Below are 56,205 nucleotides of genomic sequence, written 5' to 3'. Positions count from 1 at the left end.
GCCAGATCGACCGGGTCATTCATGCGGCTGACCATCGTCTGGGCCTGCCTGCGCTTGGTGCAGGTTTGCCCCGCGCTCCGCTTGGTACGGATTGGGTCTGGCGGCCGGATGTCTGGCGTGGGGCGATCTCTTCTCCGGGTGCGGTGGCCGTGGCGGGGCGAACGGCGATCAGCGATGATCTGGCGCTGTTCCATGATTGCCCCTTGGGTGAGGTGGCGTTCCGCCAGACGCGCAACCACGGCGAGGTTGACCGTGCCCCCTTTGGCCTGACGCTGGATGTCTTCGGCTTCCGGGGGTCGTTCCTGTCTTTGGCCATCGCGTTTCCGCCGGAAGCGGTGGCAGGCCTGCGGTCGCGCCATCTGTTGCGCATCGACGCGTTGGTCGACTGTGATCGCCCGTTGCAGGCCGTGGCGCGGCTGAACCTGAAACACGGCCCGAATGTCGCCCAACTGATGCAGGACATTCCCGCCACGGGCCGCGACAAGCTGGTCGAGTTCGACTTGGCCTATGCCGGGCTGGATGAAACGCGGATCGAACATCTGTGGCTGGATGTGATCTTCAACGCGCCCGCCCTGTCCCGGATCACCCTGCACGATCTGGTGGCCAGCCGCCGCCCCCGCGCCGAACTGTGAGGCCGATATGCCGAACCCACCCCAGATCACCCTGACGCAGACCCGCATCCTTGCAGGCGTCTGGGAAGGCGTGCTCGCCGGGGTCGAGGGCGACGCGCCAAGGCTTGAGGCCCGCCATCAGGACCGGGCGCTGGAGGGGCTGACCGTCACGCCGATCCCCGGAAAGCCCGGCCGCTTTGCCCTGCGCCTGCCAATCCCGCCTTCGGTGATAAGCGAAGGCGTGCAAACCGTGCTGTTTCATGCAGATGGCGTTACGCTCGCTCAGTTCACCCTTGTCGCCGGGGTGCCCCTGGAGGAAGACCTGCGCGCCGAGATTAGCCTGCTGCGGGCAGAGCTTGAGCTTCTGAAGCGCGCCTTCCGGCGGCATTGCGCTGAGGCGGAGGACTGAAGGGCAAGCCCCATGCGCCAGACGTGCATCACCCCCAAGTCGGGTGGAACTTTCCGGCAGGGGACAGGGTGAAAATCTCGCATCCCGTGGCGGTCACGCCCACCGAATGTTCAAACTGCGCCGACAGCGATTTGTCACGGGTGACCGCTGTCCAGTCATCGGCCAGAACTTTGGTTTCCGGGCGGCCAAGGTTCACCATCGGCTCGATCGTGAAGAACATGCCTTCCTCCAGCACCGGGCCGGTTCCCGGGCGACCGTAGTGCAGCACGTTCGGCGGTGCGTGAAACACGCGGCCAAGGCCGTGGCCACAGAAATCACGCACCACGCTCATCCGGTTGGCTTCGACATAGGACTGGATCGCATGGCCGATGTCGCCAAAGGTGTTTCCCGGCTTGACCGCCGCGATGCCACGCATCAGGCCTTCATGCGTCACTTCGATCAGGCGTTCGGATTTGCGGGGCAGGGCGCCGGCCACATACATCCGGCTTGTGTCACCGAACCAGCCGTCAACGATCACCGTGACATCCACGTTCAGGATATCGCCGTCAGCCAGCAGCTTTGCCCCTGGAATGCCGTGGCAGACCACATGGTTCACCGAAATGCACGACGCGTGGCGGTAGCCCTTGTAGCCGATCGTGGCCGAAGTGACGCCACGCCGCTTGATCTCATCCGTAATGAAATCGTCAATCGCCGCCGTGGTCGTTCCGGGAACGACAAGCGCTGCCACATCATCAAGGATTTCTGCGGCAACCCGGCCCGCCGCACGCATGCCTGCAAAATCCGCATCCTCATAGATGCGGATGCCGTCCCGGGTGATCCGTGCGCGTACTTCGTCCAAGGCAGTCTCCTTCCGGCCCAATTTAGGCATCCCGCGCGGAATTGGCCAGAGCCACGGGCTTTGAAAGCGTGGGCGGCAGGGCTATACCCACGGTCAAGACAAGGGGAACACGCACCATGACCAACCCAACTGCGGCAATGCTGGTGATCGGCGATGAAATATTGTCCGGCCGCACACGCGATTCGAACATGCACCATCTGGCGCAAGAGCTGACGCGGATCGGCATCACCCTGCGTGAAGCGCGGGTCGTGGCGGATGTGCATGACGAGATCGTCACCGCCGTCAGGGCGCTGTCGGGGCGGTACACCCATGTGTTCACCAGCGGTGGCATTGGGCCGACGCATGATGACATCACCGCTGATGCCATAGCTGCGGCACTGCGCGCCAAGATCGGCCACCGGGCCGATGCCATGGCGTTGCTGCAGGCGCATTACGACCGGGCCGGATTGCCCTTCAACGAAGCGCGCCAGCGCATGGCGCGCATCCCCGAGGGTGCGACGCTGATCGACAACCCGGTTTCCACCGCGCCCGGCTTCACGCTCGGCAATGTCCATGTGATGGCGGGGGTACCGAATATCTTTCAGGCCATGGTCGCCAGTGTCCTGCCCAAGCTGACTGGCGGGCCGCCGCTGTTGTCGCAATCCCTGCGCGTCAACCGGGGCGAGGGCGAGATTGCAGGACCTTTTGGTGAACTCGCGGCGGAATATCCTGACCTGTCGATGGGGTCCTATCCCTTCCTGCAGAACGGGGCGCATGGCACCAATCTGGTGATCCGCGGCACCGATCCCGCCATGGTGGACGCGGCGATGGTCCGTCTGACCCGGCTGTTCGGATGACACCCGACCAGCTTGCCGAGGTGATGGAGGCGACATGGCCCCCCGCCCGAAGCTGGCGGCATGGTCCCTTCCTCATGCGCGACGGCGCGGGTGGCGGCAAGCGCGTGTCGGCGGCAAGCCTTGCGGACAAGTGGACCGAGGCGGACCTTGCCACGCTGGATGCGATGGCCGAACCGCTGGTTCTGATCCGCGAAACGGATGCAGACCTTGACGCCGCGCTTGACGCCCGGGGTTGGCGCATCGTCGATCCGGTTGTCGCCTATGCCGCGCCGGTCACGGCCCTGCAGGCCGAGCTTCCGCCGCTGTCGGCCTTTCCGCACTGGCCGCCCCTGCAGATTGCCCGCACGATCTGGGATGAGGCAGGCATTGGCCCCGCGCGTCTGGCCGTGATGGACCGGGTGACTGGCACCAAGACGGCATTGCTCGCCCGCCTTGGCGACCGCCCTGCCGGGGTGGCCTTTGTGGCCATTCACGGCAGGGATGCCATGCTGCATGCGCTGGAAGTACGCACCGCGCTTCGCCGTCAGGGGGTTGGGGAAATCCTGCTGCGCGCCGCCGCCAACTGGGCGGCTGGGGAAGGTGCCTCCCGGCTGTCGCTGGTGGTGACCACGCGGAACACTGCCGCCCGCGCGCTCTACGCTCGCCTTAACATGCAAACTGTGGGACAGTATCACTACCGAATGAAGTGATCGCGGAAAGCGTCCCGGGCAGTGCGGCAGACAGGTTTACTGGTGGTTTCCCTAAGCTGGGCCCTTGCGGCCCTGCCTGCGGCTGCGCTGACCCTGAACCTTCCGGCCAAAGTCATTGGCGAGGAACGCCGCAGCGAAGTTCCCGGCAGTTATGCCCTGCCTTTGGCCCCGTTTGACGGCGTCTCTGTCCCCTCACGCCCGGTAGAAGGCGCGCTTGACCAGCGGGCGTTTCAACTGGAAGCGCCGGACCAGACGACTTTGGCCGTGATGGGCCCGCTGCGCGATCAGGTGGTGGCGGCAGGCTTTACCGTCCTGCTGGACTGTGATGCCCGGGCCTGTGGCGGCTTTGATTTCCGTTTCGGGACCGAGGTGATGCCAGAACCCGACATGCATGTCGACATGGGCGATTTCCGCTTTCTGTCGGCCGAGCGTGAGGATGAGGCGATCTCCATCCTCGTCAGCCGGTCGGCCTTTTCCGCTTTCGTTCAGGTCACACGGGTGACCCCTGCACCACTGCCCGATGCCCCGACAGAAGCCGTAGTCGATCTGAACGAAGTCGAACGCCCCCGCAGCGTTGAGGCAAGCCCCGCCATCGCAGCCGCCTTGGACACGGTCGGCAGCGCCGTGCTGGATGACCTGGTCTTTGCCAGCGGGGCGGCCACGCTTAGCGACGGCGACTATCCGTCGCTGGCCGCCGTCGCTGCCTGGCTGGAGGCGAACCCCGATGCGACGATTGCCTTGGTCGGCCATACCGACGCGTCCGGCAGTCTGGCAGCCAATATCGCGATCTCCGAGCAGCGGGCCGAAGCTGTGGCGCAAGCGTTGATCGACCTGCACGGCGTTGATCGGGTCCGGATTGCCTCCGAAGGGGTGGGCTTCCTCGCCCCACGCGATACGAATCAGACCGAAGAGGGGCGCCAGAAAAATCGACGGGTCGAGGTCATTGTGACCTCGACCCGCTGAAGGACCCGGGAGGGGGAATACCCGGACCCTAAAAAGTCACCAGTTGTCTGGGCCCTTTTCCGTGTAGCGTTTGGCCAGAAAGTCGATGAAGGCGCGCACTTTGGGCTGGGTGAACCGGCCCGGCGGATAGACCGCGTAGATGCCCAGCGTTTCCACCGGCAGGCCGGGGATCGCCTCTTCGACAAGGCCTTGGCGCATGGCGTCGGCGTATAGGAAGCTGGGCAGATAGGCGATGCCAAGGCCCGACACCGCTGCGTTCAGAAGGCTTTGCCCGTCATTCACCGTCAACCAGCCAACCGACCGGACCTGCCGCTTTTCGCCCGAAGGCGCGGTGATCTTCCAGACGTTGCCATTGGCCTGATTCGAATAGTGCAGCAGCTTGTGGTCGTTCAGATCGTCAATCTTCTGCGGGCGGCCGAATTTCTGGAAATAGGCCGGCGCGCCGATCATCCGCTTGGTGGTTTCGGTCAGTTTCCGGGCGCGCAGGCTGCTGTCTTCCAGATCGCCCACGCGAATGGCCATGTCGAAGCCTTCGCTGATCAGTTCGACGTAGCGGTTGTTCAGCACCATGTTCACGGTGATGTCGGGGTATTCCAACAGGAAATCCCCCAGAATCGGCGACAGAAGGTTCACGCCGAAATCCGTGGCCACCGAAACGCGCAAAAGACCCGACGGCGCAGATTGCATCGAGGTGACCAAGGCATCCGCCTCGCCCGCGTCGTTCAGGACGCGTCGGGCACGGTCATAATAGGCAAGGCCGATCTCGGTCGGCGAGACCCGGCGGGTGGTGCGGTTCAGAAGTCGTGCGCCCAAGCGCGCTTCCAGTGCCGAAACATGTTTCGAGACCGCAGACTTCGAGATACCCATCTTCTTTGCCGCATCGGTGAAGCCACCTTGGTCCACCACTGTGGCAAAGGCCTCCATCTCGGTCAGTCGATCCATAATTGCCCTCTTTGTGGCATCACGCACGCCTTCTTGCCTTAGGTGTGGTCGGGAAATCAGGCAGGATGGCGGCAAACGCGCGACCTATCCGGGGTATTGTGTGGGATCGTTCATGGCAGAGAAACGGCCATTCCCCTGCGGCAACCGGCGAAGGCTTGCCTGAAGCGACCCCCGTCGATGGCGGCAAAAGGATCATCTGACCAGCGCAGGCGGAAAGATGTTCCAGATCGACCCCCAATTGTGCGGCCCGGCGCTGCTGAATCCTTGGGTTGCGCTTCGCCTCTAGAACATTGTCCCGCGGCCCCTCAGATTGGCGTCAGGGAGCGGAACACGCCGCCCCACATTTGTGGATCAAAAAGGAGACGTTCATGAAACGCATTGCCCTGGTGCTTGCACCGCTTGCCTTCGCCACCGCTGTTGCCGCGCAGGCCACCCTGCCGGAAGTTGCAGACACGGACGGGAACGGTACCTGGTCGCTGGTCGAACTGCAGGCCGTCTGGACCGACATGACGGAAGAAGGCTTTGCCGCCATCGACACCAACGTCGATGGTGCTGTGGATACGACCGAACTGCAGGCGGCTCTCGACAACGCCGTGATCATGCCTCCGGCCACCAACTAAGCGAACATCCAAGCCAGCCCTTGGACCAGACCGGTGCTTCCCACCCGGTCAGGGCCAAGGGGTGCGCCGGGTTGCTAAAGCCCGGCTGCCAGGCGCGCGGCCTGATCAATCGCGCGCTTGGCGTCCAACTCGGCCGCCACGTCCGCCCCGCCGATCAGATGGTGGGGGATGCCGGCCCGGGTCAGCTCTGCGGATAGCCCTCGTTCGGGTTCTTGCCCGGCGCAGAGCACCACGGCATCGACCGCGAGCAGCTCTGGCCGCTCGCGGTTCGGCCCGTGGCTGATCAGAAGGCCATCGGGCGTGATCCGTTCATAATTCACCCCGCCCTGCATCCTGACGCGTTTCATGGCCAGACTTGCCCGGTGAATCCATCCCGTCGTCTTGCCAAGGCCGCGTCCCGGCTTTTCCGCCTTGCGCTGCAGCAAATGCACCTCACGCGCCGGCGGGTGCGGTGCCGGGCCATCAGCGGCCAGACCGCCCCGGTCCACCCAAGGGGCCGAAACACCCCATTCCGCCCGCCAAAGGCCGGGGTCAAGTGTGGGGCTGACGCCTTCATGCACCAGCGTTTCGGCCACATCGAACCCGATTCCCCCGGCACCGATGATGGCCACGCGCGGTCCCGGATCGGCCCCTTTCAGAATGTCGATGTAGCTGAAGACCTTCGACCCGGGGTCGGTCGCAATCCCCGGATCGCGTGGCGTGACACCGGTGGCAAGAATCACCTCGTCAAACGCCTGCAAGTCGTGGACCGACGCCGAAGTGCCCAGCTTCACCGCAATGTTGGCATGGCCAAGGGCGGTGGCAAACCAGTCGACAAGGCCGTGAAATTCTTCCTTCCCCGGCACCTGTTTGGCCAGATTGAGCTGGCCACCCACCTGATCGGCCTTATCAAACAGCGTGACGGAATGGCCCCGCCCGGCGGCCACGATGGCCGCCATCATCCCCGCCGGGCCAGCCCCAACCACCGCCACACGCTTGGCGACGGGCGCGGGGGCGTAGGTCAATTCCGTCTCATGACAGGCGCGCGGGTTCACGAGGCACGAGGTCAGCCGACCGGAGAATGTATGGTCCAGACAGGCCTGATTGCAGGCGATGCAGGGCGCGATCTCGGCCGCGCGTCCCGCCGCGGCCTTGGCGATGAACGCCTCATCCGCCAGCCAGGGCCGTGCCATGGAAACCATGTCGGCCGCGCCACCTGCCAGCAGGGATTCGGCCACCTCGGGCGTGTTGATCCGGTTCGAGGTGATGACCGGGATGCCCACCTCGGGGCGCAGCCGGGCCGTCAGGTCGGCAAAGGCTGCGCGCGGGACCGAGGTGGCGATGGTCGGCACCCGCGCCTCATGCCAGCCGATCCCGGTGTTGAGAACCGATGCCCCTGCCGCCTCGATGGCCTTGGCAAGCTGGATGACCTCGTCCCAGCTTGACCCGTCGGGAACAAGGTCGATCAGGGAGATGCGATAGATCAGCACCGCGCCCGGCCCCATGGCGGCACGGACGCGGGCCACCACTTCGACGGGCAGGCGCATGCGGTTGTCATAGGTCCCACCCCAGCCGTCGGTGCGGCGGTTGGTGTGGGCGACAAGGAACTGGTTCAGGAAATAGCCTTCCGACCCCATCACCTCGACCCCGTCATACCCAGCGACAATGGCCCGGGCGGCGGCGGTGGCTATGTCGGTGATCTGCTTTTCTATCCCCGCCTCGTCCAGTTCGCGCGGGGGAAAGGGCGAGATGGGCGACTTGACCGCCGAGGGGGCCACGCAGTCCTTGCCATAGGCATAGCGCCCCGCATGCAGGATCTGCATGGCGATATGGCCGCCTTCGGCATGGACGGCATCCGTCACGCGGCGGTGGTTGGCGATATCCGTGTCTGTGAACAGCCCCGCCGCGCCGGGGAACACCCCGCCTTCCCGGTTGGGGGCCATGCCCCCCGTGACGATCAGCCCCGCCCCGCCCCGCGCGCGGGCGGCATAGAAGGCCGCGACGCGGCCCCAGTCGCCGGTTTCCTCCAGCCCGGTGTGCATCGACCCCATCAGGCTGCGGTTGCGCAGGGTCACTTGGCCAAGCGTGATGGGGGCAAGCAGGTGGGGATAGCTGGACATGGCAGGCCTCTCTTTGCCGCAGAATGGCCGGGGGCACCCGGGTTGTCACCCGCAACGCGGCGTCACGGCCGGGTTTCTGGTGGAGCGGCGTACCGCCGCAAGGTCTTTCTCCCTGGAAGGCGCCTGCGCGCCATCCAGGGCTGATGGGGGGCGCCGCCCCCCAATCCCCCGGGGATATTTGGGCAGAAAGCAAAGATCAGACAGACAGAAGGCCGGGCAGGTCGGACATGGCGGCGAACAGGGGTATGCCAAGCGCCACCAATTGCCGGGCTGGCGGGGTGTCAGGACCATGCGCGGCAAAGCCGAGGCAGGGGATGTTGGCAGCAAGCGCGGCCATTGCCCCGACGGGACTGTCTTCAATCACCATGCAGCGTGTGGGGTCGGCTCCGCAGGCCGCTGCCGCCGCAAGGTAGACATCCGGCGCAGGCTTCGGGCGGCCAAGGGTCTGCCCTGACAGCACCGCCTGAAACCGCGGGATCAGCCCGTGCTTGCCGAGTGTGATCGCCATCTTGTCCGCCGGGCCGTTCGACGCGACCGCATAGGGAATGCCCGCATGATCCAGCGCGTCGAGCACGGTCAGGATGCCCGGCACCAACCCCGCCTCCTGTGCCAGAAGGGCGTTCATGCGCTGGTAGATGCTGGCGACCCAGCCCGCTGGCAGCACTGCCCCGGCCTGCCGGGCCAGGACTGCCACCGATTCCATCGTGCCGCCGATATAGCCGGTTTCGAACTCCAGCGGTGTCAGCGCCAAGCCATGCCGGGCCAAGTCATCGCGCACCAAGGTGGCGGTCAGGCCTTCGCTGTCGACGATCACCCCGTCACAATCGAACAGGACGGCGGCTGGTCTGGTCATGGGACGGTTCATTCCGGAGCCCGTAGCAGAGTGACGAGAGTGTCGCCGTATCGGCGCTGGTCGATCTGGGAAAATCCTTGGGGTGGCACGGGCGGGGTATCCTCTTCCCAGACGATCATCGCGCCGGGGGCCAGCCAGCCGCCCTTTGCGGCGACCGTCAAGGCGGCTTCGCCAAGGGCCTTGCCATAGGGTGGGTCAAGGAAGATCAAGCTGTAGGGATCGCCCGGGTTCGGCGGCAGACGGCGGGCGTCTTGGCGCAGGATGCGGGTTTCCTCCTCCATCCGTAGCCGGGTGATGTTGGCACGCAGCAGGGCCAGCGCCTTTGCCCCGTCATCGACAAAGGTCACCTCTGCCGCGCCACGGCTGAGCGCCTCCAGCCCCAGGGCACCAGTGCCTGCGAACAGGTCCAGCACCCGTGCGCCCGCAACCGGGTTACCCCCATGCTTGCCGTTGATCAGCAGGTTGAAGATCGCCTCGCGCACCCGGTCGGAGGTCGGGCGCAGATGGGCGGCGGGATCGCCCGCACCGATATCGGCCAGCACCGTGCCGCGCCGTGTGCCGCCGATGATCCTCATCCTTTCAGCAGGGACTTGAGGTCCGGGGTCGACATGACAACCTCGGGCGTGGGGGACTTGCCGCCTTCGATCAGCCGCTTGCCGACCATATAGGCCCGGGCGTCGTTCATCGCGTCCACCGCCAGCAAGGTTGCGCCCCGGTAGTACCAGAAGCTCACCGCCTCGCCTTCCCCCTGACGAGTCACGATGTGGTCGTAGCCGGTGTTCAGGCCTGCGATCTGCAGCTTCAGGTCGAACTGATCCGACCAGAACCAGGGCTGCGCCACATAGGGCTGGCCCGCGCCAAGGATGTTGGCGGCCACCACCTCGGCCTGGTCGATGGCGTTGCCGACCGATTCCAGCCGCAGCCGCCCGCCCTGCCACGGGAACGACGCGCAATCCCCCGCCGCCCAGATCGCCGGGTCAGAGGTGCGCCCGAAGGCATCCGTGGCGATCCCGTTGTCGATCGTCAGCCCCGCGCTTTCCGCAAGCTGGGTGTTGGGCGTGATCCCGACACCGACAATCACGAAATCCGCGGGCAGGCTGCGGCCATCGGTCAGCAGCGCCCCCGTCACATGGGTATCGCCCAGAAGCCTATCGAGCCCCGTCGCCTCCAGCAGCGTCACGCCATGCGCCTGATGCAGCGCGCGGACATGGGCCGAGGTTTCCGGCGACGCGACCCGCTGCAGGATGCGCGGCGCCATTTCCAAGACCGTGACCTCAAGGCCCAGTTTCGACGCAACCGCCGCCGCCTCAAGCCCGATATAGCCGCCGCCAACGATGATGACCCGGCGGCCTGGCAGAAACTCGGCCCGCATGGCATCGACATCGGCCAGCGTCCGGACTGTGTAGACCCCGCCAAGGCCGCCACCGATGGCTGCAGGCAGCTTGCGCGGCGTGGATCCGGTGGTCAGCGCCAGCGCGTCATAGTCCAGCAAGTTGCCGCCAACGGTCACGGTTCTGGCCAGCGGATCAAGGGCAGTGACGGGTTGGCCAAGGCGCAGGTCAACGTGGTTGTCGACCCAGAAGTCGGGGGCGCGCAGCCAGAGCCGTTCTTCCTCCATCTCGCCGAGGAGATAGGCCTTGGAAAGCGGAGGGCGCTGATAGGGGGGGCGGGTTCGTCGCCCAGCATCACGATGTCCCCCGCATGCCCCAGCGCGCGCAGCTTTGCCGCAAGGGCAGCCCCGGCCTGTCCGGCTCCGACGATCACAACTCGCATTGCGCATCCCTCTGGCATGTCCTGCGGCGGACCCTATAACCCCAAGGGCAACCGGTGCAACGCGCCGACAGGAAAAAGGGAAGATGAAAATGACGATTGAAACCGGGGCCAAGCTGCCCGAAGCGACGCTGTTGCAGATGGGCGCCAACGGGGCCGAAGGGGTAAAGCTGTCGGACAAGCTGAAGGGCCGCAAAGTCGTGATCTTCGGGCTGCCGGGGGCCTACACGGGAACCTGTTCGACCGCGCATGTCCCCAGTTTCATCCGCACCGCGCCGAAGTTTGCCGAAAAGGGCGTGGATGAGATCATCTGCATCTCGGTGAACGACCCATTCGTGATGAAGGCCTGGGGCGAAGCGACGGGCGCCACTGCCGCCGGGATCACCATGCTTGGCGATGCGGATGCATCCTTCACCAAAGCGATCGGCATGACTTTTGACCTGCCGCCCTTGGGCTTTTTCGCCCGGTCAAAGCGCTATTCGGCGCTGGTCGAAGATGGCGTCGTGACCCAGTTCAACCCGGAAGTGGGGCCGGGCTGCGAAATCTCGGCAGGCGAACATCTGCTGTCGCAACTTTGACCTGTGGCGCCCGACCTTCGGGCGCCTCCTCGTTCGACTTCGTCTCCTCGTCGGCCTGGGGCCTGCGAGGAGTGACGAAGTCATCGACGAGCGACGGGCGGGAAGTCAGGCCGTTCGCGCGCGGATCTCGCACAGGGACATGACCGGTTCGCCGTGGTTGCGCTGGACCTCGGCATCAGGGGCCATTTTGTCCATGGCTTTCGCCAGATCAATATCAAGCTGGCTGAGCCCCTTGCAGTCATGCGTGGTCAGCGTCACGTCGACCACGTTGTAAACGTTCTTCCATTCCGGGTGGTGGTTCAGCTTTTCCGCCGCCAAGGCCGCGCGGGACATGAAGCCCCAGGCTTCGGAAAAATTCTTGAACTTCAGAATTTTGCGGATCGCATCTTTGCGAGGCACAGCAGCCCAGCCGGTTTCGGCGAGCGGCGGAAGTTGCGTCTTGCGATCTTCGGTGGGCAGCAGGTCAGCCATCGGGGTTCCCCCTTGAAAGGTTATTCGCGGCCTTCGGACCGGCGAAAGGGGCCATAGGCGGTCAGGACCTCGATCTCCTGCCCCACGGCCTTGCGCTCTGCCTCAAGATAGCGCGCCACGGCCTTGCGGAAAGCAGGGTCGGCGATCCAGTGCAGCGAATGGGTTTCCACCGGCAGATAACCGCGCGCCAGCTTGTGTTCGCCCTGCGCCCCCGCCTCGACCCGGTCAAGGCCGTTGGCGATGGCCCAGTCGATCGCCTGATAGTAGCACAGTTCGAAATGCAGGCAGGGGTGATCTTCCACGCAGCCCCAGTAGCGGCCGTAAAGCGTGTCGCGCCCGATGAAGTTCAGCGCGCCGGCCACGGGGCGGTCCTTGTCGAAGGCCAGAACCAGCAGCATGTCGTTTCGCATCGTGTCGTGGAACAGAGTGAAGGCCTTCCGCGTCAGGTAGGGCGTGCCCCATTTCCGCGCGCCGGTGTCCTGATAGAACTGCCAGAACGCATCCCAATGCTGCGGCTCGATCGCATCCCCGGTCAGGGCGCGGATCGTCAGGCCGTGGCCTTGGGCTGTCTCACGCTCTTTGCGGATCATCTTGCGCTTGCGACTGGACAGGTCGGCGAGGAAATCGTCGAAGGTCGCATAGCCGCGATTCACCCAGTGGAACTGCTGCGTCACCCGGTGGAGCGTGTCTTCGACGCCCGCCAGAGCGAGCGCCTCGGCTTCCGTGCAGAAGGTCGCATGAACCGAGGAGAGCCGGTTCTGCGCCGCAACGCCGATGGTGGCGCGCAGAAGCGTCTCGCGGTGTTCGGGCGGCCCCAGGAAGCGGCGACCGGTGGCGGGGGTGAAGGGCACGGCGATCTGCAGCTTGGGATAGTAACGGCCGCCCGCCCGTTCCAGCGCATCGGCCCAGCCGTGGTCAAAGATGTATTCGCCCTGGCTGTGGGTCTTGACGTATAGCGGCGTCGCGGCGACCAGCCGACCTTCATCCCGCAGTGCCAAAGGCCGCGCCTGCCAACCGCTGCCGGTTCCGGTAGAGCCGGAGGCATCCAGCGCCCGCAAAAAGCGGTGCGTGGTAAAGGGGTCAAGCGGCCGCCCGTCGGCCTGTTCGGGGGCCGCGACGGCATCCCACTCCGCGGCTGGAATGTCGGCCAGGGTTTCATGCAGGGTCAGGTCGGCCATGGCGGGTTCCCCGTGGCGGGCGTCGCGCGGGGGTTTTGCACCCCCGCACCCCCGCAGAGTATTTGGAAAAGAGCAACTGGACCGGTACCGGCTGGCGTCAAGCCGGAAAGGCGGCGCGGTAGCCTTCGAAGGTCACGTTGTCGGCGACGTGGCGGGCCAATGCCTCATCTTCGGGCGACCGGATGGTCCAGCACAGGATCGTGGCACCCATGGCTTTCAGTTCCGCAAGGCGGGGGCGGGACAGATCTGCGGCCTCATGGCTGACGAAGCTGGCGCACGTTGCCTCATAATCCGGGATCTCGCGCAGGCGGGCGCAGATGGCTTCGGGCAGCGGGGCCCAGTCCGTTGGGTCATAGGCCGAGGTGGTGATGCCGCGCGCGATGTCTGGGGCATGGCGGGCCATGTGGTGGACGGAGGCGGGGTTGAAGGACATGACAGCGACCGGGCCCTTGTAGGCCTGCAAGGCCGCCGCCGTTGCCGCCTCAAGCCGGCCGTCGGTGGCACCCATGGTCAGGGACTGGTCCTTGATCTCGATCAGCAGGGGGACGCGCCCGTCGATCAGGGTCAGGACATCGGCCAGCGTGGGGATGGTGTCAGTGCCACCGGTCAGGCGGATGCGGGTCAGGTCGGCGGCGGTGCGGGCAGCGACGGGGCCGGTCTCGGCGGTCAGGCGGTCGAGGGTTTCGTCGTGGAAGACCATGGGGACGCCATCGGCGGAAAGCTGGAGGTCGATCTCGATCCCGTAGCCAGCCTCGACTGCCGATCTGATCGCGGCTGGCGAATTCTCGATCCGCCCTGCGGTCCGATCATGCAGGGCGCGGTGCGCGATCGGGCGGTCCAGGAATTCGCGCGGCAGGGGGGTGCGGGTCATTTCAGCTCGAATATCGCTTCGATTTCCACGGCGACCCCCAACGGCAGCGACGCAGCCGAGACGGCGGAGCGGGCGTGGCGGCCTGCGTCGCCCAGCACGGCGACAAGGAAGTCGGAGGCGCCGTTGATCACCTTGGGTTGGTCGGTGAAATCGGGGGTGGAGTTCACGAAGCCCACCAGCTTGACCGCGCGGGACAAACGGTTCCAGTCGCCGCCGCAGGCGGCCTTCAGTTGGGCGAGGATCGAGATGGCGCAGCGCCGGGCGGCTTCTGCGCCCTGTTCGACGGCAAGATCCTCACCAAGGCGGCCGAGGATCAGGCCGGATTCGTTCTGGCTGATCTGGCCCGAGATGTGGACGAGGTTTCCGGTCACGACAAACGGCACGTAATTGGCCGCCGGGGCCGGTGCTGCGGGGAGGGTGACGCCCTGGCTGCTGAGGCGGTCTTCAATCGGGTGCATGGCAGTGTCCTTTCGGTTCGAGGGCGACGGTATCCCGGGCGTTCCGTCGGGGCAAGGGGTGTCCCCGGCAGGGACACTTGTGCAAGCCATTGATTACAAACAGATGACTTGCGGGCGTTAAGCTTTTGGCAAGGATTTCCCTGCCCGTCGCTGCAAGGGTTTCCAGCTTTCGTGGCAGGGCGCACCGCGCTGCCGGTTGCCGGGTCTTGCGCGGGCCATGGGAGCGGCCCGGCCCGGTGCCGCCCCAGGTTTCCAGCCTGAAGCCAGGGCACTGACGGTGAATCCCTGACCACTGTTTAGTCTTTGGGCGTCATCCCGCCATGCGCGACCTATCGGTCACGCTTGGCCGTTGTCATCGGCAAGTCCGGCACTTATGCCTTGTCATTCGGCCTGCTGGGCTATGCTTAGCTTTGGCAAATGGTGGGACGTGACGGTGAAGGGTCTGAAGATTTCATTGATGGTGACACGGGCAGCACAACGGGCAGCGCGACATTCGGCGGTTGCAGTGGCGGTGGCTTTCCTGGCTGCCTGCGCCGGTGCGCCGGGGCCGGACGGGATCAACGACCCCTATGAGACAACGAACCGCAGCGTGCATGATTTCAACCGGGGGCTGGATCGGGCGCTGGTTGGACCGGCCGCGAAAGGCTATGGCAACATCGTGCCGACGCCGGTCAGACGCGCCTTTGGCAACGTCGCCGCGACGCTGGACCTGCCGGGAGACATTGCCAACAACCTGCTGCAGTTGCGGCTGGCGGATGCGGCGCAGAACACGCTGCGCCTTGGGGTGAACCTGACAGCCGGGCTTGGCGGTCTGATGGATGCCTCGACCGCCATCGGTCTGCCTGGCAAGCCCACCGATTTTGGCGAGACGCTGCATGTCTGGGGCGTCGGCGAAGGGGTGTATGTCGAGCTTCCCTTTGCAGGACCTTCCACCGCCCGGGATGCCGCAGGCATTGTGGTTGACGTCGTGCTGAACCCCGTGACCTTGGCCGTGCCGAGGCGTGAGGCGCTTGCCGCGACGGCGATTTCTGTCTTCTCACGGCTTGGTGACCGCGACAGGTTCTCGGAAACCGTGGAATCCATTCTATATGACAGTGCAGACAGCTATGCTCAGGCTCGTCTCCTTTACCTGCAGAACCGGCGGTTCGAACTGGGACAGGAGGGTGGTGCCAGCGCGGACGGTGCCGAAGACGACGGTTTCATCGACCCATACGAGGATCCCTATGCCGAATGACATTTTCCTGTCGCGCCGCGCGTTTGCCGCGGGTCTGGTCGCCGGTCTGGCCACGCTTGCCTTGCCCCGGGGGGCAATGGCGCTGACCGTGGATCAGGCGCGCGCGCTGGTCGACAAGACGGTCGCCGACATCAACAGCATCATCAGCTCGGGCAAGGGCGAATCCGCCATGCTGGGTGATTTCGAGAAACTGTTCGCCCGCTATGCCGATGTGCCGACCATTGCCCGGTCGGCCCTTGGACCGGCGGCGCGGCAAGCGTCAAAAGCGCAGATGTCCGGCTTTACCAAGGCGTTTCAGGGCTACATCAGCCGCAAGTACGGCCGCCGCTTCCGCGAATTCATCGGCGGGCGGATCGAGGTGAACGACGCCAAGGCGCTGAAAAGCTATTACGAGGTGATCACCACGGCCTACCTGAGCGGTGAGGCGCCCTTCGAAGTGCGCTGGCACGTCAGCGACAAGGCGGGCAAGAGCCTGTTTTTCAACATCATCATCGAAGGCGTGAACATGCTGGCCTCGGAACGGACCGAGATTGGTGCGCTTTTGGACCAGCGCGGCGGTGATCTTGACCGGCTGATCACGGATATGGCCAAGCTTTAAGCCTGATCCACCTGCAATACCGGTGCGTGGGCTGACGGTGTGCGTTCCGCAACCGTCAGCTCATATCGTAGGCCGTCCTGCCCCAGTTTCCGCTGCGCCAGTGCGCGCAGCTGCGCGGGAACGATGGTATCAAGGATCATCGAGCCAAAGCCTGTCCGGTCTGACGGCACAATTGTTTTGACGTCACTTTCGATCCAGCAGAATTTGAAACCGTTCAGATTGTGGTCTGACCACCTTACATCCAACCGCCCGTCACCGCCCTGCAAAGCGCCGTATTTGAGCGAGTTGGTCGTCAGCTCGTGTATGGCCATCGAAAGCATCTGGGCATCGCTGGCATCCAGCAGGATTTCGGGACCGCTGATCGTGATCTTGTTGGCGCGATCTTCGCGTTCCTGGTCAAGCTGGCGCGTGACAATCTCGTGCAGAGACATCCTGTTCCAGTTGCTGCCGACAAGATAGGAATGGGTCCGCGACATCGATTGAATGCGTTCTTCGAACTTTGCAAGAAAGCCCTTCAGAGAGTCGGCATTCTGCGCGGTGCGGCGGGCCACGATCTGTACAAGCGCCAGCAGATTGCCGACGCGATGCTGCATTTCATGCGCGATGGCGTTGCGCATGTTTTCGGTGCGGATCAGATCCGAAATGTTTTCGGTGATCTGGATCATGTAATTGACGCTGCCATCCGGCCCGACCACCGGATTGTGACGGCAGCGCCACCACGAATCCATCAGGACGGTTCTGTCGTCCGGGTCAGGGATGGCATAGTAAAGGCGGTCGATGCCGTTGCCTTCACCGGCAAGAGCCCGGCGCATCGACTGTTCCAGCGGTTTGCGACGCTCTTCAATCTCGGGGAAGATGTCGAAGATCATGCGCCCTTTGAGATCGGCCATCTCAAGCCCGACGGTAGCAAGGTACATCCGGCTTGCCGCGACGTATTTCAGGTCACGGTCCAGCACCATGACCGACGCGGGCATGTCGACGAATATTGAAAAGTCAGGATCGGCAGCAACCATGGCAGACGGATTCCCACTGTGCGCCCGGAAGGGCCGACCACGGACAAAAGCCACATAGCCAGCTTCAAGTAAATCACAATTTCGTCAATGCAAGGAGAGGGAAGCGAGGTCCTCTTACGTCAACCTCAGTTCCCGATGCCAAGCAAATCCTCAACCTGTCCGGCAAGGCCGTTGTCGACGGGTCCAAGCCGCTCTGACCCCGGTTGGGGCGGGCCGTCGTAGACCGGGATCGCCTCGCCCGTGACGGGGTCGATGTAGACGCTGTCGTAAGCCGGGGCGGTTGGATCGTCGAAGTAGGGCACATCCTCGGGGGCGACGGCGCCACCGCCATCCACGCCCGGGGGCAAGGGCGTCTGGCTGGAAGGGCCAAAGTCCATGTTGAGCGGCCGGGCCGGCAGGCCGTCGTTCACGCGGACCATCACCTCGTGCCAGATTTCGGCCGGCAAGCCGCCGCCGGTGACCCCGGTCAGCGGGCTGTTGTCGTCATAGCCCATCCAGACGCCGACCACATAATCGGCCGTGAAGCCCACGAACCACGCATCCCGCGCGCTTTGGGTGGTGCCGGTCTTGCCGGCGGCCTGTCGGTCATCCAGCCGCGCGCGGCCACCGGTGCCGGACTGCAGCACTTCATGCATCATGTAGGTCAGCGCGCGGGCCGCGTTTTCCGAGATCACCCGTTCCCCGATCCCGCCGCCGGCGCCGAACAGTTCCTCATCCTCGCCCTTCAGCTTCAGCGCGCTCAGGCCGTATGGGGTGACGGAGGATCCGCCGTTCAGGATGCCGGCGAAAGCGCCGGTCATGTCGATCAGCGTGGATTCCGACACACCCAGCGCCAGCGCCGGGCCGTCGGCGAAGTTCTGCGCGAGGCCAAAGTCGGTGGCCACCTGCTTGACCAGATCGCGGCCCACAGCCTCGGACACCCGGACGGCCGGGATGTTGCGGCTTTCGGCCAGCGCCTGGGTCAGGGTGATCTGGCCCTTGAATTCGCGGTCATAGTTCTGCGGGCACCAGTCGCCCGAACCGGCGGTGTAAAGGCAAAGCGGCGTGTCTTCGACATAGTCGAAGGGGCTGTAGCCCAGATCCATCGCCACGGCATAGATGAAGGGCTTGAAGGTGGACCCGGTCTGCCGCAGGGCCTGCGTCGCGCGGTTGAAGTCGCCCGCGTTGGGGATGTTGCGCCCGCCCACCATGGCGCGGACGGCGCCATCCGCGCTCATCACCACAATCGCGGCTTGGGCCTTGGAGCCTGCCTTGACCTTGTTTTCGAACACCCAGGCCAGCGCTTCCTCGGCCTTTTTCTGCAGGGCCTGATCCAGCGTCGTTTCGATGATGACATCTTCGGTCGTGTCACGGGCAAGGTAGTCGGGTGTCGTCTCCATAACCCAGTCGGCGAAGTAACCGCCGGAGTTCTGCTTGGCGGCCTCGGACAGGCGGGCGGGGTTCTGGCGGGCTTCTTCCGCCTCGGCGGCGGTGAGGTAGCCCTGATCCTCCATCAGGCCGATGACGACCGCGGCGCGGCTGCGGGCGCGGTCCATGCTGGCGGTGGGCGCGAAGGTGGAGGGGGCTTTCAGCAGGCCTGCCAGCATGGCGGCCTCGGCGGGGGTGACGTCCTTGGCAGATTTTCCGAAATAGCGCTGGGCGGCGGCCTCAAACCCGCGGGCGCCGGCACCAAGGTAGGCGCGGTTGAAGTAGATCGTGAGGATCTCTTCCTTGGTGTATTTGGCCTCCATCGCCATGGAGAAGGGCACTTCCTTCAGCTTGCGCCAGATGCCGCCCTGACGGCAGTCGCGTTCATAATCGGCCTCGGACTTCCACTGGGTGGCGTCATAGGCGACGCCAAGGCACAGAAGTTTTGCCACCTGCTGGGTGATGGTCGAGCCGCCGTTGCCTTCCAGCGGGCCGCGGCCTTCGGACAGGTTGATGCGGATGGCGCTGGCGATGCCCCGGGGCGAGATGCCGAAATGCCAGTAGTACCGCTTGTCTTCCGTCGCGACGACGGCGTTGTGCAGGTAGGGCGAGACGGTGTCGGCCGCGATGACGCCAAAGGTTTCGCCGCGCCAGGCGAAGGTCTTTCCCTCGCGGTCCAGCATGGTCACCGACCCGCGGGCGCGGCCGTCGATCAGGTCGGCCACCGGGGGAAGCTGGGCGTAGAAGTAGAAGACGATCCCCGCCAGCACGAGCGCGCCAATGGCCGTGGCCCGCCAGGCCAGCGCCCAGATCGCGCGCCAGACAAACAGGATGCTGCCAAGGATCAGCCCATGCTGGCGGCGGGGTCTGCGCGGGGAGGACGGCTTGCGCGGAGATTTCGGCGGCGCAGGTTTGCGCGGGCCGCCGGACGACGCCTTTGCGCTGCCCGAGGAATACCGTCTGTCCGCGACAAGGGAGCCGCGCCCCCGGTTCGATGTTGCCATGCCTGCTGCCCGCCACTGCTGACGATGACCGTTTTCCGGCCCGATTGACCGCCAAGATAACAGCTTTCGCGGGAAAGCGAAGGTCAGGTCAGGACGATTCGGCTTCTAATCGCGCCCAAAAATTAAGCATATTAACCTTTAAGTGCAAAAATTGTGCAAAATGCCTGAAAACCAGACGGCAAGGCGTACCCCTTGGCTTGTGCTGCACCTGCATTGCCCGGCGTGATCGCAATCGAGGGTCCCGCCCCAGGGTGCCTGCCATGACGAAAAGGGGAAGAACGTGAAGCTCATCATTGCAGCAATCAAGCCATTCAAGCTGGAGGAGGTCCGTGAAGCACTGACCGCCATCGGCGTGCGCGGCATGATGGTGACCGAGATCAAAGGCTTTGGCAGCCAGTCGGGCCATACCGAAATCTACCGCGGTGCCGAATATGCCGTGAACTTCGTGCCGAAAGTCCGGCTGGAGATCGTCGTCAGCGATGCGCTGTCCGATCAGGTTGTCGCGACCATCCAGAAGACGGCCAAGACCGACAAGATCGGCGACGGAAAAGTTTTCGTCCTCGACGTAGAGCATGCCGTGCGGGTGCGCACCGGCGAAACCGATGACGATGCGCTCTGACGCGCGTGGGGAAGGGGAATTCACCGAAATGAGCAATGTGATGAAACTTTCTGGCTTCGGCGCGCTGGGTGCGTCGCTGTTTGCCAGCCTGCCTGCCTGGGCGCAGGAAGCGACCGCCGAGACAGCGGAAGCCGCGACCGAGGTTGTGGCCGAAGTCGTCCCCGTGATGGACAAGGGTGACGTGAGCTGGATGATGGTTTCGACCGTCCTTGTCCTGTTCATGACCATCCCGGGTCTGGCGCTGTTCTACGGCGGCCTCGTCCGGTCGAAGAACATGCTGTCGATCCTGATGCAGACCACCGTCATCGCCTGCGTGATGATGATCGTCTGGGTCGTCTACGGCTATTCCTTCTCGTTCGGCGGGTCGACGAGCCCCTGGTGGGGCGGCACGGGCAAGCTGTTCCTTGCGGGCGTCAATGCCGACAGCATGGCGGCCACGTTCAGCGCCGGATACGTCATTCCGGAATATCTGTTCATCGCCTTCCAGATGACCTTTGCGGCCATCACGCCGGCGCTGATCATCGGCGCCTTCGCCGAGCGGGTGAAGTTCAAGGCCGTCCTGATCTTTTCGGTCCTGTGGGGTACGTTCTCGTACTTCCCGATCGCGCATATGGTCTGGGATGCCAACGGCTATCTCTTCGCCAAGGGCGCCATCGACTTTGCCGGCGGCACGGTTGTCCACATCAACGCCGGGATCGCGGCGCTGGTTGGTTGCATCGTGATCGGCAAGCGGGTCGGCTACGGCAAGGACAACATGGCCCCGCATTCGATGGTGCTGACCATGGTGGGCGCGTCGATGCTGTGGGTCGGCTGGTTCGGCTTCAACGTCGGTTCGAACCTTGAGGCGAACGGCGGTGCCACGCTGGCGATGATCAACACCTTCATCGCAACGGCTGCGGCGACGCTGGCCTGGGCGGGTCTTGAAGGGATCCAGCGCGGCAAGGCGTCGATGCTGGGTGCGGCTTCGGGCATGGTGGCGGGTCTTGTCGCCATCACCCCGGCTTGTGGCACCATCGGCCCGATGGGCGCGATTGCCCTTGGCGTGATCGCTTCGGCGGGCTGCTACTTCTTCGTCACCGTGGTGAAGCAGAAGATGCAGTACGACGACAGCCTGGACGTCTTTGGCATCCACGGCATCGGCGGGATCATCGGTGCGGTGCTGACCGGCGTCTTCTCGGCCGCGGCTTTCGGCGGGGTCAAGGGCGACGACTATGCGATGATGGCGCAGCTTTGGATCCAGATCGAAGGCGTGCTGATCACCATCGTCTGGTCGGGTGTCGTGTCCTACGTCCTGTTCAAGGCGATTGACGCGACGATCGGCCTGCGGGTGGATGCGGACACTGAACGCCAAGGTCTGGACCTGACCACGCATGGCGAGCAAGCCTACCACAGCTAAGGATCGGTGACGGGCCACCTCCTCCCGGCCCGGAACTGCAAGACGACGGCCCGCGGGATCCTCCCCCCGCGGGCCGTTCGTTTTCGGGGTTCAGGGTTGCAGGGTTCCAGCCTAGGGTCTGCCGACGCAGGCAGGAAGGACGGTCAGGATGGGCGGCACAGGCAGACCGATGCGCGGGGTCGCCCTTGTGATCGCGGCGACCTTCCTGTTCGCGGTGGCGGATACGTTGGGCAAGCATCTGGCGCTGCTGTACGCGGCCACGCTGATCCTTGCCGCGCGCTATGCGATCAACCTTGCCATTGTGGCTGCCGTCATGCTGCCCCGCCACGGAGCGGCGCTGTGGAAGACAGATCGCAGCGGGTTGGTCATCCTGCGCGGGCTGTGCCTCGCCTCGGCGTCGATCACCATGCTGCTGGCGTTGCGGGTGCTGCCGGTGGCGGAAACGGTGGCGATCATCTACATCGCGCCGGTTCTGGTGATGCTGGCCTCGGGTCCTGTGCTGGGCGAAAGGGTCAGCGTCCTTGGCTGGGTCGGCGCGGGACTTGGCTTTGCCGGGGTGCTGCTGGTGGCGCGGCCGGGCAGCGGGCTTGATCCCATGGGTGTCGGTCTGGCGCTGGGCAATGCGGTTCTGGCGACCGGGTATTATCTGTTGACGCGGGCGCTGGCGCGGACGGAGACGACGATGGCGCTGATGTTCCACACCGCCCTTGTCGGCACCATCGTCTTTGTCGCGGTGGCTCTGGCCCTGCCGCCCCCGCTGTTGCCGGGTGCCATGGATGCCGGGCTGATGGTCGCGCTGGGCGCCTTGGCAACGGCCGGGCATCTGATGTTCACCGCCGCCTACCGTGAGGCCCCGGCGGCGACGCTTGCCCCGGTCAACTACATGCACATCGCCTTTGCCACCGTGCTGGGCGCGCTGGTGTTTCGGCAGGTGCCGGACGCGCTGGGGTTTGTCGGCATGGCCGGGATTGCGGCTGCCGGGCTGTTGTCAGCCTGGCAAGCCGCCCGCCAGTCACGCGTCTAGCCGATGACGCCCGCAATCGCCGCGGCAAGGATCGGCACGGTCCGCGCGTTCAGGCCCGCGATGTTGATCCGGCTGTCACCGACCATGTAGATCCCGTGGTCCTCGCGCAGGCGGTTCACCTGCGTTTCGGTCAGGCCAAGGCGGCTGAACATGCCGCGATGGTGGGCGACAAAGTCGAAGCGGTCGGAATTGGTGGCGCGGCGCAGTTCATCGGCAAGCGTCTGGCGCAGGGTGAGCATGTTCTGCCGCACCTCCTCCAGTTCTGCTTTCCAGTCGGCGGTCAGCGTGGCGTCTTCCAGGATCATCGTCACCAGCCGCGCGCCGTGGTCGGGCGGGAAGCTGTAGTTCTGCCGGTTGAGGAAGTTGAGGTTGCCTTGCACCACGGCCTTGCGGTCGGGGCTGGTCAGGGCGACCAGCACCCCGGTCCGTTCGCGGTAGATGCCGAAGTTCTTCGAGCAGCTGGCCGCGATCAGCACTTCGGGGAAGGCGGCGGCGATCTTGCGGGTGGCGGCCGCGTCTTCCTCAAGCCCGTCACCGAAGCCTTGGTAGGCGAGGTCGACGAAGGGCACCGCACCCTTGCGCTGCAGAAGCGCTATCACCTGATCCCACTGGCCCGCATCCAGATTGGCCCCTGTCGGGTTGTGGCAGCAGCCGTGCAGCAGCACGGCATCCCCGGCAGCGACGCCTTCAAGGTCGGCCATCAACCCGGCAAAGTCGATGCCGGAGGTGGCGATGTCAAAATACCGATACTCGGCCATCGGCATGCCGAGGTATTTGATGATGGAGGGATGGTTCGGCCAGGTTGGGTTCGACAGCCAGACCTTTGCGGCGGGGTTGGCCATGCGGATCAGTTCCAGCGCCTGCCGGATGGCACCCGTGCCGCCGGGGGTGGCAACCGAGGCTGCCCGGTCGGCAAAGCCATCGCCAAGGATCATGCTGACAAGGGCGGCGTTGAACGCGGGTTCGCCGGCAAGACCGGTGTAGGTCTTGGTCGTCTCCACCTCCCACAGCTTCTTTTCTGCCGCCTTCACCGCCCGCATCACCGGGGTCAGGCCGGTCGCGTCCTTGTAGACGCCGACGCCAAGGTCGATCTTGGTGGTCCGCGGGTCATCGCGGTACATGGCGATCAGTTGCAGGATCTTGTCCTGCGGTTGGGGGTTCAGAGATTCGAGCATGGGTTCCTCTGGCCGTCAGGGGCCGGTTTCGACGCGGAGGTCGTCGTACATGCCCCATTCGGCCCAAGAGCCGTCATAGAGCGCATGGTTGCGGTGGCCGATCCGTTCCAGTGCAAGGGACAGGACCGCGGCAGTCACGCCCGAGCCGCAGGTGGTGATGGCGGGTTTCTTCAGATCGATCCCGGCGCTTTCGAATACCGCCTTCAGCGCGGCGGGGGGCTTCATCGTGCCATCGGGGTTCAGCACATCACCATAAGGCAGGTTCTTCGACCCCGGGATATGGCCAGACCGCAGGCCGGGCCGGGGTTCCGGCGCTTCGCCACGGAAGCGGGCGGCGGCGCGGGCGTCGATAATCTCGGCCTCGGCCAGTTTGGCGGAATGGGCGACCTGAGTCACATCCTTGACCAGATGGTTCTGGCGGCTGACGGTCATGTGCCGGTCACGGATGATCGGGGGCATATCCTCGATCTCGCGGCCCTCGGCCTGCCATTTTGGAAAGCCGCCGTCCAGCACGGCCACATCCATCTTGCCCATCAGCCGGAACAGCCACCAGACGCGGGCGGCCGAGAAGATGCCCATCGCGTCATAGACCACCACCTGATGCCCGTCGCCCACGCCCATCGCGCGCATCCGGCTGATGAACTTTTCCGGCGGCGGGGCCATGTGCGGCAAGTCTGACCGCAGGTCGGCGATTTCGTCGATGTCAAAGAAGCGCGCGGCGGGTATGTGGGCTGCGGCATATTCCGCCTTCGCATCCCGGCCACTGCCCGGCATGAACCAACTGGCATCCAGCACCCGCAAGTCGGGGTCACGCAAATGCCGACCCAGCCAGTCGGTCGAGACCAGCGTTTTCGGATCATCCTGTGGCGAAGGTGTCATGGGGGCCTCCCGGCGGGGTTACCGGGATATATCCGGCCCTTGGCGGGTGACGCAAGCGCGCTTGGGGCAAAAGGGGCGCAGGGAGATTTGCCCCGCGCCCCGCGCTTCGGTTCGGTCGTTACTTGGCAATCGCCTTCTTCAGCATGCCAAGGATCGCAGTCAGCACGGCACCACCGATGCCGCCACCCGCGATGGACTGGATGATCGCGGCGATATCCAGGTTCTCCATCGCTCCAGCGGCGGCGGCACCGTCGCCACCCAGCATGCCCATCAACAGCCCGCCAAGGCCGCCACCGACAGCCCCGGCGACCGAATTGCCTGCTGTGCCAAGGCTTAGTCCCTTCATCCCCGCGCCCGCAGCGTTGCCGCCGACAAGGCCTGCGATGATCTGAATGATCAGTTCAATACCCATGACTGCACCTTTCCCTCTGCGCCGGTTGGCCCGTGGGCACGTCCGGCTTTGCCCCGCACTTGGTGTCCGGTAGCGTTAACCATGCCAGATATAGGGGTATCCGGCAACAAATGGTTAAATGGCGATATGATCAGCCTTGGTGGTTCTGCTTCATGATGCGGGCCTTCTGGCGGTCCCAGTCGCGCTTGGCACTGGTTTCGCGCTTGTCGGTCAGCTTCTTGCCTTTGGCGACGCCCAGCTTCAGCTTCACCACACCCTTGTCGTTGAAGTACAGCTTCAACGGCACGATGGTCATGCCTTCGCGGCCCACGGCGTTCCACAGGCGCGACAGTTCCTTGCGCGACACCAGCAGCTTGCGGCGGCGGCGTTCCTCATGCCCCCAGGTCTTGGCGGGCAGATAGGGGGCGATGTAGCCATTGATCAGCCACAGCTCCCCCCCTTCGACCGAGGCGTAGCTTTCGGCGATGTTCGACCCACCCTGCCGCAGGCTTTTGACTTCGGAGCCCAGAAGCATGATCCCAGCCTCAAGATCGCTTTCGATGTGGTAATCGAAGCGCGCCCGCCGGTTTTCGGCGATGAGTTTGGAGTTGGGATCAGATTTTGCCACCATGATCGGTGTCAGATAAGGTCTGGGGCGCGCATAGTCCAGAAGGGTTGCCATGCTGGTTCAGATTGCCTTGGGGACGGGGCTGCTTTTGGTCAATGTCTTGGTGATGGCAGTGGCGGCTTTGGCGCTGGAGGTGGTGTTCCGCCGCGTGCACCCATGGCTGATCGCGCCGCCCCAGCGGTCGAAGCTGTTGGTGATGCTGGTGGGCGTGGGCATCTGGGTGCTGGCGGTGATCACGACCGGGGTCTGGATCTGGGCCTTTGCGCTGTGGGGCGTTGCTGCCTTTACCACGCTGGAAGAGTCGGTCTATTTCTCGTTGGTCGCGTTTTCGACGCTTGGGCTGGGCGATGTAGTGCCCCCGCCCGAATGGCGCATCATGTCGGCCATGGCGGCGGTGAACGGGTTTCTGAGCTTTGGCCTGCTGACCGCCCTGCTGGTCGAGGCGCTGCGCCAGGTCCGGCTGGCGCAGCTTGAACGGCGGCGTCCGGATTAGCCCTTCAGCTCCTCCGTGATCCTTACCGGGCCGACGGCGCCTTTCAGCTTGGCGCGGTAGATCACCACGCCTTCGGCCACCCGCATCACATAGGTGCGGGTTTCGGAGAAGGGGATGGTTTCCACCCAGTCCACCACATCCACATCCGGGCGGCGCGGGTCGCCGAATTCGTCGATCCAGCGGCGGGGGCGACCGGGGCCTGCGTTGTAGCCCGAGGCGATGAGGGCGATCGAGGGGCCAAACTCCTCGGCCATCTCGGCCAGGTAGGCGGCGCCCATGGTGACATTGTAGGCAGGGTCCGAGATCAGCCTGCCCGCCTCAAAGGGTTTGCCAAGTTTGCCCGCCATCAGCTTGGCAGTGCCCGGGAGCACCTGCATCAAGCCGCGCGCGTCAGCGGAACTGCGCGCGGCGGGGTCGAATTCGCTTTCCCGGCGGGCGATGGCAAGGGCAAGGGCGCGGCTGACGGAAAGACCGTCGGGCACAATCTCTGGCACCGGATAATAGGCGCGGGGCAGGATCAGGCCGCGTTCGGCGGCGGCCTTGCCGACCAGGACGGCAAGATGCGGGTCGTTCCAGTCCAGCACCATGTCGGCCAATTGGGCAAGGCCGGTCGCGTCCTGGCTTTCGCCCAGATGCAGGATAAAGCGCTTGGCAAGGTTCGCATCGCCCGCCTTGCGCAGGAGCGTGGCCGCCTCTAGCACCGAGGACCCCGCGAAGGCGGCGTTGCGCCAGTCCGGCACGTTGGTCTGCGCCAAGAGGCCGGGGTCGAGCGACAGCCCCAGCCGTTCGGCGGCCAGAAGCCCGTAGAACGCCGTCTGATGCGCTGCCGCCGCCTGATAGCTGGCCGTGGCGTCCTGCCCGGCCGCTTCACGCGCGCGGCCAAGCCAGTAGTGGCCGCGGGCAAGGCTGATCGGGGTGGACACTCCGGCCAGCAGCCGGTCGAAATGCCGTTCTGCGCTGGCCGGATCGTTCAGACGGCGCAGGGCGATGAAGCCGGACAGAAACTCAAGGTCGGCATAGTCGGCGCCTGCGGTCAGGTGGTGGTTGGCTGCCACCCGGTAGGCTTCGGCCGGGCGGCCTTGGCGCAACAGCCAGCGAGTCAGAATTGCGCGGCGCTGCGCCCAGGCTTCGGGGCGGCCAAGGTCACGCGCGCTGGCTGAGCGTTCGAGGATCAGCGGCAAGGCTTCGTCATAAAGGTCGCGCCGCATGCGCCAGATGAAGCGGTCGAAGGCCAGCCCGGCATCGCCTGCCTGCGCCTTTGGCACGGCGTCGATCAGGGCGTTCACGCCCTTCTCCTCATTCTGAAGGGCAATCCGGGCCCGGCCAAGCGCGCGGATGCCTTCCGGCACGCGGGCAAGCATCCGGTCCGCCTCACGCAGGCGACCGGACCAGAGCAGGGTGTCCAGCCGCAGTTCGTGCACAAGGTCAAGAGCGTCGGGGGCGAGGGCGATCAGCTGGTCTTCTTCCTCGGCCGTGAAGGCAAGGGTGGACCACGCCCGCATCGCCTCGGTCTCGGCATCGGCCACTCGGCCTTGGGTCTTGAGGGCGGTGATATAGGTCAGCGCGCCTTTGCCGGTCTGGGGCAGGCCGTTGTCAAACCACGCAATCACGCGGGCGGGGTCGTCGGACCTTGCCACCGCCACTTCGCCCTTTTCGCGCAACAGCGGCAGGCCGGGCCAATCGGGGCGGCGGGCAAGAAACGCCTCATAGTCCCCAAGCCGGCCATCCCCCGCGCGCAGGCGCTGCCAGTCGATGATGTCGCGCCCAACGCCGGCAGGGGCCACGGCAAGGCCGCCGTCCCAATCCTTGCCAGCGGCAAGTTCAAGGGCGGTGCGCATCGCCTGCACCGTGTCGGCGCGGGTGGCGGTGGCCTGTAGCAGGGATGCCGCGACCAGAAAGGCGCGCAGGGACCAGAGCGGAAGGGACAGTGTTTTCATGCGCCTGAATCTGCCTGAGCCAGCCCACGGCCACAACCCACGACTGCGCGACCGGCAGCGCGACTGGCAAGACTTGGCTTTGCATGGGCCGCAAGCTATGAGATGCGCGTTTGCAGCCGGGCACTTCCGCCCATCACAAGGAGATGCGTCATGATCAAGGGGTCCATTCCTGCCCTGGTGACGCCGTTCAAGAACGGCGAGCTGGATCTGGTGACGCTGAAGAAACTTGTGGACTGGCAGATTGCCGAAGGGTCCACGGGTCTGGTCCCGGTGGGAACGACCGGCGAAAGCCCGACGCTTTCCCACGCCGAACACCAGCAGGTGATCGAGGAAGTGGTGGCCGCCGCCGCTGGCCGGGTGCCGGTGATCGCGGGCGCGGGGTCGAACAACACGGTGGAAGGCATCAGCCTGATCCGCCATGCCGAAAAGGTGGGGGCCAGTGCCGCGCTGGTCGTCACGCCCTATTACAACAGGCCGACGCAGGCTGGTCTGATCGCGCATTACACCGCGCTGCATGATTGCTGCCAGCTGCCGATCATCATCTACAACATCCCCGGCCGGTCGGTTGTGGACATGACGCCGGAAACCATGGGCACCCTGGCCAAGCTGCCGCGGATCGTCGGGGTGAAAGACGCCACCGGCAAGATCGAGCGGGTGTCGATGCAGCGCGCCAGCTGCGGGGCCGATTTCATCCAGCTTTCAGGTGAAGATGCGACGGCGCTTGGCTTCAACGCGCATGGTGGGGTCGGCTGCATCAGCGTGACTGCAAACGTGGCCCCCCGGCTGTGCGCCGAGTTTCAGGCCGCCACCCTTGCCGGGGATTACGCCAAGGCGCTGGAGTATCAGGACCGCCTGATGCCCCTGCACGAGGCGATCTTCATCGAGCCGGGCCTTGTGGGGGCGAAGTACGGCCTGTCGCTGCTGGGCCTGTGCAGCGAAGAGGTCCGCCTGCCACTGGTCGGTCTGACCGATGGGACCAAGGCACGGATCAAGGCTGCCATGCAGCATGCCGGGCTGATCTGACCGGAGCCACACCTGCCGGAAAGGTATTTGCGCCCCGCCCATTGGTGGGGCGCTTGTCATTTCCCGCGCGCCCTTACAGGGTGCGCGGGTTGAGGGGGAGGCCACCATGCGCAGCAGCAAGACCATCCATGTCATCTCGGCCCATGCCGAGGGTGAGGTCGGGGATGTCATCGTTGGTGGCGTTGCCCCGCCGCCCGGAGCCACCCTTTGGGACATGCGTGAGGCGCTGTGGCGTGACCAGACCCTGCGCAACTTTCTGTTGAACGAACCGCGCGGCGGGGTGTACCGGCATGTCAACCTGCTGGTCCCGCCCAAGGACCCCCGCGCCCAGATGGGTTTCATCATCATGGAGCCGGAGGACAACCCGCCCATGTCGGGGTCAAACTCGATCTGCGTGGCGACCGTGCTTCTGGACAGCGGCATCCTGCCCATGGTGGAGCCGGTGACAGAGATCACGCTGGAAGCGCCGGGCGGCCTTGTCACCGTCCGCGCCGAGTGCAGGGATGGGAAGGCGGAACGGATTCATGTACGGAACCTGCCGGCCTTTGCGGACAGGTTGGCCGTGCCGCTGGACGTGCCGGGGCTGGGCAGGATCACCGTCGATACCGCCTATGGCGGCGACAGTTTCGTTGTGGTCGATGCGGCGGCGCTGGGGTTTGACCTGCTGCCGGCCGAGGCGCACCGGCTTGCCACGCTTGGCGTCCAGATCACGACGGCGGCAGATGCGCAGCTTGGGTTTCACCATCCGGAAAACGCCGATTGGCGCCATTTCTCGTTCTGCCTGTTCGCGGGGCCGCTGACCCGGGTGGCGGATGGTTGGGAGACCCGCCATGCCGTTTCAGTCCGTCCCGGCAAGATTGACCGGTCGCCCACGGGGACGGCGGTTTCGGCGAGGTTGGCGCTGATGGCGGCGCGGGGGCAGATCGGTCCGGGCGAAACCCTGCGCGCGGCGTCCCTGATCGAGGGGCAGTTCGAGGGCCGGATTGTCGGCGCGGCCCGGGTGGGGGACCGGGACGCGGTGATCCCCGAGATATCGGGCCGGGCCTGGATCACCGGCACGCATCAGCACATGCTTGACCCCGCCGACCCTTGGCCGCAGGGCTACCGGCTGTCCGACACCTGGGGCGCACGGTGAGGCAATCCCTGTGATACTGACCGACAACCAGCGCGGGGCGTTGTTCATGACCGCCTCGATGGCCGGATTCGCGGTCGAGGATGTGTTCGTGAAGGCCGCTGCCGCCACGATGCCGCTGGGGCAGGTCCTGCTGACCATCGGGCTGGTCGGGATGGTGACCTTTGCCACCATGGCCTTTGCCCGGGGCGAGGCTGTGCTGCCGCCCGCCTTCCTGTCGCGGGCCATGCTGATCCGCTGTGCCTTCGAAGTGACCGGCCGCCTGTTCTATGGTCTGGCGATCACGCTGACGGCGCTGTCCACCACCTCGGCCATCCTGCAGGCGACGCCGCTGGTGGTCGTCGCCGGGGCGGCGGTGGTCTTTGGCGAAAGGGTCAGCTGGCAGCGGTGGCTTGCGGTGGTCATCGGTTTCGTGGGCGTGCTGGTGATCCTGCGGCCGGGGGCGGATTTCTCGATCCTGTCGCTGCTGGCGGTGGTGGGTCTGCTGGGCTTTGCCGGGCGCGACCTTGCCACGCGGGCCGCGCCAAAGGGGCTGTCAAACCGGCAGCTCGGGGCGCTTGGATTTGCGATGCTGGCCATTGCGGGGGCGATCGTTCTTGCGGTCACCGGCGGGGTGGTGCTGCCGGATGCGGCGGGGTTGGCGCATCTGGCCGGGGGCACGGTCTTCGGGATGCTGGGCTATCACGCGCTGACCTATGCGATGCGGACGGGCGACGTGGGGTCTGTCACCCCGTTCCGCTATACGCGGCTGATCTTCGCGATGATCCTTGCCGTGGCGATCTTTGGCGAGCGTCCGGATGCCGCGACATGGATCGGCGCGGCGCTTGTCGTGGGGTCGGGCGTGTTCGCGCTGACGCGGGCGCGGTAGGGGCGTCAGGTCCGGTGGTAGGGCGATCCGGACAGGATCGTCGCAGCGCGGTAGAGCTGTTCGGCCAGCATCACCCGCACCAGCATGTGCGGCCAGACCATCGGTCCGAGCCCAAGCACCAGATCGGCCCGCTGGCGCAGGGCTGGATCAACCCCATCGGCGCCGCCGATGACAAAGGCTGCGTCCTGCCGTCCACCGTCCCGCCACGCGGCGAGGATTGCCGCGAAATCGGGGCTGGACAGCTGCTTGCCGCGTTCGTCCAGCACGCAAAGGGCGGCACCATCCGGCACGGCGCGGGCCAGAAGAGCGCCTTCAGCCGCCTTGCCGCCGCCGCGTTTGTCTTCGACCTCATGTTCAGAGACCGGGCCCAGACCAAGTGGCCGTCCGATCCTGTCCAGACGGTGCAGATAATCGTCAACCAGCGCCCGTTCCGGCCCGGTCCGCAAGCGACCGACAGCGCAAAGCTGCAGGCGCATCAGCCCTGCGCGGTGCTGGTCGCTGGCATCGACCCGGTCGGCAGCCACATCTTTTCAAGCTGGTAGAATTCGCGCACTTCGGGGCGGAAGACATGGACGATCACATCGCCCGCGTCGATCAGAACCCAGTCGCCGGTTTCCTTGCCTTCCATCCGCACGATGATGCGCATGTCCTGCTTCAGCCGGTCAGCCAGCTTTTCCGAGATCGAGGCCACCTGACGCGACGACCGGCCCGAGCAGATGACCATGTAATCGGCCACATCCGACCGGCCACGCAGATCAATCTGCACGATGTCTTCGGCCTTGTCGTCGTCAACCGATTTGAGCACGAGGGCAAGCAATTGGTCGGCGCTATGGCCATCCGGCCCCGAAGCCTCGCCTTGGGCGGGTTTGGGGCGCGGGCCGACCGGAAGACCGGTGGCGGGATCTGAATGCGTCAGGACGAAGTCCTCCAAGAAAGGCGCGGACTGATGCTTGGCCCCCGCGCCGGGCCATAGGCAAAGATTAGCATCCGCGTGGCGCAATCTCAACCGAAGGCGGGCGGGTACGCCTAATTCCGCGCCTTTGCAAGGCTGCATCGCAGCGTGGGGCCCTCGCCGCGCCCTTCCGGAAGCGGCCCGCCTGCCACAGCGTGCGGGATTCCAATGGTGCAGCCGCGCATGCGCGCGCGGCTGCAAGAGCCTGTCTCGCCTCTGGCCGTTCCGGCCAACCGGCTTCGGGCGGTGCCTCCGGCGGGGATATTTGGTGAAGAGAAAGCCTGTCAGCGGAGGGTGAAGGCCACTTCGTTCCGGCGGTTCCAGGGCAGGGTCATCGGCGCGTCGTAGAAGTAGAAATGCGGCCCGGCGATGATGTCATGGCCTTGCGCCGTGGCCCATGTCCGCAGAGTTTCGGCCCGGGAGGCAAGGTCAGTGGTTTCGGGCAGGCCCGAGAAGCGTTCCACCACCTGCCGCGAGGCGGGCGCCTGAATGAAGCTAATCCGGGCGTCACGCGGGGCGGGCAGGGTGTCTTTGGTAAAGCGGGCGGGCATCATGAAGCTGACAACCCAGTGGTCGGCTTCGGGGGATTGTGCGACGGGCACGGTCATGGCGATCTTTTCGCCCTCCGCATTGCCGCCGAAGATATAGCCGGCGAGGAGGGAAAATCCGGTCTGGATCGCCCCGCTGCGCCCGCCTGCCACGCGCACTTCGGCCAAGATATGCGGCCCGTAGCTGCGCAGTTCACGCGGGCCATCGGACCAGTCGACGGTATACGGCGGCATCTCATAGCCCTTGTGGGTGCCTTCGGCCTGTCCGGTGTTCGCCATTGTCATCCCCAAGGTCAGCCCAAGCACTGCGGCCCGTGTTATAGCCCATGTCTTCGGTTGCATCGCACCTCTCCCTGTTGGAAGGGACCTAGCTTGCCTGACTGCAAATTCGAGCGTATATCGCGGCCATGTCCGGGTTCATCTATTTCGACATCACCGACCATGCGCGGCTTCCGGCCCGCTTTTTCGGCATGACCCGGTCCATCCTTGCCCGCGTCTGACGCTTTCCCTGCGTCCCCCCGTGCCGAAATTCCCCTGAAGCCATCCCGAACCTTAAGGTGAGAGCCATGACCGCTCCGCGTACGCTTTACGACAAGATCTGGGACGACCATGTTGTCCACCAGTCCGACGACGGCACCTGCCTGCTGTATATCGACCGCCACCTTGTGCATGAGGTGACCAGCCCCCAGGCCTTTGAGGGCCTGCGCATGACGGGTCGCAAGGTCCGTGCGCCGGAAAAGACCATTGCGGTGCCGGACCACAACGTCCCCACCACGCTGGACCGCGCCAATGCCGCGACGATGACCGAAGACAGCCGGATTCAGGTTGAGGCGCTGGACAAGAACGCCAAGGACTTCGGGATCAATTACTATCCGGTGTCCGACGTGCGTCAGGGCATCGTCCACATCGTTGGCCCTGAACAGGGCTGGACCCTGCCGGGCATGACCGTCGTCTGCGGCGACAGCCACACTGCCACCCACGGTGCCTTTGGCGCGCTGGCGCATGGGATCGGCACATCCGAGGTGGAGCATGTGCTGGCCACCCAGACGCTGATCCAGAAGAAGTCGAAGAACATGAAGGTCGAGATCACGGGCAGCTTGCGCCCCGGTGTCACGGCCAAGGACATCACCCTGTCGGTGATCGGTGAAACCGGTACCGCGGGCGGCACCGGCTATGTCATCGAATACTGCGGTCAGGCGATCCGCGAGCTTTCGATGGAAGGCCGGATGACCGTCTGCAACATGGCCATCGAAGGCGGCGCGCGTGCGGGCCTGATTGCGCCGGACGAAAAGACCTTCGCCTATTGCATGGGCCGCCCGCACGCGCCGAAGGGCGCGAAATGGGAGGCGGCTCTGGCCTATTGGAAGACGCTGTACACCGATGAAGGCGCGCATTTCGACAAGGTGGTGACGATCAAGGGCGAAGACATCGCCCCCGTCGTGACCTGGGGCACCAGCCCTGAGGATGTGTTGCCGATCACCGGCTTTGTCCCTGCCGCCAGCGATTTCACCGGTGGCAAGGTTGAGGCTGCGCAGCGCAGCCTTGAGTATATGGGCCTGACGCCCGGCATGAAGCTGACGGACATCAAGATTGACACGGTCTTCATCGGGTCTTGCACCAACGGCCGGATCGAGGATCTGCGCGCTGCAGCCGCTATCCTCAAGGGCAAGAAGGTCAAGGACGGTCTCCGTGCGATGGTCGTGCCGGGATCGGGCCTTGTCCGCGCGCAGGCGGAGGAGGAAGGTCTGGCGCAGATCTTCCTTGATGCGGGCTTTGAATGGCGTCTGGCGGGCTGTTCGATGTGCCTTGCGATGAACCCTGACCAGCTTTCCCCCGGCGAACGTTGTGCCGCGACCAGCAACCGCAACTTCGAGGGCCGTCAGGGCCGCGGCGGGCGCACCCATCTGATGTCGCCGGCCATGGCCGCTGCGGCTGCGATTACCGGGCATCTGACGGACGTGCGCGAGATGATGGGCGAGATGGCCTGACCCAAGACCCGTCTGGAGACCGGAGGGCCAGTCTGCAGACGTCACTTCTGGGGCTTAAAGAAACACCCTTTCGAACGTCCACCAGGCGCCGACCCCGGCGATTGCGCAGGATGCCGGGATGGCGATGGCGGCCCGGTACCAAGGCTGACGCCCGAAGGGCAGGGCCAGAAGAACGAATGCCAGGGCGATCACCGCAAGTTGGCCCAGTTCCACGCCGATGTTGAACCCGACAAGGGCTACCAGGAACCGCCCCTCGGGCAGGCCGACGTCGCTGAGGACCGAGGCAAAGCCAAGGCCGTGCAACAGGCCAAAGCCGAAGACGACCGCGATGCGAAGCGGCCCCACCTTGCCGCCGAAGATGTTTTCCACCGCGACATAGACGATTGATGCCGCGATCAGCGGCTCAACGATGCTGGCCGGAATCGACACGATTTGCAGGCTGGCCAGCGCCAGCGTGATCGTATGGGCCAGCGTGAAGGCCGTAATCTGCCCCAGAAGCGGCCACATCCGCAGCGAAAAGAAGAACAGGCCAAGGACGAACAGGATGTGATCCAACCCCTTGGGAATGATGTGTTCAAAGCCCGAGATGATGAAGCGGCCAAAGACCGGCAGCGCGCCTTCGGTGGCAAAGCCTTCACGCGGCAGGGCGGCGCTAAGCTCACCCCCCGCGAGGATGGCGGTGTAGGCATCTGCGCCCCCACCCATCTGGCGCACGATGACCGACCCAAAGCTGGCGTCCCAGCCAAGCTGCACCGGTGTGCCGTCGTCGGGCAGCGTGGCGGTGATCGTCAGCTCACTGTCGCGCGGCAGGTCGATATCCCCCACCTCGGGCACGGTGATGCTGGCGATCTGAGGCTCCAGCCGCGTGTCGCCCGCCAGAAGGGTGATACGCGCGGCGATGCCCGGCCAGGCGGCGCGCAAGGCGGCCTCCAAGGCCACAGGATCCTCGGCGCGGAGGGCGTCGTAGCGGTCTGACAGGGGGGACAGGTTGGTATCTTCAAGCCCTGCAAGGTCCATCCCGGCGATGATCGGTTCCAGCGGCGCGCGCAGGATGATCTCGACCGTCGTTTCGCCAACCGTCACGTCGGTGATCGCCGGGCGCACCTCATGCGCGGCGGCGGGCGTTACCAGGGTCATTGACAGAATGGCGCAAAGGGCCAGCTTACGGACAAGCATAAAAATGAAGGACGGCATTGTGAAACTTCCGGTTCTGCTGACTGTCTTGATGGCTGCACTTAGCACGGGAGCCGCAAAGGCGCATGAATTCTGGCTGTCGCCCGACGATTACACCATCGCTCCCGAAGATGTGATGGCGGTCCGCCTGCGCGTTGGGCAGGAGATGAAGGGGGCGGCGCTGTCCTACCTGCCGAATGCAATCACCCGGTTCGAGGTGGTGCAGGGCGATACGGTCCGCCCGGTCGAAGGGCGGCTGGGCGACAACCCGGCGCTGCAGATGCCGGCAGAGACGGATGGGCTGGCGATCATCGTGCACGAAACAGCGGATTCAGAGCTGAACTATTCCGACTTTGCCGTGTTCCAGCGCTTTGTCGCGCACAAGGACTTTCGCACCGCCTTGGCGGATCACGCCGCGCGCGGACTTCCGGAAACCGGGTTCCGGGAAACCTATCGTCGCCATGCCAAAAGCCTGATCGCCGTGGGGTCGGGTGCCGGGGCGGACCGGGCCATTGGGCTGAAGATCGAGATTGTGGCCCTTGCCAACCCTTATACCGACGATCTGACCGCTGGCCTGCCGCTTCTGGTGCTGCTGGACGGCGCCCCCCGCGCCGATACGCAGGTTGAACTGTTCCAGACCGCGCCCGATGGAACGGTGACGATCACGCGGCATCGCACCGATGCTGACGGCAAGGTGACGGTGCCGGTCCTGCCGGGGATGGAATACCTTGTCGACAACGTCGACCTGCGGGCGCTGCCGAACGACGATTCCAAGACGGGGCCGGTGTGGCATTCGGATTGGGCATCTTTGACCTTCCACACGCCCGGCGAAGCGCAGGACTGATGTTGCTCCGGCAGCGGGGATGGACTATCCCAGCCGGAAAGACAGGAGACCCCCGATGGAACGCTTTACCACCCTGACCGGAATTGCCGCGCCCATGCCGCTGGTCAATATCGACACCGACATGATCATCCCCAAGCAGTTCCTGAAGACCATCCAGCGGTCGGGTCTGGGCAAGAACCTGTTCGATGAGATGCGCTATACGCAAGACGGGCAGGAAATCCCCGACTTCGTGTTGAACCAGCCCGCCTACCGCAAGTCGCAGATCATCATCGCCGGGGATAACTTTGGCTGTGGCTCCAGCCGGGAACATGCGCCTTGGGCGCTTTTGGATTTCGGGATCCGCTGTGTGATCTCCACCTCGTTCGCGGACATCTTCTTCAGCAACTGTTTCAAGAACGGCATCCTTCCGGTTGTCCTGCCGCCCGAGGCTGTGGCGCATCTGATGGACGACGCGAAGAAGGGCGAAAACGCCCGGATCACCATTGATCTGGAAAGCCAGACGGTCACCGCCTCGGATGGGACGACCTTCGCGTTTGAGGTGGACGCTTTCAAGAAGCACTGCCTGCTGAACGGTCTGGACGATATCGGCCTGACGCTGGAAAAGGCCGTGGCCATCGACGCTTATGAGGCGAAGGCTGCCACCACCCGCCCCTGGGCCTGATCCGCAATTCGGCATCTGCCCGCACAACCGGGGCAGGTGCTGCTTTTGCTGCTTTCCTTCCAGATTGCGCAGATTGACCCTGAAATGGCCACAAAGCTTTGGCTTGGTCGGGGCAACAACGCGAATCCCGGTGTGGCAGGGCAGATTTGGACAGCATTGAAACAATTCGCAGCCGGATGCGCGGGCTTACTGTGGGCCGGCTGCAGGTCAGGGTGGTGTCGTCGATCGACGGGGCTGCACGGACCTGGCTGAACCGCGCCACCGGGGCAGCCGTCCGCGCCTTCCTTGTCATGGTGCTGATCGTGCTGCCGTCGGTCGTACTGCCGGACATTGGCACGGACACCAAGCAGATCGTGGCCCTGATGGCGCTGTTTGCCGGGACGCTGGTCTTTGTCGAATACAACGCCGTCTATCCCAGCCTTGTCGAATTCCGCGACGGCGCGCCGTTCAACCGCATCCGCTATCTGATGCTGCTGGCGATTGTGCTGTTCCTGTCGGTCATCGTGGCCGACCGGGACGACCCGACGACCGTGTCGCGGCTGTTCCATGCGCTGGGCATGGTGATCGGCGAAGCGCTGGATTTCCCCTATTCGCCCGTGCGGCTGGCCACCTTCATGCTGACCGAAACCGCCACCGCCGAACAGGTGCAGGATCTGCGCACGGCGGCGGGCACGGCCTATCTTATTTCGCTGGTCTCGCTTGCGGTCTTCGTGATCGTGCTGAAACTTGCGGGCTGGCCATCGACCAAAAGCGCCTTCAACGTCTGGGTGAACCTCCCCACCTTCGAGCCGACCGCTGGTGGCGATGTGGTTGACCGGCTGGAGCGGGATTCGCGGGTCAACCTGGCGGTGGGGTTCCTTTTGCCCTTCGTGGTGCCCACACTGATCGCGGTCTTCACCTCTGGCCTGCCGATCACGACCATAACCTCGTCCCAGACCCTGATCTGGACCATGGCGGCCTGGGCCTTTCTGCCGGCCAGCCTGTTGATGCGGGGCGTCGCCATGGCGCGGGTCGCGGACATGATCCGCACCAAACGCGACCGCAAGATTGCCGAGGATGAAGCCAGCGCCGCCGCGGACCGCGCTGAAGAGGGGCGCGACCACTGATCCGGGGCGCTGGCGTTGCGCTGGCGCTGCTGCTGTCGGCGGGACCCGTGGTTGCCGACACGTTGCGCATTGCCACCTGGAATGTAGGGCTTGACCGCAAGGGGCCGGGACTGCTGGTGCAGGACCTGACCCGACCGGACCACCCCCAGATTGCCGCCGTGGTGGCGGTCCTGCAGGCACTGGATGCCGATGTGATCCTGCTGACGGCGGTGGACTATGACCGGAACGGCGTGGCGCTGGGCCTTCTGGCCGACCGCTTGGCTGCCGGGGGTGCGACCTACCCCCATCGCTTTGCGCTGCGGCCCAATACGGGCCTGCAAACCGGGTTTGACGTTGATGGCAACGGGCGTATCGGCGACCCGCGCGATGCGCAGGGCTGGGGGTTGTTCTCCGGTCAGGGGGGCATGGCCGTGCTGTCGCGCCTGCCGGTGGACGAAAGCGCCGTGCGCGACTTTTCGGCCTTCCTCTGGCGTGACCTTCCCGGGGCGCAGATTCCCCCCGGCACCGAGGCTGGGCTGTTGGAGGTCCAGCGCCTTGCGACCACCGGCTTCTGGGATGTCCCGATCCTGACGGACGGGGGGCCGCTGCACCTCTTGGCATGGCACGCCACGCCCCCGGTCTTCGACGGACGCGAAGACCGCAACGGCAAGCGCAACCATGACGAGGCCGCCTTCTGGCGCTTGTTCCTTGAAGGGGCCCTGCCCATGCCGCCGCCCGACGCGCCCTTCATCGTCCTTGGCGATGGCAATCTTGACCCTGCCGATGGCGATGGCCTGCGCGACGGCATTGCCGCGTTGCTTGGCCATCCGGCGCTGCAGGACCCGGGTCCGCGTGGCAGCCACGGGCGCACGGAACCTGCGCACAAGGGCGATCCGGCCCTCGACACCGTGATCTATGACGATCTTGGCGGGTTGCGGCTGGACTATGTGCTGCCCTCGGCTGCGCTGAAGGTTTCTGACGCCGGTGTCCTTTGGCCGCCGCCGGATGACCCGCTTGCCGGCGACCTTGCCGCGGCCTCGCGGCATTTTCCGGTGTGGATCGATATCATCCTGCCTTAGGACGGCTGCAGCGCCTGCAGCTGCGCGAGTGGGAGGCGCTGGCCGAAGCCTTCACCGCTTGACCCTTGCAGTCCAAGGGGCTACGCGAACACCGTCATATTTGCAGGAAATCGCCATGGCCAACCCATCCCTTCTTATCCTCGCCGGTGACGGCATCGGCCCCGAAGTCATGGCCGAGGTCAAACGGATCATCGGCTGGATGGGTGCCAAGCGCGGCATCCATTTCGACGTCAGCGAAGACCTTGTCGGGGGTGCTGCCTACGACGTTCACGGTGTGCCGCTGGCTGATGCCACGATGGCCAAGGCGCAAGCGGCGGATGCGGTGCTGCTGGGCGCAGTCGGTGGGCCGAAGTACGACAAACTGGATTTCAGCGTGAAGCCTGAACGCGGCCTTCTGCGCCTGCGGAAGGAGATGGACCTGTTTTCGAACCTGCGCCCGGCGCAGTGCTTTGACGCGCTGGCCGACTTCTCCAGCCTGAAGCGGGACGTGGTCGCGGGTCTGGATATCGTGATTGTCCGCGAACTGACCAGCGGCGTCTACTTTGGCGAACCGCGCGGGATCTTCAAGGAAGGCAATGAGCGGGTGGGGATCAATACCCAGCGCTACACCGAATCCGAGATTGCCCGGGTGGCCAAATCGGCGTTCGAGCTGGCGCGGAAGCGGTCGAACAAGGTCTGCTCGATGGAGAAGGCCAATGTGATGGAATCGGGCATCCTCTGGCGCGACGTGGTGCAGGAAGTGCATGACCGCGATTATCCGGATGTCGAACTGTCGCACATGTATGCCGACAATGGCGCGATGCAGCTGGTCCGCTGGCCCAAGCAGTTCGACGTGATCGTGACCGACAACCTGTTTGGCGACGTGCTGTCCGATTGCGCTGCGATGCTGACCGGGTCGCTTGGGATGCTGCCCTCGGCCAGCCTTGGTGCGCCGATGGCGAATGGCCGGCCGAAGGCGCTGTATGAACCCGTCCACGGGTCTGCCCCGGATATTGCGGGAACGGGCAAGGCCAACCCGATCGCCTGTATCCTGAGCTTTGCCATGGCGCTGCGCTACAGCTTCGACCTTGGGGATGAGGCGACGCGCGTGGAAAAAGCGGTCGAGAAAGTGCTGGCCGATGGCCTCCGCACGGCTGACCTGATGGGGCCGGATGGTGGGACGCCCGTGTCCACCACCCAGATGGGCGACGCCGTGCTTGCGGCGCTGGACGAAAGCCTTTGACGGTTTGAAGCTGCGCTTGCCAAAGTCGTGAAACTTGCGACCCCGCCCTTGTGGCCGGGGTCGATACGGGCGATGATGGTTGCGCAAACATCCGCGCCTCCCTCATCGCGGCCCAAGCGGACCTTGAGACATGCATTCCAACCTGCGCGGGGCGCTTCTGTCGCTTGCCGCCTTCGGTGCCTACGCAACGCATGACGTTGTCGTAAAGCTGCTGGGCGAAACCTACACGTCCTTCCAGATCATGTTCTATTCGGGCCTCATGGGCTTTCCGCTGGTCACGCTGATGCTGATGGGCGACCGGCGGGGCGGGACGCTGATCCCCGTGCATCCCTGGTGGTCGGCGCTGCGGTCTGTCGCGGCCGTGGCGACCGGGGTGATGGGCTTCTTCGCCTTTTCGCAACTGCCGCTGGCCACCTGCTATGCGATCTTCTTCGCCATGCCCCTGCTGATCACGCTGATGGCGATCCCGATGCTGGGCGAAAAGGTCGGCATCAGACGCGGGGTGGCGGTGATGGTCGGCCTTCTTGGTGTGCTGATCGTCCTGCGGCCCGGTGGAGGAGAGGGGTTCTCCATCGGCCATCTGGCCGCCCTTGGGGCGGCGGCAACCGGAGCGTTGACCAGCGTCATCGTGCGCAAGATCGGCCAGCAGGAACGGTCCGTCGTGCTGATGCTGTACCCGATGGTCCTGACCTTTTTCGCCATGGGCGCGATGTTGCCCTTTGTCTATGTGCCGATGCCGGTGGCCCATTTGGGACTGACGGCTGTGATGGCCTTTCTGGGGATGCTGGGCGCGCTGGGGATCATTGCCGCCTATCGGCTGGCCCCCGCCGTGATCGTGGCGCCGATGCAGTATTCCCAGATCATCTGGGCAGCACTTTACGGCTGGTTGTTCTTTGATGAAGGCGTGGACCTTTACACTGGCGTCGGTTCAGCGGTGATCATCGCTTCGGGCATCTACATCGTCCTTCGGGAAGGCACGCCGTCGGTCAGCCAGAACCGCCCGGTTCTGGAAAGCCGGTCGCGCATGGATACGGGCACACAGCCACGCATCTCCAGTTGGCTAAGGCGCTTTGACAGGTCCAATGACACGACGTGACCACCACCCCAATTGCCCCATGCGGGGCCTTGCCAAAGCGCGGCAGACGGGGTAACCCCCGCCCACGGTCGGAGCGTAGCGCAGTCTGGTAGCGCACCTGCTTCGGGAGCAGGGGGTCGGAGGTTCGAATCCTCTCGCTCCGACCAATTTAAAAAATCCCGAAAAATCAATACCTTAAAATTATGCTCGCCGTGACTCCGGAACAGTCTTCCGACCCCGCCGACCAGACCAACAAGCTTTCCATCGCCAAGGTGACGTCGCAGCTTCAATCTAGCAATGCGGCGTGGAGCGCTGCCCCAGGATATGATTCCCCGAGTTGAAGCATCACCACCCTGCAATTCCATCTAGTGGCAGGACACCGCGCGTTGTCGCTCGGAACTTATGCTTCCGGCTGCAGGAAGGTGAGCAAAAAGGTTGTGCCCTTGGCCGAGGGTGCGAGCGCGATTGACGCGCCGTGGGCTTGAAGCAGGTTGCGCACGATCGCCAAGCCCATACCTGTGCCGCCCGCCTCACGACGCGTTGTGAAGAACGGATCAAACACTCGTGGTGCGTTGCCGGCCGAAATACCGGTTCCGTCGTCGGCAACCAGAAGCTGGATCTCTGGTCCATGGGCGACGGCGCGCAGACTGATGGCGCTTGCACCATTTTCCACAGCGTTGCGGAACAGCTGGGTAAGGACGATGTTCAACCCTTCCTCGCCGATGGGGATCTCCATGCTATCACCTTCTGCATCTAGTTGCAGAGCTGGCCAGTCATCGCTCAGGCGCCGAAGGAGGTCGCTCAAGGTCGAGCTACCAGTATACCGTGCCTCGCGTGCGCGGACGGCATTGCGAAGGGCGGCAAGCTGCGCTTCGATCTGGGCGCTGGCACCTTCGATCTGGCCCACCAGTGCAGCGTCAGCGGGGGTGAGGGTGCCACCGTCCGCCAGAAGTTCTGCCGCGGCGAGGATGGCAGAGACGGGCGTGCGGAACTCATGCGTGACATGGTCGCTGAAGGCGCGGACAGCGGCTTCGCGATCCCGCAGCGTCTCTGCCATGGCGATGACACGGCGTGCAGTCGCGTGAAGTTCCCGTGTGCCGAAGTGCAGTGGAGGCACCGCGGCAGACCCTGTCTCGGCCGCGACGGCATAGGTTTCCAACGCACGGATCGGGCGCAGTAGGAGACGGACGAGGAGCCAGGCAAGGACAGCGGTCGCAAGGGCGATGGCGGCGGCCAGCAGGATTGCGGCGTTGCGAAAGCCGATCTCCGGCCCCAAGTAGCGCAAGGCGATGAGGCCGGCGAAGGATAAGCCCAGCGTTCCGGCAAGCGCGCCGCCCAAGACAAACGCCAGGTTCGGCCGCCAGCGCCGGGTCAACGGCTGGCCCGCAGACGGATACCTTGACCATGCACCGTCTCGACCGCATCGGCACGGCCGGCCTCGGTCAGCTTGCGCCGGAGGTTCCGCAGGTGGCTGTCCAGCGTGCGGTCCGAGACCAAGCTGTTCGGCCCCCAGACCGCCACAAGAAGCTCACGCCGGGACACAAGACGCGATGGGTCGCGCATCAGTCGCTCAAGTAGGGCGAATTCGGTGGCAGTGAGTTCTGCCTCGACCCCAGCAACGCGGCAGATCCGGGTATGCGTGTCGAGGGTAAGGCTTTCAAGCTCCAGCCTCGCGGTCGGCTGCAGGCCGGCGCTGCGCTTCAGGATCGCACGGACCCGGGCAACAAGCTCACGCGGGCTGAAGGGCTTCGTCACATAGTCGTCGGCGCCAAGCTCAAGACCGAGGATACGGTCGATCTCGTCATCTCTGGCCGTGAGGAAAAGGATCGGCACCTCCGACCGTTCCCGCAAACGGCGGCAAGTCTCGAACCCGTCCATTTCGGGTAGGCCCACGTCCAAGACAACAAGATCGGGCGCTTCGCGAGCAGCCTGGACGAGGGCTTGCTTGCCGTCGCTGGCGGTCAGGACGCTGTGCCCCGCCCGCTCCAGCGCGATGCGGACAAGATCACGCAGGCGGGGGTCGTCGTCCACAATCATGATCTTCAACGCGGGCTCTCCGCTGTTGCCACGCGCTGAACATAGCGGCTTGCGGCCCAGGTCCGAAAGCCCCATTCCCTCCACCCCCCAGTCCGGGGCAGACCCATTCTGCAGTCGCCAAGAAAGAGGCTGCCGTCCCGGATGGTGCCCAACCCACTTTCGAGGATCGGCCCGGCTGCGAGGGGGCCGAGTGCACAGAGATAGGTTCGATCAGGGTCCAGCTTGCGCAGGTTCTGCGCAGCGATGATTTGGGCGAAGTTGACGAAGCAGCAGGCGTAGAGCACGGCCGCCCCAAGCGCGACACTGCGCAGAAGAAGCCAGCCGTTCGGCCGCCCGCGCAGCACCTGCCAGAAGATGAGCCCCAATCCTGCTGCTACCAGCGCCATCCAGATCAGCGCGTAAAGCCGAAGGTAAGTCAGCGAAAAGCTTTCGATGTAGAGCTCCAGCCGTATGGCCGCCGCTGCGCAAAGGATGACATTCTGCCCAAGCCAGAGAAGGAGGAGGGGTCGGATCAGGCGGTAGCTTCCCAGAAACGGTCGGGCGGCAAGGGCGAAAGCCCCCGCCAGGATCGCCGTCGCCAGCAGCGGATAGGCGCCGCGATGCGCGAACTCGGCGAGCGTCATGCCCGGGGGCAGGGTCGCGCCGCCCAGAAGGATCGAGAGGTCGGTCACGCTCTGTATGGCGATGAGGAGGTTGAAGACGAAAAGCGCGCGTATGACAGAGCCTGAGTTGAGGCCGAGGCTCGGGAGGACCAGTTCGCGCCGCGGACCGTCCATCTCGAGGGGTAGAGGCACCAGAAAGGGGGCAACAAGCAGCGCGATGCCGGCCCAGAACACTAGACGGCGCACGCCTTCTGCCAGATCCAGATCGGGGGTAAGGAAGCTGGACAGAACTGGGTTCGCTTCCATCAAGAGAGTCAGGATCACGAGGCCACCGCCCACCGGGAAACCCCAGTTCCGCAGATGCCCGCGAAGCTGCCCGATCTCGGCGGCCATGGCCTGCGGGCGGACAGGGTTCAGGCGGATGACCCACTCCCAAGGCAAGCGCGACAGGAAGCGGACGGTAGAGCGGGCGATGGTCCCTCTCATCGCATCCGGGTGGTGCGCCCAGACCAGGGCCGTAACAAGGCCCACGGTCAGGAAGGCGAAGGACAAGGGCTGCATGTGATGGAAGACTGGCAGGGCGGCGAGCGTCAAGAGGACTGCCGGGCGCTGCCAATTGCACATCGCCTTGTCCAAGATGACGACGGCGAAGATCGCGGCGGCGAAGAGGGCGGCAGACATGCCAAGCTCAGCCCTCCAGAACAGGAGATCGGCCAGAAGGACAAGCATCAAGCACGCAAGGCCACGGGGAAGGCTGCCTGACGGCGCGCGGGTTGTGGGGGGTAGACCGGGGTCGTCCGGTATGGCGGAAAGCCACCAGGCGTCTGCTGCGAGGCTCGACGGGACGCCGTTGAGGATAATGGGTCGGGGCATGTCGCTTCTCCTGCCTTGGATCGGCCCATCCTGCCCGACGGCTTGTGCAGGTTATGCGCGCGGGTTGTGCAGGGTTCGTGCAGATTGAATCGCTCCGAAATGTTGGCTCTCGGCTCTTGTCCATGTGGGCCGATCAGCAAAGACGCAGTGTTCGTAGCTAGTTGCCACCCAGCCCCCACGAACTCCCCATCGGCCGATCGCTATAGATGAATGACAGCGAACAGCGCTGCGACTTCATGGACAGCGAAATGAGCACGACCCCCTACAGAGACACCGACCTAGCGCAGTTCATCGCGAAACGTGTCCTCGAGCTGAGACCCAAGACCCAAGCTGACATCGCGTCGGAAGCCGGCTTCGTGAACGGCAACTTTCTCTCGATGCTGAAGGCTGGCAACTCCAAGCTGGCCCTCGACCGAGTGCCGGCACTAGCTGGAGCCTTGGAGTGTGACCCGGCGCTTCTGATGCGCCTCGCACTCGAGCAGACCGTAGGATCTACCGCAGCGCTTGCCCTGCAGGAGATACTGGGAACGCCCGTCTCTGCGAACGAACGGCTCTGGCTGGCCGAGATACGGGATGCAGCTGGGAACATCGATCCCAGACCAACCGCACGCGCAAGAGCTACCATCAGGGGGCTGTTTGGAAAATGAACACGGGATAGAACGCGATGCGGGTCCCGACCTACCCCGGCAACCGTCCGCCGAGGTATTGAACAGCTATACCCATAGGACTTCACACCCCTGACCAGACCAGAGGAGTCCTAGTGGGGATCGGATAGGAGTCCACACATCGCGCGCACTCCTTCGCCACCTTTTCCATCCTCACAACGATGTCACAGCCTTTACTTCGCCACAGCCACCACCCAGTGCCTTGCCCATTCACAGATCAAGCGACGGGGAAGACTCAGATGGCGGCGAAGCGAGGCCCTGACCGGCCACAAGGGGTGATCGGTTATGTTCGTGTCTCCACCCAAGGCCAGGGTGAGACCGGCATCAGTCTCGACATCCAGCGCGATGCCATCCGTGCCTTCGCTGGTCATCTAGGAATTCCTGTGATTGAGATCTTCGAAGACGTAGCGTCCGGACGGGGTGCGAAGAGCTTTCCGAGCTGCCGAGGTCTGCAACGTGCACTTGAAGCGGTCCGTGATCATGACGCGCTCCTGGTAGTCTGGGACTGGTCGAGATTGTCACGTCATGCCGATGACGAGGCGACCATCACAGCTCTACTTCCCGATGCAGCGAAAGCTGGACAGCTACTTCATGCTCAGTGTTCCGCAGAGGAAATCTCCAAGCGCACCAAGGAAGCGATGGCGAAGCAGAAAGTGGCCGAACCATCCAGCGACGGTCTCGCGGCTTTTCCACCGATCTGGCAGATGGGGACGCCGTATGGATGATGCTCAGTCGAAACGCGCGGTCCTGTTTTGGAACGCATCTCGGCACCTCCCTCTGATCATGGTGCAAAAATGTCACTACCAGTGCCTCGTTGCCACCGTATAGTCCCGGAGCGGGTCACCAGAGGGCCTAGTAGGGCCACAGGGTAGAGGAACGGCCGGCAACAGGTTGGGGCGCTGTGCGGGGCTCTCATGAGTCAGAGTCCGAACGCGCTCCTATAGAGGCCCCGGCTTTCTCGAAGAGTCCGTTGATCGATCAACGCACATCGTAGACGCAGGAAGCGAGCGGCTCCACGATCACTGGTGCAAGCGTTGATTGATCAACGCTCCGGCTACACAGCTTTGTTCGCTTGCAGCCATAGCTCGAGGGCTTCAATCAGATCGTGCTGCAACAGCGATCCACGGCGCGGTGCTGGGCACAGTATGACCCACACAGGAATCGCAGTATCGCGATCTCGCACCGGAACCAACTGTGATGTCCGACCTAAATATCGCCCCAATGTTTCCGCAGTCAGGACCAGGAACTTTGTGACGAAGGCTGATGACGCTTGACCCTGGGGACAGAATTGGCGGACCCAACTTATTGATGTCAAGAGGCGATCCATGAGCCAACGTCGCACGGCTGATGCCACCCCGCACGCCGCCTCTCTGATCGAGGGCATGCGCGATTTCGGGTATACGCTTTCCACCGCCATGGCGGATGTTATCGACAATTCGATCACCGCCGGAGCGGGGTTGGTCCAGATCCTCGCCGACACCATCTCGGATGCGCCTTGGATCGCGATAGTCGACGATGGGGCGGGAATGTCCGAACACGAATTGATCGAGGCGATGCGGCCTGGCTCCAGGAACCCGCTCGACCCCCGCGAATGCCATGACCTCGGCAGGTTCGGCCTAGGGCTGAAGAGCGCGAGCTTCTCGCAGTGCCGCCAGCTCACCGTCGCTACGCGAAAGGATGGCGTGACTTCGGTGGCAACTTGGGATCTGGACGAAGTTTCTCGGACCAACCGCTGGGAGGTCCTCTTGGAGGACGATACGTCTGATGCCCCCGGCATTGACCGCATTGGTGCGACCGGGACCGTGGTCATCTGGCGGAAGCTTGATCGACTCGCGGCGAGCTACCGTCACGACGGCACGAAGCGCTCTGCCGAGATCAACGCTGCTTTGGCCGAGGCCGAACAGCACCTTCGGTTGTGCTTCCACCGCTACATGGAGGGGACGCGGCCCCAGTTGAGACTGATACTGAACGATCGCAAGCTATCGCCGATCGATCCCTTCGCCTCCGCCAACAAGGCGACTCAGATCGACGACGAGGAGTTGCTCTCCCTCGCGAACGGGACAGTCGTTACGCAGACCTTCACCGTTCCGCATCACAGCCGGATGTCGAAGATGGAATGGGAGGAGGTCGGTGGACCGGAGGGACATCTTCGCTCGCAAGGCTTCTACATCTACCGTGAGCGACGGTTGATCATCGCGGGCGGCTGGCTCGGCCTCGCCCGAGCGACAGAGTTGACGAAGCTGTCACGAGTCCGGGTCGACATCCCCAACACCATGGATGCCGACTGGAAGATCGACGTCCGAAAGGCCTCGGCTCAGATGCCACCGATGGTTCGCGAGCGCCTGCGAAAGATCGTGGAGCGGATGCAGGGCACCTCCAAGCGGACGTATCAGCGACGCGGCCGCAAGCTGGTCGATCAGGCCAACCTTCCTCTCTGGAGCAGGTTTCAGAAGGACGGCGCAATCATCTACCGACCGAATGGGGATCATCCGGCGATTGCCGGGTTCATGTCGTCTCTTCCAGAGGAGTTTCAGCACGGGTTCAGGACGTGCATCACGCTCCTCGGTGCAGGGTTGCCTGTCGGGGCACTGCACGCTGACATGCTAGGTGCAGCCGAAAGCGTGGAGGCTGATCCTGCCGAGTTCGTGGATATCGCTGAATCGGTCGAACAGGCAGTGCGGACGCTTCTGTCGACGGGCATGGCAGGAAAGGACGTAGTGAACGCGCTATGTTCGGTCGAGCCGCTGCACCGTCACCGGGACAGCGTCCGGCAGCTGATTGAAGATATTGTGGAAGGTTGAACGAATGACTGCTCAGATCGCCCATCTTGACTCGGTGGTATCGCAATCTCTTGCGCATCAGAAGAAGACCGGCGCCGAGCTGCGATCCTTTATCGCCACGATGAACGGCGCGTTGAACATCGACGCCGCACCTGCCGAGCTGGAACGGCTTGCCAAGGAAATTGAGGCTCGCTTGGGTGTCACGATGGGCCTTGGCGCAATGGTGGACGACGTAGGTTTCCGCCCTTGGCTCGACGATGCCAAGGCCTCGATCGAACCGTTCTACTGGGAGCGCTACAAGAAGCTTCTTCTCAAGACCGGGTTGCCGCAGGATGTCGTCACCTCGACGGATTTCGTGACCGACCGAATCCTCTCGCGGCTCGGAAACCCCAGACTTGAGGAGAAATGGGACCGCCGGGGGATGGTCGTTGGCCATGTGCAGAGCGGAAAGACGGCGAACTATGCTGGGTTGATCTGCAAGGCCGCCGATGCCGGATACCGACTGATCATCGTCATCGCCGGGATCCACAACAATCTTCGCAACCAGACGCAGGCGCGGATCGACGAGGGTTTCATCGGCCGTGATACCGCGAAGGCCGGTCAAAAGAAGGGCGACCATTCGATCGGCGTAGGTCTCTTCGATGATCGCAACGTGCCGGTCAGCCTGACCAGTGCAAAGCGCGACTTCCACAAGGAGACGGCCTCCACCAACACCAGTCAGATCGACTCCTACAAGGTGCCCGTTGTCCTGGTTATCAAGAAGAACCCCAGCACGCTCAAGAACCTCCTCGACTGGCTGCGCGACAACAGCGCCAAGGGTGATGACCTGATGATCGATCAGCCCATGCTGCTGATCGATGACGAGGCGGACAACGCCTCAATCAACACGAAATACGCCAAAGATGAGGTGACGAAGATCAACGCGCAGATTCGCGATCTGCTCGCGACCTTCCACCGCAGCTGTTATGTCGGCTACACGGCGACTCCGTTCGCCAACATCTTCGTCGATCCCGACCAGTATGACGACGCGCTGAAAGAGGATCTTTTCCCGCGCCACTTCATCATCGGGCTCGACGCTCCTACGAACTACTTTGGCGCCAGCAAGGTCTTCATCGATGGACTTCCCGAGGACGGTGCGCCCACCTGGCTACGCCAGATCGATGACAATGGGGATCTTCTGCCCATCAAGCATCAGATCACGCAGAACATCACCGAGCTGCCGCCGTCCCTTATCCGAGCCCTGCGCGCCTTCTTGGTCGCTCGGGCCATCCGGAACCTGCGTGGACAGGGTTCCAAACATTGCTCGATGCTGGTCAACGCGAGCCGGTTCACGGATGTTCAGGGACAACTCCGCAACCGGATCCATGAGCGTCTCGTCGCAATGCAGAATGCTGTGCGCGTGAATGCTTCTCTGGGCAGGGCGGGTTTGGCTGACCCGGAAATTGCGGCTCTGCGCGAGATATTCGAGGCGGAGTATCAGGACTGCGGGTTTGACTGGGCCGAGATCCAGGCAGCTCTCTATGACGCGATCGCTGCGGCAAAGGTGGTGGAGGTAAACAGCCGAGGCAACGGTCTCGACTATGCGGCGACGGGCGATCTCGGCCAGACGGTGATCGCGGTCGGTGGCTACTCGCTGTCGCGCGGGCTGACGTTGGAGGGTCTGACCATAACTTGGTTCCTGCGAAATACCATGATGTATGACACGTTGATGCAGATGGGCCGGTGGTTCGGCTACCGGGGCGGTTACGAGGATCTCTGCCGGATCTGGATGCCGCTCGACGCAATCGACTGGTATGCCCACATCGCCGAGGCCACCGCAGAGCTGCACCGCGAACTCAAGAACATGGAGAATGCGAAGTTAACGCCTGCCGACTTTGGTCTGGCGGTCCGAAGCCATCCGACCGCGCTCATGGTGACAGCGCGCAACAAGATGGGAGCGGGCCAGACCGTGATCCAGGTGGGCCTTTCCAACGCCTGGGTGGAGACTGCAAAGCTCGGCCTCAGGGACATCGACGCAAACATGCAGCTTGCGAAGGATTTCCTTGACCAGCTTGATGCGTCGGGTCATGGGGCAGCATCTGCTCAACCCGTAAGCGGTGGGATGCTCCTTTCGGGTATATCCGTCGATCTGATCGATCGGTTTCTGATCGGCTGGAGGAACCACGAGGCGGCGTTCCTCACCCAGCCCGGGCCGATACGAGCTTATCTCAACGCGAGGAAGGAGGATGAACTGGCCGACTGGGACGTGCTGGTCGCCAGCGTCCGCAACGATCTCCCGGCGTTCGAGCATGGCACTTGGCGGATTGGCCCCCAAGTGCGCAGGATCGACCTCGACGATCTGTCGCGAGATATGCTTTCCATCAGCGGAAAAAAGGCGAGGATTGCCTCGCGCGGAGTGGAGAAAGTCGGAGTTGACCCAGCCGCCGCGGCTGCTGCCGAAGCAGCCTACCGGAAGATCGAAGGCAAACCCGCCGAGGGCCCTGTGAACTACCCGGACAGCATCTATCGCAAGGTCCGGACCAAGCCCCTTTTCATCCTCCAGATCATAAACATCCGCGACAACTACGAGAAAGCTGACGGCTCTCCTCGCACGCTTCCCTGGAACTTCCCGAAATCGCTGGTCGTCGGCTGGGGGATGAGCTTGCCAGTCTCGTCCACGCCGGACGAGCGTGTCGAATATGTCGTCAACACCCAGAAGTTCCGCGAGCTCTATGGCGAGCCGGACCTCGACGAGGGAGCCAATCTCGATGAATGACACCCCTTGGGCGGGGCTTGCGCCCGACATCGGACGTCGTGTCGACAGTGAAGGCCGCTACGATTTCTTCTGGGCTGTGATGCCGAACGGTCTTCCTGGGCTGCTGCTCAGAGTGCCGGAAGGGACACCGACGGTGCATCCAATCCCCATCCTCCGAAACTTGTCGCTGTCCTATCGCCTCGTCGACAATCGAGAGATCTTCTGCATCAGCCTTGAAGATCGTAGTCAGGTCGAGATCTTCGAGACGCTTTGTCGCGACGTGGTCACTGCGGCCGAGCGGGCCGAGACAGCCGGCTCGGTCCTTTCTCGGGCAATCCAGCGGACGATGCGTTGGCACCACCTGCTCCGCGCGGGGGTGGTCGAAGGGCTGTCGATCGAGGAGCAACGAGGCCTGGTGGCCGAATTGGCAGTCCTGCGCGACTTGGTCGATCGTCATGGTGCGCTGACGGCAATCGGAGCTTGGATGGGCCCTACGGGCAGTCCCAAGGACTTCGAGCTCGCGGACATGCATGTCGAGGTGAAGGCGCGACGTGGAGCCGCCCACCCGAAGATCACCATCTCCTCTGCTGCCCAGCTGGCGACCGTAGACGGCTCCGCACTCTATCTACGCGTCATCGATGTCGACACGGCGCTGGCGGATCAAGGGATGACGCTTGCGGATCATGTCGACGCCACTGCAGCGTGCTTCGGTGGTGACCCAGCAGCAGCCAGCCTGTGGGAGCAACGATTGGCCGCTTCCGGCTATTTATCCGAACAAGTCGACTCCCACCGCGTCTGGAAAACCGGTCATGCGCGCATCTTCCAGGTCACCGAAGAATTTCCTCGCATTGTCCCCCCTCTGCCTGAGGGAGTGGATGACCTGAAGTATTCGGTCAGCCTGGCCGCCTGCGCACCCTTCGAAGTTGCGGACGAGGTTCTATCGCCCGCAAGGAGTTCGTGATGTCTGATCTTGAGGAATTCCACCGCGACTTCATCGCCCAGATCCAAGGAAGCGCGGATGCCCTAGGCACCTACGTCCAAGAAGCCTTCTTCGAACGGGTGGGAGAATTCCTCACCGAGGCGGGCGAGGTTGAGCAGGCGGACTATGCGCATTACCGCGGCACAGGCGAAAAAGGGGTGAATCTGCAGGCTACCGGTTCGGGAGGAGATCCCGCGAACGGGGACGACATCCTGTCGCTGATCCTGTGCGATTTCCAGCTCAGCGAGGGAGTTCGATCGACGAACGCTACGGACCTCAAGGCGCAGTTCAAAAAACTCGTCGAATTTCTCCGGCATGCCCGCAAGGACAGCTTTCGCAACGCGCTGGAGGAGACCAGCTTGGGTGCCGGGCTAGCAGACATGATCGCCACCCGTTGGACCCGCATCGCCAAGATCAAGCTGATCTTTGTCACCAATTCCGACAACCGCGCCACGGTAGATGCCATGCCCGCGGGATCGATTGCCGGTAAGCCGGTTACCTACAACGTCTGGGATCTGAAGCGGCTGAAGGCCTATGCCGAGCAGGGCAAGGCGCGGGCGGAACTGACGATCCGCTTCGCCGAGGAGTTCGGCGCTGGGGTCCCTGTCCTGAAAGCCTCCGGCTCGGATGCTGCACTTGAGAGCTACATTGCCGTCATTCCAGGACGCCAGCTGGCCGCGATCTACGATGTCTGGGGCGCGCGCCTCCTCGAGTCCAACGTCCGCAGCTTCCTCCAGGCCAAGGGAGGCGTGAACAAGGGCATCCGTAAGACGATCCTCGATGAGCCGCACATGTTCCTCAGCTACAACAACGGGCTTGCTGCAACGGCGGACAAGGTTGAGGTCGTGCGGACCGAAGATGGTCTGCTGCTTATGTCCGCCGACAACCTCCAGATCGTCAATGGCGGCCAGACGACCGCCTCGCTCCATGCGGCTGCGAAGGCCGCTGGACGCGGGATGGACGACATTTTCGTCCAGATGAAGCTCAGCATCGTGCCAGCAGTGCTGTCCGAATCGGTAGTTCCGCTGATCTCGGAATTCGCCAACAGCCAGAACAAGGTCAACGCCGCCGACTTCTTCGCCAACCATCCCTTCCACGTCCGCATCCAGGAGCTGTCGCGCAAGATCCTCGCGCCGGCGGGCGAACATGGCTATCGCGAGACGAAATGGTTCTACGAGCGCGCGCGCGGCCAGTTTGCCGATGAACGTGGCAAGTTGACCGACGCGAAGCGCAAGGTCTGGGATGCGGAGTATCCGAAGACCCAGTTCTTCACCAAGACCGACCTCGCCAAGTTCGAGAACACCTGGCGCGGCCGCCCCGACACGGTCAGTCAGGGCGCGCAGAAGAACTTCGGCGCCTTCGCGAAGTCGATCGAGAAGGTCTGGGGCAAGAACGGCGACAGAATCGACGACGGCTGGTTCCGCCGACTGATCTCCAAGGCGATCATCTTCCGCAAGTTGGAGCGTCTGGTCTCGGCGCAGGAATGGTATGAGGGCGGCTATCGCGCCAACATCGTGACCTATGCTATCGCAAAAGTCGCGGCTGATGCCGAGGCCTTGGACAAGGTCGTGGATTTGTCCCAAGTCTGGCGCGCCCAGGACGTGCCCGCAGTCTTGCAGGAAGCCCTGCTAGTCGCTGCGGCCGAGGCGCAGGATGCCATCACCTCGCCTCCGCCGGGCGTGCGCAACATGAGCGAATGGGCTAAGAACCAAGCATGCTGGGAGCAGTTCCGCAAGCGGAAGCTGTCCTATCCGGAAGACTACTCGGATCTGCTGATCGATCCGGCTGAGGTTCAGGAAGAGACCAAGGTCGGTAGGAACGATCAGAAACTCACGGACGATCTGACAGATCAGGTGCGGGTCTTTGAGCTGGGTGGTCCCTTCTGGGCAAAAGCGCGCGCTTGGGGCCGGGAGAAAAAGCTGCTGAACCAGACGGAGTTCGGTGTTCTGGGGATTTGCGCGCAGATGCCCAAGCGCCTTCCGACCGAGGGGCAGATCAAGGTCGCGATCGATGCACTTGCCAAACTTGAAGGAGAGGGTTTCGGGCAAGAGGAGACGGCTGCCTGACCCCTAGGGCAGCAGAGATCGGACTGCTCTCGCGATCTGCAAGGCGAGGTAGGGCGGAACTGCATTTCCGACCTGATGATACTGCTTGGTCCTCGGACCGCAGAAAAAGTAGTTGTCGGGGAAGGTCTGAAGCCGAGCCGCCTCCCGCACTGTCAGGGACCGGCACTGGAAGGGGTCCGGGTGGATGAAGTAGTGACCATCCTTCGAGATATGGCTCGTCACCGTGGTCGCAACCCGACTGCCTACCTGCGTTCTGAACCTATCCGCAAATGCGCCGGTTTCGCGGTTGCGATGCTCGGGCAGCAACCAGAAGGGGAACTCTGAAAGCTTGGGCGCGCGATCCTCCGCCAGGGCGAACGCCGAAGAGAACAGGTATCTTCCAAGGTCGTCAGCGATATGACCGCGGGTCTCATGATGCAGCACCTTCGCAAGTCTTGGATCTTGGAGCCAGTCCGATAGGGATGTTGGGGGTTGATCATTCGTCGGGATGCTACTGGAACGATGCTCCGGCAGCGCGGCCGTGTCGGCGACCTCCCGCGCCACCGACCTCACGCCGTCGGGAAGGAAGGAGAGATCGGCGATGCTCTTCGCGCGGTCTCTGACTACCTTTTGCCAGTCTGTGACGCTGTCGCCGGTCGAAAGCCCACTTCTCAGCGGTGGAAGGCCGCGCAGTGCCTCGGCGACCGTCACAGTCTCGGAGGGCAGCAGCAGCGGTCCCCGCTCGGGCTGTCCCCGCGCTAAGTCCGAACGGAGCCCGACTACTATCACCCGATGGCGCGCCTGGGGGATACCGTGGTCTTCCGCCCGCACGATAAAGTCTCGGGCCGCATTGCGACCAACACCGACGTCTGCGGCGATGGCGAGCGGCAGCAGCCGGTAACCATCCGCCGCACCCTCCAGGTCGTCAAGAACCCGATCGAAGATGCCGCCGCCATCCACTCGGCTGGACAACATGCCTTTCACGTTCTCCATCACGAAGGCCGCGGGGCGAAGGCGGGTCAGGATTCGGACGTATTCCTTGTAGAGGTAGTGGCGCCCATCATCCTCAAGAACGTATCCAGACTTGCCCAGATTTCGTGACCGCCCGGCAAGAGAGTAGGCCTGACAAGGAGGGCCACCTATCAGGATGGTGTCACCATGCATCCCGTCTCGGGCTTGATCGAGGATCGGGACCAGCTCCTCGAAGACGCCCTCCTGCCCCAAAACCAGCTGTCGCGCCTCATCACAAGCCCTGCGCCAGGCTGCGGGGTGCAGCTCGTCCCACCGCGGCAGATCGCGTCCGGTGTTCAGCGCATCGTAATATTCGTGGGGGAAGCCGGCGTCGAAGGAACGCAGAAAGGAGCGCAGGCGGAGCGTCGCGATGGCGTGATCGTCCATCTCGACCGAGACGCGGATGCCCATCGGCGTCGCCGTCTCCTGACCGGCGCGGGAAAAGCCCTCGCCCAGCCCGCCCGGGCCTGCGAACAGGTCGATGATGGCGTAGCTGCGGACCATGTCTTCTCCTCGAAGTCTCAGAAGGGAATACAGGATGTCGACCGCCTTTCACCAGGTCCAATCCACCGCATATGGCACTATATGTCTTCGCATGGTGGACATCATGGACAGTCAGACCCGTTCGAAGGTCATGTCGCGCATCCGTAGTCGTGACACGAAGCCTGAGCTGCTGCTTCGGCGGTCTCTCCATGCACGCGGCTTCAGGTTCCGTCTGTGCCAGCGAGATCTGCCCGGGTCGCCCGACATCGTCCTCAGGAAGTGGAACGCGGTGATCTTCGTGCATGGTTGTTTCTGGCATAGGCACTCTTACTGTCGATATGCCGCAACGCCGAAGTCACGTT

Annotated in this window: 54 protein-coding genes, 1 tRNA gene and 1 pseudogene (2 of these 56 running past the window's edge); 31 read left to right on the top strand and 25 right to left on the bottom strand. The window is 64.1% G+C overall.

Going from position 1 to position 56,205, the window contains the following annotated elements; genetic code table 11:
- Positions 1-632: the 3' portion of a DUF6478 family protein gene (locus EI545_RS09160; RefSeq protein ID WP_125325188.1), read on the top strand. 142 nt of this gene lie to the left of the window's left edge; only the last 632 of its 774 coding nucleotides appear in the window; its start codon lies off the left edge, out of view; the stop codon is at positions 630-632.
- 7 nt (positions 633-639) lie between these two features.
- Entirely contained in the window at positions 640-1,020 is a 381-nt protein-coding gene (locus tag EI545_RS09155; RefSeq protein WP_125325187.1) for a hypothetical protein, read from the top strand.
- A 28-nt stretch (positions 1,021-1,048) separates the two neighbouring features.
- On the opposite strand, the gene map is transcribed toward EI545_RS09155, so the two are convergent.
- Positions 1,049-1,888, bottom strand: a complete 840-nt coding sequence (map, locus tag EI545_RS09150; protein WP_174258171.1) for a type I methionyl aminopeptidase — start codon at positions 1,886-1,888, stop codon at positions 1,049-1,051.
- Between the two features lie 86 nt (positions 1,889-1,974).
- On the opposite strand from map, the gene EI545_RS09145 reads away from it, so the two are divergent.
- The 3 genes from EI545_RS09145 to EI545_RS09135 are packed head-to-tail and all read left to right on the top strand — an operon-like array spanning position 1,975 to position 4,346.
- Positions 1,975-2,694 carry a competence/damage-inducible protein A gene (locus EI545_RS09145; RefSeq protein WP_125325185.1) on the top strand — a complete coding sequence of 240 codons (720 nt, stop codon included), beginning with the start codon at positions 1,975-1,977 and terminating at the stop codon, positions 2,692-2,694.
- The gene (locus EI545_RS09140; RefSeq protein ID WP_125325184.1) at positions 2,691-3,383 is read left to right on the top strand and encodes a GNAT family N-acetyltransferase; all 693 of its coding nucleotides are present in this window, start codon (positions 2,691-2,693) and stop codon (positions 3,381-3,383) included. Before EI545_RS09145 ends, EI545_RS09140 begins: the two co-directional genes overlap by 4 nt.
- A gap of 42 nt (positions 3,384-3,425) precedes the next feature.
- A complete protein-coding gene (locus tag EI545_RS09135) occupies positions 3,426-4,346 on the top strand; it encodes an OmpA family protein (protein WP_125325183.1) in 921 nt (306 codons plus the stop codon).
- A 36-nt stretch (positions 4,347-4,382) separates the two neighbouring features.
- Here EI545_RS09135 and EI545_RS09130 read toward each other — a convergent pair whose 3' ends face one another.
- On the bottom strand, positions 4,383-5,288 hold the full coding sequence (locus EI545_RS09130; RefSeq protein ID WP_125325182.1) for a LysR family transcriptional regulator: 906 nt from the start codon (positions 5,286-5,288) through the stop codon (positions 4,383-4,385).
- A 368-nt stretch (positions 5,289-5,656) separates the two neighbouring features.
- Here EI545_RS09130 and EI545_RS09125 point away from each other — a divergent pair, with 368 nt between their 5' ends.
- Positions 5,657-5,908, top strand: a complete 252-nt coding sequence (locus EI545_RS09125) for an EF-hand domain-containing protein (RefSeq protein WP_125325181.1) — start codon at positions 5,657-5,659, stop codon at positions 5,906-5,908.
- Between the two features lie 74 nt (positions 5,909-5,982).
- On the opposite strand, the gene EI545_RS09120 is transcribed toward EI545_RS09125, so the two are convergent.
- The 4 genes and pseudogenes from EI545_RS09120 to EI545_RS09105 all read right to left on the bottom strand — a co-directional run bounded on the left by EI545_RS09120 (position 5,983) and on the right by EI545_RS09105 (position 10,633).
- Entirely contained in the window at positions 5,983-8,007 is a 2,025-nt protein-coding gene (locus EI545_RS09120; protein ID WP_125325180.1) for an NADPH-dependent 2,4-dienoyl-CoA reductase, read from the bottom strand.
- Positions 8,008-8,203: 196 nt separating this feature from the next.
- Positions 8,204-8,860: an HAD family hydrolase gene (locus EI545_RS09115; protein ID WP_125325179.1), complete on the bottom strand. Its 657-nt coding sequence runs from the start codon at positions 8,858-8,860 to the stop codon at positions 8,204-8,206.
- An 8-nt stretch (positions 8,861-8,868) separates the two neighbouring features.
- Complete coding sequence (rsmD, locus tag EI545_RS09110) at positions 8,869-9,435, bottom strand: 16S rRNA (guanine(966)-N(2))-methyltransferase RsmD (RefSeq protein WP_125325178.1); 567 nt, start codon at positions 9,433-9,435, stop codon at positions 8,869-8,871.
- Positions 9,432-10,633 (bottom strand): annotated as a pseudogene (locus tag EI545_RS09105) (NAD(P)/FAD-dependent oxidoreductase). Before EI545_RS09105 ends, rsmD begins: the two are co-directional and overlap by 4 nt.
- An 89-nt stretch (positions 10,634-10,722) precedes the next feature.
- Between EI545_RS09105 and EI545_RS09100 the strand changes: the two are divergent.
- Positions 10,723-11,208, top strand: a complete 486-nt coding sequence (locus EI545_RS09100; RefSeq protein WP_125325177.1) for a peroxiredoxin — start codon at positions 10,723-10,725, stop codon at positions 11,206-11,208.
- Positions 11,209-11,313: 105 nt separating this feature from the next.
- Here the strand turns inward: EI545_RS09100 and EI545_RS09095 are convergent, their stop codons facing one another.
- From EI545_RS09095 to EI545_RS09080, 4 genes are all read right to left on the bottom strand, one after another.
- Entirely contained in the window at positions 11,314-11,679 is a 366-nt protein-coding gene (locus EI545_RS09095; RefSeq protein ID WP_125325176.1) for a 4a-hydroxytetrahydrobiopterin dehydratase, read from the bottom strand.
- Between the two features lie 20 nt (positions 11,680-11,699).
- Positions 11,700-12,857: a GNAT family N-acetyltransferase gene (locus EI545_RS09090; protein ID WP_125325175.1), complete on the bottom strand. Its 1,158-nt coding sequence runs from the start codon at positions 12,855-12,857 to the stop codon at positions 11,700-11,702.
- A 97-nt stretch (positions 12,858-12,954) separates the two neighbouring features.
- On the bottom strand, positions 12,955-13,728 hold the full coding sequence (locus tag EI545_RS09085) for a glycerophosphodiester phosphodiesterase family protein (RefSeq protein ID WP_125325174.1): 774 nt from the start codon (positions 13,726-13,728) through the stop codon (positions 12,955-12,957).
- A complete protein-coding gene (locus EI545_RS09080) occupies positions 13,725-14,186 on the bottom strand; it encodes a RidA family protein (RefSeq protein ID WP_125325173.1) in 462 nt (153 codons plus the stop codon). The genes EI545_RS09085 and EI545_RS09080 overlap by 4 nt, the downstream gene beginning before the upstream one ends.
- Before the next feature lie 400 nt (positions 14,187-14,586).
- Here EI545_RS09080 and EI545_RS09075 point away from each other — a divergent pair, with 400 nt between their 5' ends.
- Positions 14,587-15,420, top strand: a complete 834-nt coding sequence (locus tag EI545_RS09075; RefSeq protein ID WP_342776565.1) for an MlaA family lipoprotein — start codon at positions 14,587-14,589, stop codon at positions 15,418-15,420.
- Positions 15,410-16,018: an MlaC/ttg2D family ABC transporter substrate-binding protein gene (locus tag EI545_RS09070; protein ID WP_125325172.1), complete on the top strand. Its 609-nt coding sequence runs from the start codon at positions 15,410-15,412 to the stop codon at positions 16,016-16,018. Before EI545_RS09075 ends, EI545_RS09070 begins: the two co-directional genes overlap by 11 nt.
- Here EI545_RS09070 and EI545_RS09065 read toward each other — a convergent pair.
- Positions 16,015-16,992, bottom strand: coding sequence for a sensor histidine kinase (locus EI545_RS09065; protein WP_164517253.1), 978 nt, complete (start codon positions 16,990-16,992; stop codon positions 16,015-16,017). The two genes, EI545_RS09070 and EI545_RS09065, sit on opposite strands and share 4 nt — an antisense overlap.
- Before the next feature lie 164 nt (positions 16,993-17,156).
- Positions 17,157-19,442, bottom strand: a complete 2,286-nt coding sequence (locus EI545_RS09060; protein WP_125325170.1) for a transglycosylase domain-containing protein — start codon at positions 19,440-19,442, stop codon at positions 17,157-17,159.
- Positions 19,443-19,722: 280 nt separating this feature from the next.
- Between EI545_RS09060 and EI545_RS09055 the strand changes: the two genes are divergently transcribed.
- The 3 genes from EI545_RS09055 to EI545_RS09045 all read left to right on the top strand — a co-directional run bounded on the left by EI545_RS09055 (position 19,723) and on the right by EI545_RS09045 (position 22,481).
- Positions 19,723-20,061 (top strand): P-II family nitrogen regulator, encoded by a 339-nt coding sequence (locus EI545_RS09055; RefSeq protein WP_125325169.1) that lies wholly within the window; start codon positions 19,723-19,725, stop codon positions 20,059-20,061.
- Positions 20,062-20,089: 28 nt separating this feature from the next.
- Positions 20,090-21,457 carry an ammonium transporter gene (locus tag EI545_RS09050; RefSeq protein WP_125325168.1) on the top strand — a complete coding sequence of 456 codons (1,368 nt, stop codon included), beginning with the start codon at positions 20,090-20,092 and terminating at the stop codon, positions 21,455-21,457.
- Between the two features lie 148 nt (positions 21,458-21,605).
- Entirely contained in the window at positions 21,606-22,481 is an 876-nt protein-coding gene (locus tag EI545_RS09045; RefSeq protein WP_125325167.1) for a DMT family transporter, read from the top strand.
- Here EI545_RS09045 and EI545_RS09040 read toward each other — a convergent pair.
- The 4 genes from EI545_RS09040 to smpB all read right to left on the bottom strand — a co-directional run bounded on the left by EI545_RS09040 (position 22,478) and on the right by smpB (position 25,557).
- A complete protein-coding gene (locus EI545_RS09040) occupies positions 22,478-23,656 on the bottom strand; it encodes an amino acid aminotransferase (protein WP_125325166.1) in 1,179 nt (392 codons plus the stop codon). The genes EI545_RS09045 and EI545_RS09040 overlap by 4 nt on opposite strands.
- Positions 23,657-23,671: 15 nt before the next feature.
- Positions 23,672-24,535, bottom strand: coding sequence for a 3-mercaptopyruvate sulfurtransferase (sseA, locus tag EI545_RS09035; RefSeq protein ID WP_125325165.1), 864 nt, complete (start codon positions 24,533-24,535; stop codon positions 23,672-23,674).
- Positions 24,536-24,653: 118 nt separating this feature from the next.
- The gene (locus EI545_RS09030; RefSeq protein WP_125325164.1) at positions 24,654-24,947 is read right to left on the bottom strand and encodes a hypothetical protein; all 294 of its coding nucleotides are present in this window, start codon (positions 24,945-24,947) and stop codon (positions 24,654-24,656) included.
- Between the two features lie 130 nt (positions 24,948-25,077).
- Positions 25,078-25,557, bottom strand: coding sequence for an SsrA-binding protein SmpB (gene smpB, locus EI545_RS09025; RefSeq protein WP_125327336.1), 480 nt, complete (start codon positions 25,555-25,557; stop codon positions 25,078-25,080).
- Positions 25,558-25,606: 49 nt separating this feature from the next.
- Between smpB and EI545_RS09020 the strand changes: the two genes are divergently transcribed.
- Positions 25,607-26,047, top strand: coding sequence for an ion channel (locus EI545_RS09020; protein ID WP_125325163.1), 441 nt, complete (start codon positions 25,607-25,609; stop codon positions 26,045-26,047).
- On the opposite strand, the gene EI545_RS09015 is transcribed toward EI545_RS09020, so the two are convergent.
- Positions 26,044-27,984, bottom strand: coding sequence for a lytic transglycosylase domain-containing protein (locus tag EI545_RS09015; RefSeq protein ID WP_125325162.1), 1,941 nt, complete (start codon positions 27,982-27,984; stop codon positions 26,044-26,046). The genes EI545_RS09020 and EI545_RS09015 overlap by 4 nt on opposite strands.
- 150 nt (positions 27,985-28,134) lie before the next feature.
- On the opposite strand from EI545_RS09015, the gene dapA reads away from it, so the two are divergent.
- The 3 genes from dapA to EI545_RS09000 all read left to right on the top strand — a co-directional run bounded on the left by dapA (position 28,135) and on the right by EI545_RS09000 (position 31,007).
- Positions 28,135-29,007, top strand: coding sequence for a 4-hydroxy-tetrahydrodipicolinate synthase (dapA, locus tag EI545_RS09010; RefSeq protein ID WP_125325161.1), 873 nt, complete (start codon positions 28,135-28,137; stop codon positions 29,005-29,007).
- Between the two features lie 106 nt (positions 29,008-29,113).
- Positions 29,114-30,142, top strand: a complete 1,029-nt coding sequence (locus EI545_RS09005) for a trans-3-hydroxy-L-proline dehydratase (RefSeq protein ID WP_125325160.1) — start codon at positions 29,114-29,116, stop codon at positions 30,140-30,142.
- Between the two features lie 58 nt (positions 30,143-30,200).
- Positions 30,201-31,007, top strand: a complete 807-nt coding sequence (locus EI545_RS09000; protein ID WP_245990361.1) for a DMT family transporter — start codon at positions 30,201-30,203, stop codon at positions 31,005-31,007.
- 5 nt (positions 31,008-31,012) lie between these two features.
- Here the strand turns inward: EI545_RS09000 and rlmH are convergent, their stop codons facing one another.
- From rlmH to EI545_RS08985, 3 genes are all read right to left on the bottom strand, one after another.
- Positions 31,013-31,483, bottom strand: coding sequence for a 23S rRNA (pseudouridine(1915)-N(3))-methyltransferase RlmH (gene rlmH, locus EI545_RS08995; protein WP_125327332.1), 471 nt, complete (start codon positions 31,481-31,483; stop codon positions 31,013-31,015).
- Positions 31,483-31,824 (bottom strand): ribosome silencing factor, encoded by a 342-nt coding sequence (gene rsfS, locus EI545_RS08990; RefSeq protein WP_125327330.1) that lies wholly within the window; start codon positions 31,822-31,824, stop codon positions 31,483-31,485. Before rsfS ends, rlmH begins: the two co-directional genes overlap by 1 nt.
- Positions 31,825-32,243: 419 nt before the next feature.
- Entirely contained in the window at positions 32,244-32,786 is a 543-nt protein-coding gene (locus EI545_RS08985) for an SOUL family heme-binding protein (RefSeq protein WP_125325159.1), read from the bottom strand.
- 287 nt (positions 32,787-33,073) lie between these two features.
- Between EI545_RS08985 and leuC the strand changes: the two genes are divergently transcribed.
- Positions 33,074-34,495, top strand: a complete 1,422-nt coding sequence (gene leuC / locus EI545_RS08980) for a 3-isopropylmalate dehydratase large subunit (RefSeq protein WP_125325158.1) — start codon at positions 33,074-33,076, stop codon at positions 34,493-34,495.
- A 54-nt stretch (positions 34,496-34,549) separates the two neighbouring features.
- On the opposite strand, the gene EI545_RS08975 is transcribed toward leuC, so the two are convergent.
- Complete coding sequence (locus EI545_RS08975; RefSeq protein ID WP_245990348.1) at positions 34,550-35,632, bottom strand: HupE/UreJ family protein; 1,083 nt, start codon at positions 35,630-35,632, stop codon at positions 34,550-34,552.
- 58 nt (positions 35,633-35,690) lie between these two features.
- Here EI545_RS08975 and EI545_RS08970 point away from each other — a divergent pair, with 58 nt between their 5' ends.
- From EI545_RS08970 to EI545_RS08940, 7 genes are all read left to right on the top strand, one after another.
- A complete protein-coding gene (locus EI545_RS08970; RefSeq protein WP_245990347.1) occupies positions 35,691-36,512 on the top strand; it encodes a DUF4198 domain-containing protein in 822 nt (273 codons plus the stop codon).
- A gap of 55 nt (positions 36,513-36,567) precedes the next feature.
- On the top strand, positions 36,568-37,173 hold the full coding sequence (leuD, locus tag EI545_RS08965) for a 3-isopropylmalate dehydratase small subunit (protein ID WP_125325156.1): 606 nt from the start codon (positions 36,568-36,570) through the stop codon (positions 37,171-37,173).
- 290 nt (positions 37,174-37,463) lie between these two features.
- Positions 37,464-38,279 carry a hypothetical protein gene (locus EI545_RS08960; RefSeq protein ID WP_125327326.1) on the top strand — a complete coding sequence of 272 codons (816 nt, stop codon included), beginning with the start codon at positions 37,464-37,466 and terminating at the stop codon, positions 38,277-38,279.
- 47 nt (positions 38,280-38,326) lie between these two features.
- Positions 38,327-39,337, top strand: a complete 1,011-nt coding sequence (locus EI545_RS08955) for an endonuclease/exonuclease/phosphatase family protein (RefSeq protein WP_245990346.1) — start codon at positions 38,327-38,329, stop codon at positions 39,335-39,337.
- A gap of 115 nt (positions 39,338-39,452) precedes the next feature.
- Positions 39,453-40,559 carry a 3-isopropylmalate dehydrogenase gene (gene leuB, locus EI545_RS08950; protein ID WP_125325155.1) on the top strand — a complete coding sequence of 369 codons (1,107 nt, stop codon included), beginning with the start codon at positions 39,453-39,455 and terminating at the stop codon, positions 40,557-40,559.
- A gap of 130 nt (positions 40,560-40,689) precedes the next feature.
- The gene (locus EI545_RS08945; RefSeq protein WP_125325154.1) at positions 40,690-41,655 is read left to right on the top strand and encodes a DMT family transporter; all 966 of its coding nucleotides are present in this window, start codon (positions 40,690-40,692) and stop codon (positions 41,653-41,655) included.
- Positions 41,656-41,724: 69 nt separating this feature from the next.
- Positions 41,725-41,801 (top strand) — tRNA-Pro (locus EI545_RS08940).
- Between the two features lie 233 nt (positions 41,802-42,034).
- Here the strand turns inward: EI545_RS08940 and EI545_RS08935 are convergent.
- Genes EI545_RS08935 through EI545_RS08925 form a run of 3 tightly spaced genes read right to left on the bottom strand, consistent with a single transcriptional unit; the run spans position 42,035 to position 45,002 of the window.
- Positions 42,035-43,009, bottom strand: coding sequence for a sensor histidine kinase (locus tag EI545_RS08935; RefSeq protein WP_125325153.1), 975 nt, complete (start codon positions 43,007-43,009; stop codon positions 42,035-42,037).
- On the bottom strand, positions 43,006-43,680 hold the full coding sequence (locus EI545_RS08930) for a response regulator transcription factor (RefSeq protein ID WP_125325152.1): 675 nt from the start codon (positions 43,678-43,680) through the stop codon (positions 43,006-43,008). The genes EI545_RS08935 and EI545_RS08930 overlap by 4 nt, the downstream gene beginning before the upstream one ends.
- A complete protein-coding gene (locus tag EI545_RS08925) occupies positions 43,677-45,002 on the bottom strand; it encodes a DUF4153 domain-containing protein (protein ID WP_164517252.1) in 1,326 nt (441 codons plus the stop codon). The genes EI545_RS08930 and EI545_RS08925 overlap by 4 nt, the downstream gene beginning before the upstream one ends.
- 350 nt (positions 45,003-45,352) lie before the next feature.
- Here EI545_RS08925 and EI545_RS08920 point away from each other — a divergent pair, with 350 nt between their 5' ends.
- The 6 genes from EI545_RS08920 (at position 45,353) to EI545_RS08895 (ending at position 54,370) form a co-directional block, all read left to right on the top strand.
- Positions 45,353-45,793, top strand: a complete 441-nt coding sequence (locus tag EI545_RS08920; protein ID WP_245990345.1) for an XRE family transcriptional regulator — start codon at positions 45,353-45,355, stop codon at positions 45,791-45,793.
- Between the two features lie 293 nt (positions 45,794-46,086).
- The gene (locus EI545_RS08915) at positions 46,087-46,536 is read left to right on the top strand and encodes a recombinase family protein (RefSeq protein WP_164517251.1); all 450 of its coding nucleotides are present in this window, start codon (positions 46,087-46,089) and stop codon (positions 46,534-46,536) included.
- A gap of 600 nt (positions 46,537-47,136) precedes the next feature.
- Positions 47,137-48,612, top strand: a complete 1,476-nt coding sequence (locus tag EI545_RS08910; RefSeq protein ID WP_125325149.1) for an ATP-binding protein — start codon at positions 47,137-47,139, stop codon at positions 48,610-48,612.
- 4 nt (positions 48,613-48,616) lie between these two features.
- On the top strand, positions 48,617-51,346 hold the full coding sequence (locus EI545_RS08905; protein WP_125325148.1) for a Z1 domain-containing protein: 2,730 nt from the start codon (positions 48,617-48,619) through the stop codon (positions 51,344-51,346).
- Positions 51,339-52,286: a PD-(D/E)XK motif protein gene (locus EI545_RS08900; protein ID WP_125325147.1), complete on the top strand. Its 948-nt coding sequence runs from the start codon at positions 51,339-51,341 to the stop codon at positions 52,284-52,286. Before EI545_RS08905 ends, EI545_RS08900 begins: the two co-directional genes overlap by 8 nt.
- On the top strand, positions 52,286-54,370 hold the full coding sequence (locus EI545_RS08895; protein ID WP_125325146.1) for an AIPR family protein: 2,085 nt from the start codon (positions 52,286-52,288) through the stop codon (positions 54,368-54,370). The genes EI545_RS08900 and EI545_RS08895 overlap by 1 nt, the downstream gene beginning before the upstream one ends.
- A gap of 3 nt (positions 54,371-54,373) precedes the next feature.
- On the opposite strand, the gene EI545_RS08890 is transcribed toward EI545_RS08895, so the two are convergent.
- A complete protein-coding gene (locus tag EI545_RS08890; protein ID WP_125325145.1) occupies positions 54,374-55,864 on the bottom strand; it encodes a DNA cytosine methyltransferase in 1,491 nt (496 codons plus the stop codon).
- 91 nt (positions 55,865-55,955) lie between these two features.
- Between EI545_RS08890 and EI545_RS08885 the strand changes: the two genes are divergently transcribed.
- A protein-coding gene (locus EI545_RS08885) for a very short patch repair endonuclease (protein ID WP_125325144.1) crosses the window boundary here: on the top strand, positions 55,956-56,205 show its 5' portion. It continues 215 nt past the right edge of the window; 250 of the gene's 465 nt are visible here — the first part of the coding sequence; the start codon lies at positions 55,956-55,958; its stop codon lies off the right edge, out of view.

Origin of the sequence: Tabrizicola piscis, from assembly GCF_003940805.1 — a bacterium.
GTDB lineage: Bacteria > Pseudomonadota > Alphaproteobacteria > Rhodobacterales > Rhodobacteraceae > Tabrizicola > Tabrizicola piscis.
The sequence above is the reverse complement of the archived record's forward strand: the minus strand, read 5'-3'. Positions and strand labels throughout refer to the sequence as shown.

Bases quoted from the DNA above. Each gene is read 5' to 3' on its own strand.
- EI545_RS09155 (WP_125325187.1), top strand. From the start codon at position 640: ATGCCGAACCCACCCCAGATCACCCTGACGCAGACCCGCATCCTTGCA.
- map (WP_174258171.1), bottom strand. From the start codon at position 1,888: ATGCCTAAATTGGGCCGGAAGGAGACTGCCTTGGACGAAGTACGCGCA.
- EI545_RS09145 (WP_125325185.1), top strand. From the start codon at position 1,975: ATGACCAACCCAACTGCGGCAATGCTGGTGATCGGCGATGAAATATTG.
- EI545_RS09140 (WP_125325184.1), top strand. From the start codon at position 2,691: ATGACACCCGACCAGCTTGCCGAGGTGATGGAGGCGACATGGCCCCCC.
- EI545_RS09130 (WP_125325182.1), bottom strand. From the start codon at position 5,288: ATGGATCGACTGACCGAGATGGAGGCCTTTGCCACAGTGGTGGACCAA.
- EI545_RS09125 (WP_125325181.1), top strand. From the start codon at position 5,657: ATGAAACGCATTGCCCTGGTGCTTGCACCGCTTGCCTTCGCCACCGCT.
- EI545_RS09120 (WP_125325180.1), bottom strand. From the start codon at position 8,007: ATGTCCAGCTATCCCCACCTGCTTGCCCCCATCACGCTTGGCCAAGTG.
- EI545_RS09115 (WP_125325179.1), bottom strand. From the start codon at position 8,860: ATGACCAGACCAGCCGCCGTCCTGTTCGATTGTGACGGGGTGATCGTC.
- rsmD (WP_125325178.1), bottom strand. From the start codon at position 9,435: ATGAGGATCATCGGCGGCACACGGCGCGGCACGGTGCTGGCCGATATC.
- EI545_RS09100 (WP_125325177.1), top strand. From the start codon at position 10,723: ATGACGATTGAAACCGGGGCCAAGCTGCCCGAAGCGACGCTGTTGCAG.
- EI545_RS09095 (WP_125325176.1), bottom strand. From the start codon at position 11,679: ATGGCTGACCTGCTGCCCACCGAAGATCGCAAGACGCAACTTCCGCCG.
- EI545_RS09090 (WP_125325175.1), bottom strand. From the start codon at position 12,857: ATGGCCGACCTGACCCTGCATGAAACCCTGGCCGACATTCCAGCCGCG.
- EI545_RS09085 (WP_125325174.1), bottom strand. From the start codon at position 13,728: ATGACCCGCACCCCCCTGCCGCGCGAATTCCTGGACCGCCCGATCGCG.
- EI545_RS09080 (WP_125325173.1), bottom strand. From the start codon at position 14,186: ATGCACCCGATTGAAGACCGCCTCAGCAGCCAGGGCGTCACCCTCCCC.
- EI545_RS09075 (WP_342776565.1), top strand. From the start codon at position 14,587: ATGCTTAGCTTTGGCAAATGGTGGGACGTGACGGTGAAGGGTCTGAAG.
- EI545_RS09070 (WP_125325172.1), top strand. From the start codon at position 15,410: ATGCCGAATGACATTTTCCTGTCGCGCCGCGCGTTTGCCGCGGGTCTG.
- EI545_RS09065 (WP_164517253.1), bottom strand. From the start codon at position 16,992: ATGCCCGCGTCGGTCATGGTGCTGGACCGTGACCTGAAATACGTCGCG.
- EI545_RS09060 (WP_125325170.1), bottom strand. From the start codon at position 19,442: ATGGCAACATCGAACCGGGGGCGCGGCTCCCTTGTCGCGGACAGACGG.
- EI545_RS09050 (WP_125325168.1), top strand. From the start codon at position 20,090: ATGAGCAATGTGATGAAACTTTCTGGCTTCGGCGCGCTGGGTGCGTCG.
- EI545_RS09045 (WP_125325167.1), top strand. From the start codon at position 21,606: ATGGGCGGCACAGGCAGACCGATGCGCGGGGTCGCCCTTGTGATCGCG.
- EI545_RS09040 (WP_125325166.1), bottom strand. From the start codon at position 23,656: ATGCTCGAATCTCTGAACCCCCAACCGCAGGACAAGATCCTGCAACTG.
- sseA (WP_125325165.1), bottom strand. From the start codon at position 24,535: ATGACACCTTCGCCACAGGATGATCCGAAAACGCTGGTCTCGACCGAC.
- EI545_RS09030 (WP_125325164.1), bottom strand. From the start codon at position 24,947: ATGGGTATTGAACTGATCATTCAGATCATCGCAGGCCTTGTCGGCGGC.
- smpB (WP_125327336.1), bottom strand. From the start codon at position 25,557: ATGGTGGCAAAATCTGATCCCAACTCCAAACTCATCGCCGAAAACCGG.
- EI545_RS09020 (WP_125325163.1), top strand. From the start codon at position 25,607: ATGCTGGTTCAGATTGCCTTGGGGACGGGGCTGCTTTTGGTCAATGTC.
- EI545_RS09015 (WP_125325162.1), bottom strand. From the start codon at position 27,984: ATGAAAACACTGTCCCTTCCGCTCTGGTCCCTGCGCGCCTTTCTGGTC.
- dapA (WP_125325161.1), top strand. From the start codon at position 28,135: ATGATCAAGGGGTCCATTCCTGCCCTGGTGACGCCGTTCAAGAACGGC.
- EI545_RS09005 (WP_125325160.1), top strand. From the start codon at position 29,114: ATGCGCAGCAGCAAGACCATCCATGTCATCTCGGCCCATGCCGAGGGT.
- EI545_RS09000 (WP_245990361.1), top strand. From the start codon at position 30,201: ATGGCCGGATTCGCGGTCGAGGATGTGTTCGTGAAGGCCGCTGCCGCC.
- rlmH (WP_125327332.1), bottom strand. From the start codon at position 31,483: ATGCGCCTGCAGCTTTGCGCTGTCGGTCGCTTGCGGACCGGGCCGGAA.
- EI545_RS08985 (WP_125325159.1), bottom strand. From the start codon at position 32,786: ATGGCGAACACCGGACAGGCCGAAGGCACCCACAAGGGCTATGAGATG.
- leuC (WP_125325158.1), top strand. From the start codon at position 33,074: ATGACCGCTCCGCGTACGCTTTACGACAAGATCTGGGACGACCATGTT.
- EI545_RS08975 (WP_245990348.1), bottom strand. From the start codon at position 35,632: ATGACCCTGGTAACGCCCGCCGCCGCGCATGAGGTGCGCCCGGCGATC.
- leuD (WP_125325156.1), top strand. From the start codon at position 36,568: ATGGAACGCTTTACCACCCTGACCGGAATTGCCGCGCCCATGCCGCTG.
- EI545_RS08960 (WP_125327326.1), top strand. From the start codon at position 37,464: ATGGTGCTGATCGTGCTGCCGTCGGTCGTACTGCCGGACATTGGCACG.
- leuB (WP_125325155.1), top strand. From the start codon at position 39,453: ATGGCCAACCCATCCCTTCTTATCCTCGCCGGTGACGGCATCGGCCCC.
- EI545_RS08945 (WP_125325154.1), top strand. From the start codon at position 40,690: ATGCATTCCAACCTGCGCGGGGCGCTTCTGTCGCTTGCCGCCTTCGGT.
- EI545_RS08925 (WP_164517252.1), bottom strand. From the start codon at position 45,002: ATGCTTGTCCTTCTGGCCGATCTCCTGTTCTGGAGGGCTGAGCTTGGC.
- EI545_RS08920 (WP_245990345.1), top strand. From the start codon at position 45,353: ATGAATGACAGCGAACAGCGCTGCGACTTCATGGACAGCGAAATGAGC.
- EI545_RS08910 (WP_125325149.1), top strand. From the start codon at position 47,137: ATGAGCCAACGTCGCACGGCTGATGCCACCCCGCACGCCGCCTCTCTG.
- EI545_RS08905 (WP_125325148.1), top strand. From the start codon at position 48,617: ATGACTGCTCAGATCGCCCATCTTGACTCGGTGGTATCGCAATCTCTT.
- EI545_RS08900 (WP_125325147.1), top strand. From the start codon at position 51,339: ATGAATGACACCCCTTGGGCGGGGCTTGCGCCCGACATCGGACGTCGT.
- EI545_RS08895 (WP_125325146.1), top strand. From the start codon at position 52,286: ATGTCTGATCTTGAGGAATTCCACCGCGACTTCATCGCCCAGATCCAA.
- EI545_RS08890 (WP_125325145.1), bottom strand. From the start codon at position 55,864: ATGGTCCGCAGCTACGCCATCATCGACCTGTTCGCAGGCCCGGGCGGG.